Consider the following 57,671-nt stretch of genomic DNA (forward strand, 5'->3'; position numbering starts at 1 on the left):
TTTCCTAGCTTTTCAATAAGGTTAATTGTCGAGGCGAGCAACTCAGCTTCATAATAACGAGTAAATGGATCTTGAACTATCAGCACATACTGCTCCCTTTGTCGCAGGGTAAGTTTGCTCAATTCATCAAAATCATAGGCTTTTGTTTTTAACTTATGTTGGCTAAGTTGTGGGAGATCTTGATATCCAATCGTGTTTTTCGCCAACGCATTCATGAGTCGTGAACCCATGATTGGATTCAGTATCTTTGCAAAGCGCGACATCATTGGCAGTAAACGTTCGATATTTGCAACCAGGTGATCCTTGAGGCTTCTGCCATATTTTTGGTGATAAAAATCAAGAAAGTAGGCCCGCACATTAGGGATATCTACTTTAACAGGGCAAGCACTTGAACACGCTTTACACGCCAAACACGCGTCCATGGCCTTTTTCACCTCGTGGTTAAGTTGCTTGAGCTTTCCTTCATCAGAGATCATCACTTTATGTGGGTTATGTTTGTCGAAATATTCTGAAAGTTGCTCAGGGAGTTCCACGCCCCGCTCAGATTGCAGGCGAGTCCACTCCTTAAACAACATTGCACGGCCTTTTGGAGAATCTCTTCTGTCCTTTGTGATTTTATATGAGGGACACATTTGAGTCGCTTGGGAATAATTAAAACAGAGCCCATTACCATTACAATTCAGCGTATCCTGAAAACTGGTTTTGATATTAATTGGTACCAAAGCATCGTAACGAGCCCTTAGCGGACCATCAACCTTGGCGAGCTCGACCTCGCTGTTCAAAGGTGTACAAATTTTACCTGGGTTAAGCTTATTGCGCTTGTCAAAAGCCGTTTTTATTTTACGCAACTCTAAAAATAGCTCTGGACCAAAGAATTGCGGTCCATATTCACTTCGATACCCTTTGCCATGTTCCCCCCAAAAGAGTCCCCCATACTTTTTTGTCAATTGCGCGACTTTGTCCGAAATCGGCTTCAGCATGGCTTGTTGAGATTGGTCACATAAATCCAGCGCAGGACGAACATGTAATACGCCTGCATCCACATGTCCAAACATGCCGTAGGACAGCTGATAGTCGTCCAACACGGCTCTAAACTCAGTGATAAAATCCGCAAGATGCTCAGGAGGTACCGCGGTGTCTTCAACAAATGCAACCGGTTTTTGATGGCCTTTGCTATTCCCTAATAGGCCCACCGCTTTTTTCCTCATCGCATATATTTTCAAGATATCAGCTTTGTTTGTGGTGATTGAATAGGACAATACCCCTGACTGCTTGTTCGCAATGAGGGCGTCTAACTTGCTCGTTAATGCGCCCACTTTATCTTCAATATCATTTTGCGCTGTGCCATTAAACTCCACCATATTGAGACCATCAGATGTGATCTGTGTCGGCGTTTCTAAAAAGTCCGATACGCTGCGCCATATAAGGCTCAATAGGTAGAATATTGAGCTTAGCTTCAGCCACAACCGCCAAAGACCCTTCACTTCCAGCAATAATTCGTGTTAGATCAAACGACTCTAAATCGTCACTCAATACATTTTTAAGGTCATACCCGGTCAGAAACCTGTTTAATTTTGGAAAAACAGACAGGATTTTTTCTCTTTTTTGCTCACAACTTGCTAGGACTGAATTAAATATGCTACCAGCACGCCCAGCTTGTTTCGCCGCCTCTCTAGCCTGCGCTAATGTCATTTTCTGCGTATCAAGTTCATATCCATCGGATAAAAAACACTTCAGCCCTAATAGGTGATCGCTGGTTTTGCCATAAACTAAAGAACCTTGCCCAGAGGCGTCAGTATTGATCATCCCCCCGACAGTCGCGCGATTACTGGTTGATAAATCCGGCGCGAAAAAAAAACCATGTGGCCGCAAAAATTCGTTTAATTGGTCTTTGATGACGCCAGCTTGTACTCGCACCCACCTCTGCTCGGTATTTAACTCGATGATGTCACGCAGATGACGAGACAGGTCTAAGATGATCCCTCCTGTCAAAGATTGGCCATTCGTACCCGTTCCACCTCCTCTCGGGCCAAAATACAACGTGTTAAATTCGTTTCTCTCTGAGAGAGATAACGCCAACTGAATGTCTACATTCGACTTTGGAAACAGCACGGCTTGTGGCATTTGTTGGTAAATACTGTTATCTGTTGAGTGTACAACTTGCGTTGAGTAGCTGGTATCAACCTCTCCTTCAAACCCTTGTTTTTTTAGCTCATCTGTAAATGCTTTAACGACTTCATCAGCATGAACATTTGCTTCGGTTTCTCGACCCATGTTTTTTTGCGCCCCACAAAATTGATACAATATAACATATCATAAAATTGTGGTGGTTTATACAATGGCGCCGTACCAGATATCGTAGCCCAGTACGTAGAAGTGTCCCCCTGCGTACTGGGTTGTTAGGTCACATTAGGTGCTTCACCGGCTATAGCCATCAATATTCTGCGCGACTAAGTTAAAACACTGATTACCTCTTGCAATACAAAGCGTGTGCTTGCCAACCGTTGTAGACAGCTCCAACCACTCTTTTTGCCCTAACTCACTGGCATGCACGCCATTAAAGCTCACTACTTCATCACCAACTTCAATACCCGAGCCAAATGCGCCCATGTCTGGCATAACATAACGCACAACAAACGCCCCGTTGGTCAGTTTTCTCAGCTCCATACCCAGTAAATTGTACCTCGCTTTAAAACTTGTGCCTGTATACGGTTTGAGGTGCAACGTTAAATTGTGGTAATCAATTACATACCTGAAATGATTTAGAATAGAACTTCCTATAACGGATTTGCCATCATCACCACCTTCAATAAAGTTCGTTTTGACATTTTTTAGGGTTAGGTCTGAGACATCTAACTGTGGAATTGTGCCACGATGGTGGATTGCTTGGCCGCTCAAACCAAAGTCTGAGCCAATCACGGTTTTGCCTTTAAACGTATACCCTGCTTCACGAACATAGTAGTTGTTCAGCTTAAAATAGTGGCGACTCCCAGTATCTAACACCACTTCGTGTGCCATTGTTTGGTTGTGACCTAAATCGACTTTGCTATCAAGATACAATTTGCTGAGGAAAATGCGCATCGGAATGGCGATTTCTGTTGAATCAGCACTGTGCGCTTGACTGGAAATTTCAATCGTTCCCGCTCGAGGATCAATATGCCATGCAAAGTGCTTTAAAATGTCATGGCCAAGTATCCCATCGTATACAGCCTCATCTGGGCGCAAAAAATAAGCACTGCTCGTAACTGGCATATATGCAAAGCTCACGTCTTTAAACCGAACATCACCCAACGTAATACTTTTTACATCGGTCTGAAAACCATAAGAGTTTTCAGCATCCCCCCAGCCACCTAATTCAAGTGGGTAGCCTTCTTTCAATGTCAACTTTTTTACTTTTTCGGAGTCCTTAAGAATTGATACGGATGCGCCCGTATCCAACAACATTTTAAACCCATGCACGCCATTAATTGTCATGTACACGTAAGGCTTTAAGCCAGTATCTGCCTGTAATTGAGTCTTTTTTTTGTGTGACTGCCACTGTGGTTTAATGTCATCATTCTCGTATTTAAGCCGAACATAATTGGCAACACTACACCCGTTCAATGCCACTGTACAAAGTAAGATGGTGAGCAACTTCATAACACATATCCTTTTACTATTTCGTGCTTTCAAGTTACTAAAAAAAATGTGAAGAAAACGTCAAACGGATTGTGGCTATTAATTTAAAAAGGGTGCCAAATTAGCAGAGGATAACTGACAAACAGGCAATTTTTGCAAGTCAGATTGAGACATAAATAAAGCATTGCAAGCCACACCGTCAAAATGCGTACGTGTTTTTGCATGCTGACTTACGAACCAGCAAGTACAACTTTCTTTTGCTCGTCCTGACTCAAATACATGAGATGGAATGGGAAAACACTCGATCACAGTTTGTTTCTCAATACCATTCATCTCTATCAATTTGGCCATGCCTAGCAAAAGCAAAGTAGTCATCACCAAACCCAGCACGCTGACAATCACATATTTCATATTGTAATATCTACCTCCAACACATTTTTCTTGCTCAATTGCATCACTCTATCTTGCGATTTTATCATGCCAATACCCTTTGCTGTATAACCCATTACAATCAAGCTTAATTCGATAAAATAGAATCTATTGTCCTAGTTATGTGTTTTTACCCTCGCGTTAACTGCAACTAGAATGACTGCATACTTATTAAAAATGATTCATGCTTCGTGAGGAGAAAGGCAGTGGCGCAGTTACTCAAAGCAACAACACATGATATTGGGGGAATTGAGGTGAAGCGCCTGCTCCCACATATGAAAAAACGGATGGTGGGTCCTTTTATCTTTTTTGATCGTATGGGGCCGAGCCATTTCCCCCAAGGCCGAGGTATTGAAGTAAAGCCGCACCCTCATATCGGTTTATCAACACTGACTTACCTCATCGAGGGGAAAGTGTTACATCGCGACTCGCTCGGTAATCAGCTTGAAATAGCCCCAGGTGATGTCAACTGGATGACTGCTGGTAAAGGCATTGTACATTCAGAACGAGAAAGCTTTGAAACAAGAGGAAAGCCACATCATATCGATGGTCTACAATCATGGGTTGCATTGCCCAAAGCATATGCCGACATCGCACCGAGTTTTGAACATATCAATCGCGATGAACTCCCTCAGAGCATTCAAGGCGGCATCATGAAGCGCGTCATAGCCGGACATGCTTACGGTCTGACATCGCCAATTCGTACTTATTCACCTTTGTTTTACGTCGATATCATCGCAACTATGCAAAACACGCTAGACTTACCCAGTGACACACAAGAAACCGCCATCTACATTATTTTTGGTGCCCTGCGTATTGACGACGTTGAATACAACGCTGGTGACTTGGTTCTGATAGAAGATTTACACAGTAGAGTCATAACACTCGAAGACTCTAGGGTCATTTTGCTCGGTGGTGACAAATGGGATTCAGTCCCTTATATACACTGGAACTTTGTTTCATTTAGCAAAGCACGTATTGACCAGGCGAAACTCGATTGGGAAAACGGTCACTTTCCCGCCATACCAGATGACAACTTAGAGTTTGTCCCCTTACCAACAAGGAAATAAGCGATGAGAGAAAGAGTAGAATTCACCAGTGATGGTAATACACTCGCAGGATTGTTAGAGCGCCCAACAGAATCGATTAAAGCCGTTGTACTATTTGCTCACTGTTTTACCTGTGGCAAAGACATTGCAGCGGCGTCGAGAATATCGAGAGCACTGGTAAAGCAAGGCTATGCTGTACTGCGTTTTGATTTTACAGGACTTGGAAACAGTGACGGAGACTTTGCCAATAGTAATTTCTCTTCAAATCTGGCCGATCTTCGCGCTGGCGCAGATTACCTGAGGCAATCTCTTTTTGCACCCCAAATATTAATTGGTCATAGTCTCGGCGGTGCTGCGGTCTTGGCTGTCGCAAATCAGATTCCAGAGGTAAAAGCGGTTGTCACGATAGGGGCACCGGCGAATGCTCAACATGTTGTGCATAACTTTTCAGCACATTTAGAAGAAATTAACCACAACGGAGAAGCCCAAGTGCAACTGGGTAAGCGAACGTTCAATATTAAAAAACAATTTCTTGAAGATCTGAATGAACAAAGCCAACAACAATCAGTAATTAAAAACAAAGCGTTGCTGATTATGCATAGCCCAATTGATGATGTTGTCAGTATCGAACAAGCAGAGTCCATTTACGTCAATGCTAAGCATCCTAAAAGCTTTATTTCATTGGATGATGCAGATCACCTATTAACCCGCTCGGCTGATGCTGAATATGCTGCAACTGCAATTACGGGGTGGGTAGATAAATACATTGTGCCCCACCCAGCGCCAAGCACACAAACCGTGCTTCAAGGTGAGCTTGTCGTTACAGAGAAAGATCACAAATTTACGTTAAGTGTATCCAGTGATAGTCACTCATGGCTTGCCGATGAGCCAGTAAAAGTCGGCGGAAGAAACCTTGGGCCAGATCCCTATGCGCACTTATTGGCAGCCTTAGGCACTTGTACTGTCATGACCATGAGGATGTACGCGAATCACAAAGGCCTGCCTGTGGAAGATATCAAAATTACCTTAACACATCAGAAAAACTACCATGACGACTGCAAAAATTGTGACAGTAAACACAATTACACTGAGGAAATAACTCGCCAGATAGAAATACAAGGCCCTATTGACGATGCACAAAAGCAAAAGCTACTTGCTATCGCAGACAAGTGTCCTGTGCATAAGACCTTACACAATACAGTACAGGTAAAGACGCAGTTGCATGTATAGCATCTAATTTCCTGAAAGTGAGTGAGCGTCTCTATCGTACCACCTAAAAAGCCACTGGCCTAGTCAGCGGCTTTTAATATCAATGTCAGGCTTTATAAATTGAGTTGTGACTCATCCAAATCAATTGGGTAGACTTTAGAGATTTTATCTTCTTTAGTACATTTTATAGCTATCTTCATTGATGGGGGCGTCTGAGTTTTTCGACACGATACAAACTGCGCCTTCATGCCAAATTTTTGCTTGTAATCAGCCACCACGGCATCAATCTTGGTGCGCATTTGTGGGGTGGCTTTCGCGTAGAGCGCATTATAAAGATTGACCCACTCTTTGATATCAGATTCGGCCGCCACGCCTAGCCAACCCATACCAATCAAGGTGGACTGCTCTAAGTGCTGACCTTTTAAAAACATAAAGGCCAGATAATATTGCGCATCTTTGTAACCCCAAGTGGCAAGTTCTCCAAGTGCTTCATAGGCGTCGGCGTATTGCCCTTGCTGATAAAGCTTTATTCCTTTTCGTTCCTGCTTTTGAATGGCATCAATACCTTTGATAATGGCTCTGTTGGACTGACATGAAGGTAATACAGCTAGGATTAGTATAGTAATCAAAAACTTATGCATAAGAATGTTCTAATTTTAGGTGAAATTTAAGCAACCATTTATATGTTACACAAAACAGCCAAAAATAAAACATATAACTATCAACAGCTAAACAGTCGACTAAAAATAAAAAAGCGGCGGGACACACCCCCACCGCTTTATTCTACACACTCTCTTCTTTCGAAGATAAAGGAACATAAGTATGCGAATACGTTGAATACTAAAGATATTTTATTACAAAATAACGAAAGTATTAGATATTTTTTTAAAGTCTTATACCACCATCGATTTCCACGACTCGGCCAGTGAAAAACTCATTCTCAATAATATATTGAGCTGTATGTGCAATCTCTTGTGCTTCGCCTAAACGACCCACTGGCTTCATTTTAACCAAACGTTCTTTTGCCTCTGGTTTCATGGCATCTGTCATTTTGGTACGAATTACACCTGGCGCAATCGCGCCCACACGAATACCGTAACGACCAAGCTCTTTCGCCCATGTTGTGGTCATAGCCACAACACCAGCTTTAGCTGCAGAGTAGTTAGTTTGGCCAATATTACCAGCGCGTGCCACACTCGACATGTTAATAATCACGCCGCCTTGATCTGCCTCAATCATTTTCACTGCGGCTTCACGGCCGCAAAGGAATACGCCAGTTAAGTTTACATCCATCAACGATTGGAACTGGTCAAGTGACATCTTATTGACGACTTCACCCTCTTTGACTTTGACGAACAAGCCATCGCGTAGAATACCCGCATTATTGATAAGTACAGACAGTGAACCGAAATCCTCGACAATCTTGTCGAAGACTTCTTCCACATTGCTTTCAATACTTACATTTGCAACATACGTTTTAACGGTTACATCAAATTCGCTAAGCTCTTCAACTGCCGCCTGCAAAACTTCTTCTTGCATATCAACAAGGGCAAGGTTCGCGCCTAAACTTGCCATTTTATGTGCCATTGCAAGACCTAAACCTTGCGCGCCCCCAGTAATAACAACCGTTTTATTTTCTACATTCATAATTAAATTTTAAACCTTTACGTTTTAAGACTTTTCAGAGAAAAGTTTAAATATCGCACTGAAATCTTCCGCCCCTTTGCCTTGATTTTGCATCAGGTTATAAAGATTTTTAGCAAGTGCGCCCATTGGGGTGGCTGAATTTGTCTGCTGAGCTGCTTGCATTGCAAGTCCTAAGTCTTTTGCCATCAAATCCACCATAAAACCCGGTTTGTACTCATTAGAAGAAGGAACATTGTCCAGTACATTCGGGCATGGGTTATACACTTCAAGTGTCCAATTGCGCCCAGAGCTATTAAGCATAATTTCGCTTAATACTTTGGGGTCTAAGCCGTGATCTACACCCATTTGGAGTGCTTCGCTGGTCCCTGCCATTAAAATTGACAGCAGCATATTATTACAAATTTTTGCGACTTGCCCGGCACCTATGTCCCCAGCATGATAGATATTTTTACCCATATCTTTCAATACTGTGTGCGCTTTGGCAAAATCTTCGTCGCGTCCACCAACAATGAAAGTCAATGTCCCAGCAGCAGCTCCGGCCACACCCCCAGACACTGGCGCGTCAACAAAAGATATACCCACGTTTGCAAGCGCTTTGCCCACAAACTGAGCTGACTCTGCATCTATTGTCGAACAGTCAATAACCAGTGCCGACTTACTAAGGTAGTTGATTAATCCATCTTCGCCAGTATAAATTGAACGAACATGTTTCCCTGCAGGTAGCATACTGATCACAAAATCAGCATCTGAACATGTCTCTGACATTTTAGATGCCGCTTGAGCACCTTGCTCAACCAGTTGATTTACAACTTCTTCGTTAAGGTCAAATACCGTAACTTGGTGGCCTGCTTTAACCAAATTAGCAGCCATTGGGCCACCCATGTTACCAAGGCCAATAAATCCTACTTTTGCCATTTTTTATTTCCTTACATGTCTGCCAGTGGGTGGTTTACTGCATCCCATTTTGGTTTGAAGAAGCCTTCAATTACGTCAGCTTGTACGTCATTGATTGATTTGAATCGCCAATTCGGTTTGCCATCTTTATCAATTAATAAAGCACGCACCCCTTCTTGAAATTCACCGACCTCACCACAGTGTACCGACATCGCTAATTCATGTTGGAAACATGTTTTTAGAGACTTACCGGCTAAGCGCTTAAGTTGCTCGCTTACGAGTGCAGCACTTATTGGTGAACCATGTTTTAAACCTGCTTGTGCCCTGCTCAGCCACTTATTGTCACTGCTATCAATAGACAGAATATGATCAATTTGCGCAGATAAATCGGGGAGTTCTACTAAGTGTGCAATGTCGTTCACAAGTGGCTTAAGCGCACTGTTAGGCAAAGTATGTGCACCATCCTCAATCGACAGAAGTAACTGTGTCAGTTTGTCATGGTTCAATACGTTGGTTTTACCCCAATTCACTTCACGCAAATTATGGAGCAGGATGTCAAAGTGATCAGCATTAATAAAATGGTCCGCAAGTCCAACTAGCTTTGCATCGTTTGCATTGACAGAAGCGCCCGTTAATCCTAAAAACAATCCCATACCTGCAGGCATTTGATTCAAGAAGTAAGAGCCCCCCACATCAGGGTAAAGACCAATTGTGATTTCAGGCATCGCAATACGTGACGTTTCGGTTACGACTCGGTGGCTTGCTCCAGCCATCAGGCCCAGACCGCCACCCATAATAATGCCATTACCCCATAGTAGAATTGGTTTGTCATAATTGTGGATCTGATAGTCTAAACGATATTCTTCACTGAAAAAGGTCTCGAGGTAATTATTACCATCGTTTGCAGCCATTGAATTGTATAGGCTGACAACATCACCACCAGCACAGAATGCTTTTTCACCTTCACCTTTTAGGACTACCATGGCGATGCTATCGTCGTTTGCCCACTCAGTGAGTTGTGGTGCAAGTAGGCGGATCATGTCTAAGTTAAGCGCATTTAACGCTTTTGGCGCATTTAAGGTGGCAATCGCCACCTTCATGTCATTATTACAGTGCGCCAATTGGAACACGACCAGCGCGTCTTCTTGGTTTAGTAACTGTAATTCAACCATTAGCCATTCACCCAATTTGCTTTACGCTTCTCAAGAAACGCATTCACGCCTTCTTTTTGATCTTGCGTATCGAATAAAGTCACGAATAACTCACGCTCTAAGGGCAATGCACTGTCAATGGTCCCTGTCCGGCCTTTTTGGATCAGTGATTTACAGGCGGTTACAGCAACAGGGCTTTGATCTTCAACTTTTTCAGCCAGTGCCAATGCAGCTTCAAGTGCTTGACCTTGCTCTACAACTTCTTCTACTAGGCCTATCTTTTCTGCTTTGTCCGCTTTTAAACGTTCGCCACACAAAATCATACGCTTCGCCCAACCTTCGCCGACTAACCACGCCAAGTTTTGTGTACCGCCAGCACACGGCAATAAGCCAACTTTGGCTTCTGGTAGTGCCATTTGAGCTTGGGCTTCTGCAATTCGGATATCACAAGCCAGCGCAACTTCTAAGCCTCCGCCCATCGCAAAGCCATTAATTGCTGCAATAGACACACCACGGAAATTGCTTAGTGTTTCGAAAGCTTCGCCAAACACACGCGACATATCAGCGGCAACACCTTTATCACCGTCAGCAAACACATTCAGATCGGCGCCAGCAGAGAAGAACTTTTCACCTTCGCCTGTAATTACCAGCGAGTAAATCTCTTTATCCGCGTTTAGTTCATTAACCAACTCTTTTAGGCCAACTAATGTGTCACGTGTCCACGTATTTGCAGGCGGATTAGACATAGTAACAATTGCAATGTGGCCACGTTTTTCAAGTTTTAATTGTGCAGACATTTATTCGCTCCTTATAAAACGCTTGCAGCGCCTTCAGCTAAAATTCGACGGGCAATAATCACGCGCATGATCTCATTGGTGCCCTCTAAGATTTGGTGAACGCGTACATCACGTAAATGGCGCTCAAGTGGGTATTCTTTGATGTAACCGTAACCGCCATGAATTTGCAGTGCGTCATCACACACTTTGGTACCAACATCAGTTGCAAAGCGTTTTGCCATTGCACAATAGGTGGTCTTTTCAGGGTCGTTACTGTCGAGCTTAAATGCTGCCAAACGCACCATTTGACGCGCCGCTACAAGCTCTGTATTCATATCCGCGATTTTGAACTGCAATGCTTGAAAAGCCGCCAGTGGTTTACCGAACTGTTGGCGCTCTTGCATATATTCTTTGGCTGTATTCAGCGCTTGTTGCGCAGTACCAAGAGAACAGGTCGCAATATTGATACGACCGCCATCTAAGCCTTGCATGGCAAATTTAAACCCTTCGCCTTCTTTGCCCATCAGGTTAGCAGCAGGAATTCTGACATCTTCAAAGGTGATCAAACGTGTAGGCTGCGCATTCCAGCCCATTTTCTCTTCCGCCTTTCCGTAGATTACCCCTGCTGCGTCAGCAGGTACTACAAACGCAGAGATCCCTTTAGGGCCTTCTTCACCAGTGCGGGCCATAACCACCAACACATCGGTCTCACCCGCACCTGAGATAAACATTTTCGAACCATTCAACACATACTCATCGCCGTCAAGTACTGCTTTGGTTTTCAAAGATGCGGCGTCTGAACCCGAACCAGGCTCTGTTAAACAGTAGGACGCCAGTAACTCACCCATTACGAGTTGGTCCATATACTGGCTCTTAACAGCATCAGTACCGAAACTTGCGATCATCCAAGTGGCCATATTATGGATGGTCAGCATCGCAGTGGTTGCCGTGCATCCCATAGACAGTTGTTCAAAAATAATGCTTGAGTCTAAGCGCGATAAGCCTAGACCACCAGCTTCTTCTGGTGTGTATAACCCGCAAAAACCCAGTTCACCGGCTTGTTTAATCACGTCTTTTGGAAAAATATGCTCCTGATCCCAGCGCGCAGCATTGGGCGCAAGCTCAGTCATAGCAAATTGGTAAGCGGTTTCGGCGAATGCCTGTTGATCTTCATTCAGATTAAAGTCCATAAAAGACCTCTCTTGTTGTCATCTCAAACGAATATGCATTCGTTTGTTTTTATTCTTGTTGCACCTGTTATGCGTCAGGCGTTACTACTAAAAGCCCAGCATAGATACTGGGCTCGAAATAAATTGCAGGATTAACGAAGGTTAATACTCATATTAGGGCCAGTCACCGCTTCATCGGCAAACCAGCGAGATGTAATAGTCTTAGTTTCTGTATAAAAACGAACACCTTGCTTACCATACGTGTGGACATCGCCGTAGAATGAATTCTTCCAACCAGTGAATGAGAAGAAAGGCAATGGCACAGGAATTGGAATATTAATACCAACTTGGCCAACTTGAATTTCCTGTTGGAACTTACGCGCTGCAGCACCGCTTGCTGTGAATAATGAAACACCATTACCATATGGGCTGTTGTTAACAAGCGAAATAGCTTCTTCTAATGTGTCCACAAACACACAGTTTAGCACCGGACCAAAGATCTCTTCTTTGTAGATGTCCATCTCTGTTGTCACGTTTGTGAACAGTGTTGGACCAACCCAGTTACCATTCTCATACCCTTCAACAGTAAAGTCTGAGCCATCTAGCAAGCAGGTAGCGCCTTGTTGTTTACCCGACTCAATTAAAGACAGGATACGTGCCTTAGCCGCTGCTGATGTCTGCGGGCCATATGCCGCTTCTGGGTCATCCCAAACACCAGGTCGTACTTTTTCAAGACCCGCTTTTAAGTCGTCTACCCATTCTTGAGACTTGCCAACGAAAACAGCAACAGAAATACCCATACAGCGCTGACCCGCAGCACCGACTGAAGCGCCCACTAAGTTGTTAATGGTTTGCTCTTTGCTCGCATCCGGCATGATCACCATGTGGTTTTTTGCACCAACACAAGCTTGAACACGTTTCAGGTTTTCAGTCCCTTTACTGTAAATATACTGACCAACGCCACAAGAACCTACGAAAGATACAGCGCGAATTTCAGGCGCCTCCAAAATTTGGTCTACTTGGTCTTTACCACCATGAACCACTTGTAGTACGCCTTTTGGTGCACCGGCTTCTTCAAATAGCTCAACCAAGCGCATTGGTGTTAGAGGATCTTGCTCTGACGGCTTCAATACAAATGTATTACCGCAAACAATGGCCATTGGGAACATCCACAATGGGATCATTGCTGGAAAGTTAAATGGCGTGATACCTGCGCACACACCTAAAGGCTGGATGTATGAATACGTGTCGATATTACGTGCCACGTTTTCAACTGTTTCGCCCATCATCATTGCAGGCGCATTGGCAGCTTGTTCTACCACTTCAATTCCGCGCCAAACATCCCCTTTTGCATCTTCAAACGTCTTGCCCAATTCATGACAAATGATGGTTGCGATTTCTTCCTGATGCTCTTTTAACAGCGCAGCATAACGCATCATAATTCGCGCACGCTCAGGCACTGGTACATTTTTCCAAGTTTGGAATGCTTCTTGTGCCGAATTAATTGCGGCTTGTACTTCTTGTGACGTTGCGCAAGGTACCTGTGCAAGTACTTCTTGATTTGCTGGATTAACAACGTCTAACCATTTGTCAGACTGCGACTGTGTGAATTCACCGTTGATGTATAATGGTACCTGGTGCATTTTGCACTCCTCCCCAAATAAACTGAAAGTAGCGCCGCGTTAAAAGTTAGTATAGTTGCGGCGCTTTGACGATTTAAACTTCTACTGCGAGTGCAACCGCTTCACCACCACCAATACACAGTGATGCAATACCTTTTGACAGGCCACGGTTGCGAAGTGCATGAATAAGCGTAACAAGGATACGTGCGCCACTTGCACCGATTGGATGACCAAGAGCACATGCACCGCCGTTCACATTTACTTTGTTGCTATCTAGTTTCATTTCGCTGATTGCAAGCATAGTTACCATTGCAAACGCTTCGTTGATTTCCCAAAGGTCAACATCCTCTTTTGACCAACCCGCCTTGTCTAGTAGCGTATTCATCGCGCCCACTGGCGCCACAGTGAATTCTGCAGGTGCTTGTGAATGCGTTGCATGCGCTACGATTTTACAAAGTGGCGTAAGACCATGTGCCTTTGCTTCCGACTCGCTCATCAAAATTAACGCTGCTGCACCATCTGAGATAGAAGATGAGTTAGCAGCAGTGATAGTGCCGTCTTTTTTGAACGCTGGACGTAGTGAAGGAATTTTTTCTGGACGCGCGTTACCTGGCTGTTCATCTGTGGTTACTTCTACATCCCCTTTACGCGTAGAGATAATGTGTGGGATAACCTCATTGTCAAAACTGCCATTTTCGATCGCTGCGCTCGCTTTACTCAGTGAGCTAAGCGCAAACTCATCCATATTTTCACGAGTAATGCCGTATTGATCCGCGGTATCTTGTGCAAAACAACCCATTGCTTTTTTGTCATACGCATCTTCTAAGCCGTCGGCCATCATGTGGTCAATGACTTGGTTGTGGCCCATACGCATACCACCGCGCGCGTTTGGCATAAAGTATGGTGCATTCGTCATACTCTCCATACCGCCTGCTACTGCTGTTTTAATACTGCCAGATTTGATCAAGTCATGAGCAAACATCGCCGCTTTCAGACCTGAACCACAGACTTTGTTAATAGTTGTTGCACCTGTCGAGCGTGCAAGGCCCGCGTGAAGCATAGCTTGACGCGCTGGCGCCTGACCAAGACCCGCAGGTAAAACACAACCCATAATGACTTCATCGATGCTGGCATCCGATAAACCAGTATCATTCATTACAGCTTTAATTGCAGTTGCGCCTAAATCAGTTGCTGCTGCACCTGAAAGGCTACCCATAAAACCACCCATAGGTGTACGTTTTGCTGCTACAATGACTACGGCTTCGTTACTCATTAAAAACTCCTGTTAACAAGCAAATTGCTTGCTTTTAGTAATCTATTACGTCGAGCATACCTAAAATTTACGTTTACGCCAACGTAAATCTAAAAACAAGCGTTTTGCGATTTTTAAAAATGTAAAGTTTACTTGCACAATTATCTTGCCAGAGTGGAAAATAACCGCGCATTCCCTTGCTATATCCTATGTTGAAGAGCAAATTAACAAAGCATATAGTGCCTTATGCGAGCTAAAAGTAGTCCAAGATTCAGATTTTGCATATGCGACTAAAGCATGATGCAAAAACGGCACTTTACCTTTACGTAAACTTCACTTATATTGGTCTAATCAGTTTCGAAGTAAGTGTGTAAATAATGCAAGACACCAATAAAGAACCAACCTACTCAATAAGCGAGCTCGCTAAGGAATTTGACATTACCACACGAAGTATTCGTTTTTATGAAGATCAAGGATTACTTTCACCAGAGCGTAATGGACAAACCCGAATTTATTCTAAAAGAGACAAAGTCCGTCTCAAACTCATTTTGCGCGGGAAGCGACTTGGTTTCACGCTTGCCGAAACTGGCAGACTGTTTGAACTCTATGACGCGGACAAGTCTAGCGAAAAGCAGCTACATACCATGCTGCAACTTATTGAAGAGAAAAAAGCAGACCTCAGCCAGCAAATGGATGACATCAAAGTTGTTTTGATGGAACTCGTGACGGCAGAGAGACGCTGCTTAGATACATTAAAAGAATTACAAGACTAATCAATACACAGTATGTGTCAGCCCGGAGTGGTTGTTTAACTGACATGCACTCCGGTTCCCTCTGGGGAACGAAATACACAATCTCACACAGGATGACAACAAATGAGCACTGTATCACTATATAAAGAACTGAATTTTGGACTTGGCGAAACTGCGGACATGATCCGAGATCACGTTAACAACTTCGCGACCAGCGAAATTGCCCCGCTTGCCGAGAAAACAGATCAGGAAAACGCGTTTCCGAATGAACTTTGGCCAAAGTTTGGTGAAATGGGCTTACTCGGGATCACGGTGCCAGAAGAATTTGGTGGCGCGAACATGGGCTATCTAGAGCACGTTATTGCAATGGAAGAAATTAGCCGAGCAAGTGCATCAATTGGTCTCAGTTACGGCGCACACTCAAATTTATGTGTGAACCAGATTAATCGCAACGGTAACCAAGCACAAAAAGAAAAGTACTTACCAAAACTGATCAGTGGTGAACACATTGGCGCATTGGCCATGAGTGAACCTAACTCCGGTTCTGATGTTGTATCAATGAAGTTAAAAGCGGAGAAAAAAGGCGACAAATACGTACTTAACGGCAATAAAATGTGGATCACCAACGGGCCTGATGCCGACGTATTTGTTATCTATGCAAAAACTGAATTAGATGCTGGTCCTCGCGGTATCACTGCATTTATCGTCGAGCGCAACTATCCAGGTTTCTCAACAGCCCAAAAGCTAGACAAACTTGGTATGCGTGGTTCAAATACCTGTGAGCTTGTATTTGAAGATTGTGAAGTACCAGAAGAGAATATTCTAGGCACGCTTAACGAAGGCGTAAAAGTGTTGATGAGTGGCCTCGATTACGAACGTGTCGTCCTAGCTGGCGGCCCGTTAGGTATTATGCAAGCTTGTATGGATGTGGTTGTGCCTTATATCCATGAACGTCAACAATTCAATCAGTCAATTGGTGAGTTCCAACTTGTGCAGGGCAAAATCGCCGACATGTATACGCAGATGAATGCTGCGCGTTCATACGTGTATACCGTAGCAAAAGCGTGCGATCGCGGTGAAACAACCCGTAAAGATGCCGCCGGAGCCATTCTTTATGCCGCTGAACTGGCAACTAAATTAGCACTAGACGCTATCCAACTGCTTGGTGGTAACGGTTATATCAACGAATACTCTACAGGTCGCTTACTGCGAGACGCCAAGCTGTATGAAATTGGTGCTGGGACGTCTGAGATCCGCCGTATGCTTATCGGCCGTGAGCTGTTTAACGAAAGCCGCTAAGGAGAATTGGCATGACAGTATTAAATTCAGCTGTTAATACGCATGACCAACAGTTTAAAGATAACCATGACGCGATGGCGTCATTGGTTGCTGATTTAAACGACAAGGTCGCAACACTCAGTCAAGGTGGGGGTGAAGCCCTCATAGCTCGCCACCAAAGTCGCGGCAAGCTTTTTGTCCGTGATCGGATCGATACCCTCCTCGACGAAGGTTCTCCATTTTTGGAAATATCACAATTTGCAGCGTTTGGCGTGTATGAGCAAGATATTCCGTGTGCTGGCGTTGTTGCAGGTATAGGCCGCGTGAAAGGTGTTGAATGCATGATTGTGGGTAATGATGCAACGGTAAAAGGTGGCACTTATTTCCCACTAACCGTTAAAAAGCATTTAAGAGCCCAGGAAATTGCAGAGCGTTGTCACCTACCGTGTATTTACCTTGTTGACTCTGGCGGTGCAAACCTACCCGAACAAGATGAAGTATTCCCAGACAAACTGCATTTTGGACGTATCTTTTACAACCAGGCACGAATGTCAGCAAAAGGCATACCGCAAATTGCCGTCGTAATGGGCTTGTGTACTGCTGGCGGTGCATATGTACCAGCGATGGCCGATGAAAGTATTATCGTCAAAGAGCAAGGCACCATTTTTTTAGCGGGTCCACCGTTAGTAAAAGCTGCGACTGGTGAAGAGGTAAGCGCAGAGGATTTAGGTGGTGCCGACGTCCATTGTAAGGTTTCTGGCGTTGCCGATCACTATGCTGAAAATGATGAACACGCATTATCTATTGCTCGTCAATGTGTCGAAAGGCTCAACCATCAGCGCCCTACTCAACCCATTTTAAAGGACATCAAACCACCTAGATATGATATCCGCGAAGTCTACGGCATTGTCGGTACGGATTTGAAAAAACCATTCGACGTGCGCGAAATCATCGCTCGAATTGTGGATGACTCTCAGTTTGATGAGTTTAAGCGCTACTTTGGTGAAACTTTAGTGACTGGATTTGCAGAGATCTTTGGTCGCCCAGTCGGCATTGTCGCTAACAATGGTATTTTATTCTCTGAATCAGCGCAAAAAGGCGCACACTTTATTCAGCTTTGTGCACAACGTGATATTCCACTGTTATTTTTGCAAAACATCACAGGCTTTATGGTGGGTCAAAAGTACGAAGCAGAGGGTATTGCGAAACACGGTGCCAAGATGGTGACTGCGGTGTCGTGTGCCGATGTACCTAAATTCACCGTACTCATCGGTGGTTCATACGGTGCTGGTAACTATGGCATGTGCGGTAGAGCCTACGAGCCAACCATGATGTGGATGTGGCCAAATGCGCGCATCTCAGTTATGGGGGGTGAGCAAGCTGCTGGTGTACTCACTCAGGTTCGTCAAGATGGCCTTGCCCGCAAGGGCCTGAGTATGAGCGATGACGAAGTCGCTGAATTCAAAAAGCCAATCGTAGAACAGTATGAAAAGCAAGGGCACCCTTATTATGCGAGTGCACGCTTGTGGGATGATGGCATTATCGACCCTGCTGAGACACGAAATGTACTGGGGTTGGCACTAGAAGCTGCTGCAAATGCACCAAGCCAAGAGTCTAAGTTTGGCATCTTCAGAATGTAGGGGGCGTGTATGTCTGTCACTTTAAATATTACAAAAAGCAAGGTGGCGATCTTAGAACTAAGTCGCCCGGAAAAACACAATGCATTCAACGCTGAAATTATTGCAGAGCTTATCAAAACCATTGAATATGCCAATGAACTAGACGTCAAAGCCTTAGTATTAAAAACCCAAGGCAAACACTTTTCAGCTGGTGCAGACTTGGCTTGGATGCAGTCAATGGCGAACAACAACTACGAAGAAAATGTCGCCGACTCAATGGAACTGGCAAAGTTGATGAACGTGTTGGCTACATCGCCTCACCCGACGCTATGTCTTGTTCAAGGGGCCGCATTCGGAGGCGCACTGGGTCTTATTGCTTGTTGTGACATCGCCGTTGCAAGCAGTAACGCTAAATTCTGTTTAAGCGAAGTAAAGCTGGGGTTAATTCCCGCGGTTATTAGCCCCTATGTCATCAAAGCAATGGGCGAAAGACACGCACGTCGTTACTTTTTAACAGCTGAAGTATTCAAAGCAGACAAAGCTTTAGAGCTTGGACTGATTCATGAAGTTACCGACAACCTTGATGCAAGCGAAACACACTTTATTGAGCTGTTGCTAAACAATGGCCCACAGGCTGTCAAAAGTGCCAAAGCGTTAATTGAAGAAGTCGCTGGTAAACAAATCGAAGACACATTGATTGCGCATACTGCAAAACGCATTGCAGAGATCCGAGTCAGTGAGGAAGGACAAGAAGGTCTAAGTGCCTTTTTTGAAAAGCGCGCGCCGAAATGGCAACCTACTGCAAGCGAGTAAGGAGTAGTCAATGTTAAAAAAGATCTTAATTGCGAATCGTGGTGAAATTGCCTGCCGCGTCATGCGCACAGCAAAACGATTAGGTATGACAACCGTCGCCGTATACTCAGATGCCGATGCCAACGCACTGCATGTTCAAAATGCAGATGAAGCGTATTATATCGGTGCTGCGCCAAGTAAAGACTCCTATTTAGTGAGCGATCGAATTTTGGATGTGGCGCTACAAAGTGGCGTCGATTGTATTCATCCAGGCTACGGCTTTCTATCTGAAAACGACACGTTTGCCAACGCCTGTGAAGACAACAATATCGTATTTGTAGGTCCACCGGCGAGTGCGATTGAAGCAATGGGCTCCAAAACACGCGCAAAAGAAATCATGGCAGACGCAAACGTGCCATTGGTGCCAGGCTACTACGGGCAACAACAAGAGACTGAGTTTTTGACTGCCGAAGCCGAAAAAGTTGGTTATCCTGTACTGATAAAAGCCGCTTTTGGGGGGGGTGGTAAAGGTATGCGGGTTGTCAGAAATGCTGATGAGTTCCTCAGCGCGCTTGAAGGTGCAAAGCGAGAAGCACTCGCGAGTTTTGGCAATGACTTAGTATTATTAGAACGCTTTGTTGATAAACCTCGCCATGTTGAAGTACAGGTATTTGCCGATAATCATGGTAATTGTGTCTATCTGGGCGACCGTGACTGTTCGCTGCAACGCCGCCACCAAAAAGTAATTGAAGAAGCACCTGCACCAGATTTGAGCGATGCGCTTCGTAAAGAAATGGGCGAAGCGGCTGTGCGCTGTGCACAAGCCATAAATTATCGCGGTGCGGGTACCGTCGAATTCTTATTATGTGGGGACGAGTTCTTCTTCATGGAGATGAACACACGCCTACAAGTTGAACACCCCGTAACTGAAATGGTCACTGGCCAAGATCTTGTAGAATGGCAAATTCGTGTTGCGAACAACGAACGCTTACCACTGACGCAGTCGCAAATCTCATTGCAAGGCCACAGCTTTGAAGCACGTATTTATGCTGAAGACCCAGAAGAAAACTTCATGCCTTATTCTGGTAACCTCACACATTTGAGCTTTCCTGACGCTCAGCGTGGCGTACGCATAGATACAGGGGTTCAACAAGGCGATGAAATAAGCCCATTCTATGATCCAATGATCGCAAAGCTCATCGTGCATGGCCACGACCGACGTACAGCTTTGCTCAAACTAAGATCAGCGCTAAACGAAGTCCATTTGGCGGGTGTAAAAAGCAACATTGCCTTTTTACATCACCTTGCAGAGCACCCAACATTTATGGCTGGAGCACCGGACACACACTTTATTGACACGCAAACCGAACAGCTCACAGCTTCAAAAGCACCGAGTGACACGATGGTCTGTTTAGCCAGTATCGCGTACCTTGCTCACAAACAAGCACCCACGCTTCATTCGCCTTGGCAGCAGGTTGGTTTTAGGTTGAATCAACCGCGAAAACTCACCGTGCCGTTTACAGAGCATTTTGTTGTCGCGCAAGCGCAAGGTCACCATTGGCAGGTACACTACCAAGATTTTGAACATCGCGTTGAAGCAACATTACATGACCACAAACTCACTGCCAATATTGATGGAAAGCGTCTTATTGCGGATGTGCTAATCAGTGAAACCGATATTACGGTCATGTATGGCCCTTACCAACATACTTTTGAGTTGAAGGCCAAGCACTATGTCAGTGAACACGAACATCAAGAAGCACCGCTTGCCGCGCCTTTAAATGGCACTGTGGTTAAGCACCTCCAAGAAACTGGCACTCAAGTTGCTAAAGGGGATCCTATTGTAGTGATTGAGGCCATGAAAATGGAATATACATTGAATGCGCCATTTGATGGCACGCTAACAAGCTATTGCTTTGATGAAGGTGAGCTAGTAAACCACGGTGCAATGCTGGCCATTGTAGAGGAAGCTTAATATGGCAGATTACCCTACGCACGTAAAGATCGTAGAAGTAGGCGCTCGTGATGGGTTACAAAATGAATCGGCAGTCTCCACTGCCGATAAAATCACTTTACTCAACGCACTTGCTGATGCGGGTCTAAAGCATATAGAAGCCGGCGCATTTGTGTCACCCAAATGGGTGCCACAAATGGCTGATTCAGCCGATGTGATTCAGGGCATTACTCGCCACCCAGGAATCGAAATTAGCGCGCTAACACCAAACCTGAAAGGTGCGGAGCTTGCCCTTGAGAATCAAGTTGATGAATTTGCCATCTTCACGGCTGCCAGTGAGGCATTCACACAAAAAAACATCAACTGCTCTATCGAACAGAGCATTGAACGCTTTCGTCCAGTGGTTGAGCTTGCTCAAAAAAACAACATAAAAGTAAGAGGTTATGTCAGCTGTATCGCAGGCTGCCCGTATCAAGGAAAAGTCGAGCCAGAGCAGGTTTTGGCGGTCTGTAAACAATTGTTGGCACTTGGTTGTTATGAAATTAGCCTCGGCGACACCATCGGTGTTGGCACGGCCAATCAGATTGAAAAACTGCTGACATTACTGCTTAAACACATCCCAGCTCAAAGGCTTGCCGTGCATTTTCATGATACCTATGGACAAGCACTGGCAAATATCCACAAAGCGTTAGAAATGGGTATCTCAACCATTGATAGCGCAGTAGCTGGCCTTGGAGGGTGCCCTTATGCAAAAGGTGCGTCAGGAAATGTTGCCACAGAGGATGTTATTTACTTGCTGCAAGGACTTGGCATTAGTACCGAAATTGATTTAGAAAGGCTTGCAAAAGCAGGTTGGCAAATTTGCGATGCACTCAATAAGGCACCTGTTAGTAAGGTATCCTTAGCACTCAAAAATACCTGCCAATCTTAACAATAAGACAATATTGACAACGAGGAGTGGGCTAATGGCCGGTTTCGATAAAGTAGTTTCAAGCTACGCGGAGGCGATGGAAGGTCTGAAAGACGGAGACACCATTATCGCAGGTGGTTTTGGACTATGTGGAATTCCAGAGGGTTTAATTGCAGAGATTAAACGTAAGCAAACTAAAGAGCTTACCGTTGTATCTAACAACTGTGGCGTAGATGATTTTGGTTTGGGTATTTTGCTACACGACCGTCAAATCAAGAAAATCATTGCTTCCTATGTGGGTGAAAATGCAATTTTTGAACAACAACTTCTTGATGGCATTATCGATGTCGAACTGACACCGCAAGGTACGTTAGCTGAAAAGATGCGTGCAGGCGGTGCGGGTATTCCGGGGTTCTACACCGCAACAGGGTACGGTACACCAGTTGCAGAAGGCAAAGAAGTCAAAGAGTTCGACGGTCGTCCATATATTCTTGAAGAATCAATCACGGGCGAATTTGCAATTGTTAAGGCGTGGAAAGCAGACCGCTACGGTAATCTTGTTTTCCGTCATACAGCGATGAACTTCAACCCAATGGCTGCAACAGCGGGTAAAATTACAGTAGCAGAGGTTGAAGAAATCGTAGAGCCTGGAGAGCTTGAGCCAAGCCAAATTCACACCCCAGGTATTTATGTAAACCGCGTTATCAAAGGTGACTTTGAAAAACGTATCGAACGTGTTACTACGCGCAAGTAAGGAGATCACCATGGCTTTAAATCGTGAACAAATTGCAATGCGCGTCGCGCAAGAACTACAAGATGGTTACTACGTCAACCTTGGTATCGGTATTCCTACATTAGTTGCGAATTACGTACCGAGCAATATGGAAGTAATGTTGCAGTCAGAAAACGGTCTGTTAGGTATGGGTCCGTACCCAGATGAAGACCAAGTTGACGCAGATATGATCAACGCGGGTAAAGAAACCGTGACAGCAGCCACTGGAGCAGCTATTTTTAATAGCGCAGAAAGCTTTGCCATGATACGTGGTGGTCATGTAGACTTAACGGTATTAGGTGCATTCGAAGTGGATCAAAGCGGCAACATTGCCTCTTGGATGATCCCGAAGAAATTAATCAAAGGCATGGGCGGTGCGATGGACCTTGTCGCTGGCGCACAAAACATTGTTGTGACCATGACCCATGCCAGCAAACACGGCGATTCCAAATTACTTGAGTCATGTACATTACCACTGACTGGGGTAAATTGTGTGAAAAAGATTGTCACAGACCTTGCTGTGTTAGAAGTAAAAGATGGCGCATTTCATTTGCTTGAGCGTGCGCCAGGTGTTAGTGTTGATGAAATTATCAGCAAAACTGCGGGTAAACTTATTGTCGATGGCGATATTCCTGAAATGCAGTTTGCGCAGTAGATTTATCAATTAGGTCAGAATCAATCAATAACTAACACAAATGTACCGACCTCATTCCCAGTGCCAAAGGCGCTGAGTTACCCAAAATCCCTCGCAAGAGGGATTTTTTTTATCTTCCATCATCTGTTACAACTCTATATCTCATAGAGCAAGCTGTGAGTGTGCGTCACAAGTGCAATAAGTTCGATTTTGAAGTCCAGCCTGTTTACCAGCTTTTGCACCTCACAACATCTTGTAACACTTCATCGCCATACTCTGCCTTGAGAAATACAGTAAGGCCACCATATTGGTATTTAAGTATTAAACGATTTTTATCTAGCAAGAGTAAAACTAGTTAGTAAAGTAAATTTTAAAGAGGTGACTATGAAACGTGTGTTACTTTTCTTGGCGACAAACTTAGCCATTATGGTTGTTTTGTCTATTGTTCTTTCTGTTCTTGGGGTCTCTTCACGCAGTTATGCGGGGATATTAACCATTGCAGTCTTCTTTGGTTTTGGTGGTGCGTTTATCTCGCTTTATATTTCAAAGTGGATGGCAAAAAAATCAACTGGGGCATATGTGATTGAGCAACCTCGTAATGAAACCGAGCATTGGTTAATGAGTACTGTTGCGCAGCAAGCCCAAAAGGCAGGTATCAAAACACCAGAGGTCGCTATATACGACAGCCCTGAAGTCAATGCATTTGCAACAGGGCCAAGTAAAAATAATAGCCTAGTCGCGGTGAGTACAGGTCTCCTCGCCGGTATGAGCCAAAGCGAAGCTGAAGCGGTCTTGGCGCATGAAGTTTCTCACGTTGCCAATGGTGATATGGTTACGCTGACCTTGATCCAAGGTGTCGTCAATACTTTTGTGATCTTCATCTCAAAAGTCCTCGCCAATATTGTAGATGGAGTTTTGAATGGTGATGAGGAAAGCGAAGGCTTCAGCTGGACATACATGATTTTTGACATCATTTTCCAAATCCTATTTGGTTTTCTAGCGTCGATGGTTGTCGCGTATTTCAGCCGAAAGCGTGAATATGCCGCAGACAAAGGCGCAGCAGACTTAGTTGGCGCGCACAAGATGAAAGCTGCACTAGAGCGCCTTCGAAATAATCAGGAGTCGCAATTAGAAGGCTCTATGATGGCATTTGGCATCGCATCAGGTAAAAGTGTCATGGATTTATTTGCGTCACACCCGCCGTTAGAACAAAGAATTGCCGCATTATCGCAGAATAAAATGTAAACACATTGTATGCATTATAACCAAAGGCCCAATAGGGCCTTTTTTTCGACGATTTACATTTAATTAAATTTAGTCATTTTTTACCACGCTATTTTTCCAATCAAGTTATAAAAAATAATATTGATATACTACAAAGGCATATAAATTTTACGCTCACTGTTTACGCCAAAAGTAGCATGCCCCCCTTTCAACTCAGATAAAATCCAGTAAATACAGCGTAGTATTTTTGAACAAATACGCTTAAACCTCAAATTAAGGTTAATTTTTAACCTTAATTTAATTGTAATATTAATTTAAACCATACTTTTTGCGTGTATCCATACCGGGCCCATTTGTTTAAAATATGTAACCCAATTTATTGACATAATAGCAATATTGAATTTCAAATAAGGTAAAAAGAAGTATGCTGATCAAAACCCGTTTACTCATTTCATTTATGCTTATTGGCTTGGTGCCAGCAGGTATACTCGCAATGATTTCACTGTGGACTGCGTCGTCGGCGCTTGAAGAACAAGCATACAATCAACTCACTTCCATAAAACACATTAAGCACAAACAGATTGATGACTATCTAACCGCAAGAAAAGGCGATTTATCAGTGATCGCTAAGAAGTGGCAGTTAATGGTTGAGCAAAACCCAGCACTCACAAATGCGCAATTGGCCCATAACTATCACTCTCTGTTCGATACTTTTATCACAGAGAAAGGCTTTTACGACCTGTTTGTAATAGAACGAAGTGGCTTAATCAGCTACACCGTAGCGAGAGAATCAGATTATCAAACAAACTTAATCTCCGGCCCTTACCGAGATTCTGGTCTCGCTGAGCTATTTAATCGTGTCGTTACCACTAACCAATTTGTGATTTCTGATTACAGCCCATATGCGCCGAGCAACCAAGAGCCCGCAGCATTTATCGGTATTCCTGTCGTTATCGCAGGCCAGGTACACTCTGTTATCGCACTGCAGCTGTCTATTGATGCCATTAACGCCATTATGCAACAACGAGATGGCATGGGAGAAACCGGTGAATCCTACCTTGTTGGTGATGACTTTCGTATGCGTTCAGACTCATACCTCGATCCAATTAATCACACGGTCATTGCTAGTTTTGCAGGCAGTGTCAGTGCAAATGGGGCTGATACTGAGGCAGTGAGAAAAGGCCTACAAGGCATTTCCGATACAGAAATCATTATCGACTACAACGGAAATCCAGTGCTGTCTGCATACTTGCCCTACACTTTTGCCGGACTAAAATGGGTTTTACTTGCAGAGATCGACAAAGCTGAGGCCTTTGCGCCTGTATATAAACTTTATTGGATAATCGCCGTTATCTTTCTTTTGACTATTTTAAGTGTTGCCGTTGCGACGGTACTTATCTCACGTGCAGTATTAAGCCCGCTTGGTGGGGAACCAACTGAAATGCGCATGATCAGTGAACGTATTGCATCAGGTGACTTACGAGAAGATTTCAGTTCTGAGCAACATGCGATTGGTGTTTACGGCGCAATGAAGCAAATGAATACCTATCTCACCAGTGTCATTGGTACAATTGTAGAAACTACCTCACAACTTGCATCAACCGCAACTCAAACCAGTGCGGCAAGTGAGCAAGCAAATGCAAGCTTACAGGAGCAACATGCCAATATTGAACAAGTCGCCGAAGCAATCCAGCAAACTTCCTATTCCATTGACGAAGTGGCCACAAACGCACGTAATGTCGCAGATTTAAGTTTAGATGCAGAACAAACATCTTTGTCAGCAAATCAAACCTTGCGTCAGACAGTTGCACAAATGGAGTCGCTGAATAGTGCCGTCGAAAATTCTGAGTCTGCGATAAAAGAAGTCGAGTACAATACACAAAATATCAGTCGCGTGATCGAAGTTATTCAAGCTGTCACGGAACAAACCAATTTACTGGCACTTAATGCTGCAATCGAAGCTGCACGCGCAGGTGAACATGGACGTGGATTTGCGGTTGTAGCAGATGAAGTTAGGCAACTTGCGCAAAAAACTCAAGCGTCTACCGCAGACATCGAAACCATGATTGCAAACTTGCAATCCACTTCTCAAACTGCTGTATCGGAAATGCATGCTTCTGCGGAAGCAACCAGAGAAACCATCGCTGCAGCAAATGACAGCGCCGCGTTACTAGAACAAAGCGTTAGCCAAATTAATCAAATTGCGCAAAGCGCGCAAACCATTGCGCAAGCTGCACAAGAGCAATCGGCCACTACTGAAGAGATTTCATACAACGTAGAGTCTATTCGACAAGCCGCAATTGATAACGCTGCTGGCGCAGACCAAGTTACATCTGCAAGCTTAGAACTAGACAAACAATCTAAAACGTTAAAGCAAGTCACAGCCAGCTTCAAACTGCCTAACAGTATTGGCTCGTAAAAAATCAGAGCAAGCGCTTACACGCGCTTGCTCAACCCTAATGTGAATATACTCGCCAATATAAGCATGCCACTTGATATAACCAAACACGCTTCTAAACCATAAAACTGGAAAACTAATCCAGACAACACCGTCCCTAACAACCGCCCCATCGCATTGGCCATATAGTAAAAACCCACGTCCATAGATACGCCGTCACTGTCTGCGATTTTGACAATCAAAAAACTATGCAAAGATGAATTAATCGCAAATACCGCACCAAAGAGTAGCAGACCACCAATAATGACGAGTTTAGGCTGCCATGCCAACCACAGGCCAATCGCGATCAAGACAGGAATGAAAGACAGCGCCACCACCCAAAACAAGGCTTGATTGAAACTGTTCTCGCTATTTTTGGTAATTTTTGGAGCATTGGCCTGTACAACACCATACGCGATAACCCAGCTGGCCATAAATCCACCAACCCACCAATGATCCCAACCAAAAGTAGAAGCTAAAAACACTGGCAATGCAATAACAAACCAGATATCACGCGACGCAAATAAAAATAACCTTGCCGCCGCCAATAAGTTTAGCTGACGGCTTTTAGACAATAACTCGCTAAATTTAGGCTTGTGTTTCTTTTTACCTAAATCTTGTTTGAGCAACACCAAGCTAGCAAGCCAAGTTACCGTTAACATTGCCGCCATAAACCAAAGCGCGCCCTGAAAACCAAGTAATGTTAGTAGCAAACCACCGAGGAAAAACCCAACACCTTTCAGCGCATTTTTTGATCCAGTTAGCAATGCAACCCATTTATAGAGCGTGCTATCTTGATCTTTTGGTACTAATAGCTTGATGGCACTTTTTGCACTCATCTTATTAAGATCTTTGGCAATGCCAGATAAAGCCTGCGCAATCATCACATAAGCAATCGTCAACAGCTGCTCATCCAGTGCAAGCATGGTAACCGCGATGATCTGCAGAAATAGCCCAATATTCATGGTTTTATTGAGGCCCAAACGGGCACCAAGCCAACCACCTAATAAGTTGGTGACAACACCAAATATTTCATAGAACAAAAACAATGAAGCGATCGCCAAGGGGCTATAGCCAAGCTGATGAAAGTACAGCACCACCAGCATTCGCAATGCGCCGTCTGTCAATGTGAACGACCAGTAATTACCTGTAATTACTAAGTATTGCTTGATCTCAGGCGATAACCTTGAACTGAGAGACGGCGTCATTAGGTTATCCCCAGCGCTTAGCAATAACAAGGCGGACTAAGTCGGCGGTACGGTTTGCGTATCCCCACTCGTTGTCATACCACACATACAGCTTCACCTGTGTGCCATTGACAACCATGGTCGACGGTGCGTCAACGATGGCACTACGAGGATCCGTTTTATAATCAATAGACACCAGAGGGCGGGTTTCAAATCCTAAAATACCCGCTAACTCTGCATTGGCCGCTTGTTCCATCCAGTTATTGACTTCTTCAATCGACGTTTCTCTGTTCACTTCAAATACACAATCAGTGATAGATGCGTTTGTCAGAGGGACACGTACCGCATGACCGTTTAACTTCCCTTTGAGCTCTGGGAAAATGTGCGTTATGGCCGTAGCTGAGCCGGTCGTGGTTGGTATTAAACTGGTACCACATGAACGCGCTCGGCGTAAGTCTTTGTGTGGCGCATCAATGATGGTTTGCGTATTTGTAATATCATGGATTGTGGTCATTGAGCCGTGTTTAATGCCAATATTGTCTTGCAAGACTTTTACTACAGGTGCCAGACAATTAGTAGTACATGACGCCGCTGTGACAATTTCATGTTTTTGCACATCAAAATCATGATGGTTTACGCCCATCACAACATTGAGTACCCCTTCTTCTTTCACGGGTGCAGTGACAACAACTTGCTTTACACCTTGCGCGAAAAAATCAGCCAGCTTTTGCTTGCTCTTTAATTTACCTGAGGCTTCAATAACTAAATCACACATTGACCAGTCATTCTCGGCCACACTCACGTGTTGTGTTACGTCAATACGCTGGCCATTAATCACCATCGCTTCGCCATCAACTAAGGCTTCGTGTGCCCACTTGCCATGAACAGAATCAAAATTCATTAAATGTGCAAGCGTTACAGCATCGCCCGCAGGGTCATTAATTTTCACGATGTCCACTTCGCTTGATTCCCATAGCGCGCGCATTGTTAAGCGCCCCATTCTACCAAAGCCGTTAATACCTACTTTAATTTTCATCTTATGGATACTCCAATTGATATTTAGCAATGCTGTAAAGCACAAAATTTAGACAAAGATAATTCACTTTGCAGCCATTGTTCTGCGCTTCAGTGCTCAATCTTGATCTTGCTCAACATACGGAAAATCATATATTCGTTTTTCCATATATACAACCCCTTAAAAGTGAACCTTTTGTATTATTTTAGTTAATTTTATTTGAAATATATTCGTAGTTAACTAACATGAAATTGAAAGCAATGAGTAAATGAAATCTTTAAAGGAGCTAACTATGAAGCTTAAAGTCAACAAAAGACCACTAAAGAAACTCAATTTCGATAAACTACCGTTAGATAGAAAACTGACACCTTTAGTTGGGGGGGCAGGGCTCAGTAACGGGCCAACACAAGAGTGCGAATCTTATTATCATTGTGATTCAGAAACCCCTTAACCAATCGGATATCTGCTGAAAAAACGCCATGCCCCTTCCCCAGCGTGGCGTTTACCAAAATTAGTTGTTCTTGCCCCCAATCCACATCTAATAATGTTAAACTGGACGTAACCCCAATTGTTTCGAGTAATTAAGATTGGATAAAAATACGTATATTCCAGAAAACTTTATTGATGATGTAAAAAGTTACATCCCACCTCACCTATCACTTGAAGACTTCATCGACAGCTGTCAACAACCTCTTAGGCTATCAGTTCGTGTTAATACACTGAAGATGTCTGTTGCTGATTTCGAGAAAGAAGCGCAAAAAATGAGCTGGCAAATATCACCAATACCTTGGTGTCCAGAAGGTTTTTGGCTTACTCGAAGCAAAGAGGAAGAAGCCGCGTTGCCAATAGGTAATACCGCACTGCACCTCAGTGGCTGTATTTATGTGCAAGAGGCCAGTTCAATGTTGCCTCCTTTAGCGCTGCGAGAAGAAATTCATGCCATTGAAGGCAATGAATTTGCGATTCTCGATGTTGCTGCTGCACCAGGCTCAAAAACATCACAGCTGGGGGCGTTGATGGATAATCGCGGGTTACTTGTAGCCAACGAGTTTTCGTCCTCGCGTTTAAAAGTGCTCGCCGCCAATATGAAACGCATGGGTATATCTAACTGTGCATTGTCACACTTCGATGGCAAGATTTTTGGCGACTATATGTTTGAGTGTTTTGATCACATACTGCTGGACGCGCCCTGCTCGGGTGAAGGTACCGTGAGAAAAGATCCGAACGCCTTAAAAAACTGGTCAATTGAATCGAATATAGAAATAGCTGAAGTACAGAAATCGCTTATCAAAAGTGCATTCCTCGCGTTAAAGCCCGGCGGCTCACTTGTTTACTCCACTTGTACGCTCACCCCCCTTGAAAACCAACAAGTTTGCAGCTATTTGCTAGAAGAGTTTGGTGATGCTGTGGAAATTATTGCGCTCGACCATTTGTTCGACAATGCCAACCTAGCTACGACAGATCAGGGTTATCTCCATGTCTGGCCTCAAATATTCGATAGCGAAGGCTTTTTCATTGCAAAATTCAAGAAAAGAGTCTCAGTGGCGCATCACGATCAACAAATCAAAAAGGGAAAGTTTCCATTTGAGGCTTTTGCACCTAAAGCACAACTTGCATTTAATGCTTATCTAAAGAAGCAGTTCAAAATGAATGCACTACCCGGTAACCTCATGCAAAGAGACAAGGAACTCTGGCTTTTCCCAGAACACCTTGAGTCACTGAGAGACAAAATCAAGTATGCGCGGTTGGGGGTTAAAGTCGGCACCATTCACAAAAATGGGGTACGTCTAGAGCATGAATTGGCGACTTCATTTGGTCAATTAGCGAAGCAAAACACCCAAGCATTGACCCAATCCCAAGCTGTGGATTACTTTCAAGGTAAAGATATTCGCTTAGAAAAACTCACCTCAGAAACAGGTGAAGTGATATTAACTCTGTGCGGTGCGCCCGTCGGCCTTGGGAAATGGCAAAAAGCCAAAATTAAAAATAATTTACCGCGGGATCTCATTGCGCAAGGCCAGTTGATAACTTGGGTATAACCTGAATAGAACTTTTTGACAACTTTAAGATTATTAATTCATATAAACCTAAATATTTGATTTTTAACAGTTTTAAAAATGTCAGATTGTTTGTAACTTTTTAGTAGTGTTAACTACACTTAATAGACTTTCTACTTCTCCCTTATATGTAATAGAAGGTGTTAAAGTTAGCGCACGGCTCCATATGAGCCTTCCCCTACGCCCAGATTCACACATTACTGGGCGTTTTTTTTGCCTGCCAAAAATGTCAACTTACTGAGCGTTTCGTGTTCATAAAATTGTCATTTTCCTAAACTCATACACAATGAGACACAATTCACTGTTGATTTTTAGGGTCCAAAAATACAGTATATATACAAAATGCTATAAAACGTATATTCAATGGGTATTGTAAAAATTTCTGAAGAACTCCATGAGGAAGTGAGGCTAGCCAGCCAGGTGATGTCTCGTTCGATTAATTCACAGGCCGAATTCTGGCTCAAAATTGGCCGCTTGGCAGAACAAAATCAAGATAAATCTTTTACCGAGCTTATCCAAATAGAACTAGAGCAAGTAAGAAAAAAAACAACATGAAACCAGTCATAATTAAAAGCAATGAAGATATCGCGCGCATGAAGCAATCGGGCAAACTACTTGCGCGTGTGTTTAGCGCGCTCGACGACTACATTCAAGTTGGTCAAACGACCATGGCAGTGAATGATTTTGTTGAATCGTATATTACAGAGCAGCTTGGCGCAGTCGCCTCCACCAAAGGACAATACGGTTATCCTTACGCTATTAATGTGTCTGTTAATGATGTCGTTTGTCATGGTATGCCAAAGGCAAGTCAAAAAATCAAAAACAGTGACATATTGAATGTGGACATCACCCTGAAACACGATGGGTTTTTAGCAGATTCAAGTAAAATGTATGTGATGCCGGACGCTGCCCCGCTCGCGAGAAAACTCACCAATGAAACATACAAAGCGATGTGGGAAGGGATCAAGCTCGTTAAACCAGGCGTTAAGCTCGGCGATATTGGTCATGCGATCCAAAGCTATGCAGAGCGTCACGGCTATAGCGTTGTGAGAGAGTTTTGCGGTCACGGTATTGGCACAGAGATGCATGAAGGGCCTGATGTACTGCACTTTGGTCAAAAAGACACAGGCCTTACTTTGCAAGCAGGTATGACATTTACAATAGAACCGATGATAAACCAAGGCACACATAAAGTTAAAACGCTTAAGGACGGCTGGACCGTTGTTACCAAAGACAAAAAACTGTCAGCCCAATGGGAGCATACGATTTTAGTCACTGAAAACGGATATGAAGTGCTGACACTGAGGCATGACGAATCTTTACCTTGCATGCCAAGCCACTGAACAAGTTTTGTTACAAACTAATGCTTGAATGACAAGCGCTTGACATAAAAATAGTAGGTGGGTGTAACATAAATACGTTACTTAATACTATATGTTATTAGGCAGTGCTAGGAGCATGAAGTATGGAAAAGTCTGCAAAGTTGAGTGTCGTTGGGGCAATTCTGTTTGCCATCATTTTAGTCATAATTAATTCGGGTCAGGAAGAAATCGTATTTACTGGCGTTACTAAGGATGGCGCCGAGAGGTCGCTTGACTACATTAAAGATGCAACAATTTGGTTAGCGGGTATGCAAACGGCAATGCTCACTGCATTGGCCTTTTTGACACAAGATAATAGAAAAATTCATGCTATCAGTGGCCCTGCAACGGTCGTGTTTGTTGGTGCTGCATTATTCTGTGCTGCCTGGTTAATTACTGGTTTGCCCTCAGTTGCCATGAGAGTAGAGTTAAGCAGGGATATTATTGATGTACTCTCAGCACCAATCTACTCATGGCTGCCAAACGTTATAAATTTCGAGTACTTCCTTACATTAATGCATTGGTTTTGGGCTGCTGGTATTCTGTTTTTTGCTCACACCTTGTTAGTCGCATTCAGTCAAAAAAGGCATAAAACCATAGAGTAACTTTATGCTCGCTTAACATGTATTCGTATCGTCTTTATGGTGTTTCGATACAAATACGTGTTAAGGCGTGCCCGCATATAACAGGTTTTGTACACAGCAGTTGTGCCTTGTTTTGAGCACTAAATAATAGCCAATACCTCAACTAAGTTCGACAGGTTAGCCTCAAAAAGCGTCACTGATTCGTATTTTATTACCTTCATTTTTCGACTGGAGCATACGCCTCAATTACACCGAGCAGCAGATACTGGATATGTTTAACCTCTGAGATTCAAAGCGTTATGATATGGAGCTAGGTCACAAATCTATGACACTTGGAGGTTATGCTGACGCCAGTTTTACACATACAATAGTGATAACAAGAAGGAGTACAGAATGAAACATATTGGGTTTAGTTCAATTTCATTCACATTCATTGCTGGTTTGTCAGGGTGTAATGGCAATGACGGAGCGACAGACAGTACAAGTATATAAACAATCCGAGCGCATCACCATCAACCGCCAAAAAATCAATCGACTCACTACCTCCTGAATAAGTGCTGTATTAGATGGCTGATGTGGGCCGTTTTGGTGTTTGTTCAGCGCTTAAAGACCCCCACAGCCCGCTAGAATGAGCGCCATTATACTTATTAATGCAATTATCTTTATTGTCGCCTGTAGATACTCAAAAAGATAATTTTTAAAGCAAAAAAATATAATATAAACGCCTTGTTATGGAAAAGAACCAATATAAAAAACTTCATAAAATTTAAAAAACCTAAGGGACATAAATTATCACGACCATCTTAAGATAAAAAACATGAAACAAAGCTATATTCAATGACTACGCTCATCAGTGCCATTTTCGCTCAAGATATATGACCATTTCAGCTGTATTTCTTTTAGTTTTCCATTTTCTTTAATTCGCTTTTTACCTAAGTCAAACTGCTTTAATAATTTTCTACCCATAGGGTTTCCTAATGAGGCTGCGAGGTATTCTTTATTACTGTCAAACATAGGCAGCTTTATGATGTCATTATCAAGTTTATGTTGCTGAAGTACGATATCCCACACCCCCTCATATCCAACAAAGCCTTCCACTCGCTTACTCATCAACATCTCAAATCCTTGGATGATTTCGCCTACATCATATTTCTCAACACTCTTCAGTAACGCCCACCTTTCTCCATAGTTAAAGCCTCGCATTTGTGCGATGGTCATGTCTCGCAACCCCTCTAAAGACTGCCATTGCAATGGCTGAGATTTTAAGACATACAGGCGATAATAAACGCTGTTAACGTGCTCTTTAGAATATCGATAAATTTTTAACCTTTCTGCACTGATACTCACTGGAAAAATTAAATCTACTCGCCCCGAATCTAAATAGGTTAATGCCCTCGCCCAAGGAACCACCCATAGCTCCACTGTGTAGCCCATCGAGTGAAAACTCTCTCGTACAACATCCCACGCAAAACCCTCAAATAATTCACTGTCTTCACCCGGCGGGACTTTAACCACATGTGTGTCTCCTTGGGCCAAATACCCAAATGGCTCATAGTCAGGCAACGTGATCACCGACACTGTTTTGTTTGCTGCTTGGCTATAAAAGGTCACAATAAGCATTATTATGGTAATTGCTCTACACCAAAAAGACATTGTGACCCCTATAAAAGTACCCCGATTACATGAGCATAGTTAACCAACAATTGAATAAGCAAGTTTAGAAGGCGATTTAAACGTCTATCTCACTGTTCAATCCCTTAACCTCATGACCAAGCTACAAACGGCATAAAAAATAATGTAGATTAACTGCACTAACAATTATAAATATCTTCTATGCAACCACGTCTATTCCTTTTGTCATGTGTAATTTTACTGAGCACCTTAACCATCTACCCCAGCTTTGCTCACGATGCTTTTCGGCTGCCTCAACACACTCAACTGTCTAAACAAGCAGTACACTTAAATATAAACCCGAGTGAAGAGATATTTTCTGGAGTAACCACACTTAGCCTCATTTTCAATAAACCTACTGATGTCATCTCTTATCACAATAAAGCATTAATTATTAAAGATGTATATTTACAATACCAAGGCAATCGTTACCCGCTCCCATTACAACAACCGAACCAATATGAGATTGTCACTCATCAAATTCCCTTCGAACTAATCGATTCAGCAACTTTGCATATACAATTTAGTGGTAAGCTGTCTTCACATCATGAAGGGTTGTTTAGAGCGCATAGTAAGCAAGAACAGACATACTTGCTCACGCAATTTCAATCAATGGAAGCGAGGAGTGTTTTCCCCACATTTGATGAGCCAGATAAAAAGTCGATATTTAAATTCAGTGTATTAACACCGTTGGAGTATGAAGTACTGCACAATACCCATGTGCATTCAATTACAGAGCAAAAATCAACCAAACTGACCCAATTTAAGGCGACGCCGAGAGTCAATACCGACATATTATCTTTAGCTATTGGTCAATTTAATATAAAGCCACTGGGTACCAGCCGTTTCAAGTCGAAAGTATACGTGCCAAAGGGCTTACCTATAACGCTACCTACCTATTTTAATCAGATTGTGAATGCCTCAATATCGCATATAGAAAAATATTTGGACTCACCCTTTCCATTTAAAAAGCTGGACTTTATTATCGGTAATTATGGCAGCGTGGCCGCAATGGAGAATCTAGGTTTAGTTTCGATAAACTATAATCAGATACCCGATTTGGACGCGACAGACTTTGCACATTGCCAATTTAAGAAGCTGATTGCCCATGAGGTTGCACATAGCTGGTTTGGTAACGACATTACAATGGCTTGGTACGATGATTATTGGCTAAATGAATCCTTCACAGAATTTATTGCGGCAAAAGTCATACAAGACCTCTATCCAAAACACGATTTATGTACTTACACACCGCAATCTCGCGCATTCAAAGATGACAATAGCAATGCAATGCCGCTGGTATTTGATATAAAGTCAAGAAAAGATACGCTTGCGTATGGCCAGTTGCATTACACCAAAGGGCGTGCACTGTTAGAAATGCTTGAACAAGCAACGGGAGAAAAAACATTTCAATCGCTTATGAGGCGCTATGTAGATTTATACCAGGGTCAAAACGTTAGTACTGACCAGTTTATTAAACTATTTAAAGACCCCAACCTGCAACGTGTTGTCTCTAGTTTTACGCGTCAAAACGGCTATCCATTAGTATCCCTTAGACGTGACAACAAACAGGTTTTTATTGAGCAAACAGATGTATTTAATCGCTCTAAGCAACTTTGGACAATTCCAATTTCTCTGAAACTTTGGGACGGAAGTAAAACATCTACTCACAAACTCATACTCTCACAGCACAAACAAAAAGTAGCTCTCAACAACGATGTTAAAGCTGTATTTTTAGATGCCGGTGGTGTGGGATACTTCCGATTTGTAAATCAATCAACTTATGAAGACATTCCAGTACATCAACTATCACGCCAGGAGAAGGCATCCTTTAACGATAACCTTCAGGCGCTTGCAATTACTGGCCATGTTGATTTTATGAAGTACACAAACGCGTTAGTCACTGAACTCAACCTGTTACAGCTAGGTCCCCCTCGCGCGGATGAAATTATAAGTACTTTAATTGATGCATACCTTGAACATGTGCAAATAAATAGTGTCTCCCCCTATACTGCTTACTTACAAAAACACATCAAACTCAACATCCAATGGCCACAGGCCCTTAAGATGCCGTATGGAAATAATTTGATGAAGCTATATGGCGTTTATTTGCAAGACCCCAATGCGGTAAACGCTGCAAGGCACATCTTTCAATCAGGTCAACATGTTGAACACCCTCATCTTGATGCAATTGTGATGACATTGGCAAAAAACTCTACAATTGAGGAATATAAATCTCTCATTCAAAGCTTCAATACAATACCTACAACTGAAAAAGAAGCATTTTTATCTGGGCTTGGTTATGTAGATAGCGCCTCCAAAACGGCGCTGTACTACGATTTACTATTGAGTGATAAAACACAAGGTATGGTCATAGACTACCGATTTCAGTTCCCCGTTTTTAACCCAGCTCTCAGAATCTCATCCGCACAGCTCATCAATGCTAGAAGAGATAAAATTTTTAACAAAGTGTCCAGCGAATCTTTACAGTGGTTTCCCTATAACTTTTTACTCGCTTGCTCAAATGAGCAAAAAGAAGCTACACACAAACTTTTTGAGAGTTGGAAATCAATTTCTGGCTTGAAGAGTAAACTGAATATTGTGTCTGACAATATTGAACAGTGCACGCAAAATAACGAGCGGATTGGTAACAGTATTTTGGCGGCTTCTTCACAATACGAAAAATAGTGATACATAGTTGAATCAAAAAACTGAAAGTAAAAATAGACCTTATCAAGTGTATTTTTAGCATCAACCTATCCTTCTCCTGTGTAGCTCATGTTACCGCTGAAGAAATAGCCCAGTACGCTATGATAGGTTATAACAAATGCATTTACTTTCTAACTCGAAAAGATTTTAACGATACTAAATCACATAATAATAAAGTATTTAAAGAATAATAATTTCAAAGATGCGAGACAAATAACTATCTCTCGCAACTCATTTTTTAAGGCAAGGTGGTAATGTCGTATATGGTAGTATTAAGAGGCTTCGCTAATAGAAGTTATTTGGTTTTCACTCTTGCGGGCGACGACACACATAAAAGTATAATTTAAAAAGTCATTGCCGTGAACGAGGGTCAAACGCTAGACAACCATTCATAAAAAAAGCCGCTACATGAGCGGCTTTTAAAGTATAAATGCTATCGCTTAATAATGACGATACTATCTTTACCATTTTCTCTTGATGTCATAACAATCGATGTCCCACCATCATTATGCTCAAAGAGTCCAGCGGCAGATTGAACGCCTAAACCCTCGACGGTCAATTCAGTGCGCTTTGTTAGGTCACTATTAAACTCAATCAGTTGTGTTTTTCGCTCATCGTTATTGAGATTATAAGGGGCAAATAACATCCCGTGTTTCGAAGGGATAATTGGAGTCTCACCATTAAAGGCTACGCCATTATTTTCTTCGAAAAAGTAGTTCGATAATCGACTTGTTTCTCTATCGATCCTTGCGACCCAATAACCCATCATAACTAAAGACGCTCCTACCGCAAAGTCACCATTGTCTAATTCAAATACGCGTTCTGAGTAAGGCATTAACTCTGATGATGCTAAACCATTCCAACTGAATGTCGGTGACATACTATTATCCAAAACTTGGATATACGGTGCAAACCCAGAGTGTAATGGCGCCCCTTCCCAAACATGTTGTCCAGAAACGAGTAGATCTCCATTATTAGTCGTACCTAGACTATGCCAATTCGTAAAAGTTGTACCGTTAATTTTAGGCATTGCAATAGCGTCAGTGAGTGCGCCAGAGTCCAAATTGACACCATGTACAGTTACGGTTGTCGCACAGTACCAATCTGTGCACGAATCAAAACTAACAAAAGCGCCAAACTTAGTATCAGCGAAACCTTGCAAATGCTGACCCTGTTCAGGTGGGGAAATTTCAAACTCCCTCATAAATTGACCTTCAGCGGAAAAAACACTTGCTGAATAGGTTGTATTATCTTCCGTTGCTAAAATCATTAGCGAACCGTCAGTGAGTATCTCAAAGCCGCGAATATAGCGCTTTTTATAATTGGTCGAATCTAAGAAAGACTGCCACTGAATGTTGCCATTCAAGTCCACTTTAAATAACCAGAACACACCTTCAGAACCAACGTCTTCTTTTACTTCAGTGGAATTAGTATGGGCTAAGATAATTTGCCCATCAGCTACATTCAAAACTGACTCGACTGAATCCATGCCACTGCCACCAAATGTACGGGTGAAAGTGCCGATATCAATCATTTCAGCGGGGCTCCAAGGACCTTTAACATTGTCTGGGTTTTCCGTACGAGTTCGCACGTAGTACAACCCAAGTGCTTGTTCGAATTCTAACGTGTTCGATGTGCTCATCGCACTATAAGCAAGCTCTGTTAACGCTTCATCGAAATATAACTCAATATCATAACTTTGCGCATACTGAATCGCTTCCCAACTGAGCGCGACTTGCTTTCTCTTGTATCCGGCGTCTGAAACATCGCTATTTACTGTAGCAGGCGCTGCCAACTGAGAATATTTAACTTCAATTGAAAACTCCGGCAACGAAGTCGTATATTCTCCGTCACTCACGGAGATTTTCACATCTGAATATGTACCAACATCATCGTTATTTGGCGTCCCCTGTAGGCTACCGTTACTCGTGTTAAATGTAGCCCAGCGCGGTAAGTTTTCGATCGAAAATTGTAGTGGATCGCCGTCAACATCAGCATAATCAGGCGTAAAAACATAGCCTTGTAATGCTGTAATTTGACTATTTGGCTGTCCATAAATTTCTGGCGCATCATTTTCAGCTGTCACCATTAAGGTTACTGTCACTAGGTCACTGACTTTGTCCCCTTGTACTAGCTTATAGGTGAAACTATCTTGCCCCGTAAAATTCATATTTGGCGTATAACTAAGCTCTGGAAACTCGCCAGAAAGCAACCCAAATTTTGGCATTGTCTCAACTACAACACCGATTGGAGTTCCCAAAGGATCATTCGCCGCCACGTTCACTTTGGCAATGGTATCTTCAGGCAAAGTGACTGACTTATCACTGACCATAAAGTCAGGTTTGAACGGAGAATCATCTAACTCATCTTTAATGCCGTCATTGTCATCATCGGTATCGGTTATATTGGGCGTTCCATCTAGGTCCGTATCTAAAAATACATTGATATCTGGTATTTTTATTTTTTGGTTATCTTCTCTCCATTCAAGTAAGTGTTCGTGCACCTTTTCAGGATCAATTTTCTGATGCGACGCCCTCAAACTATCAAGAATTTCATTGGCTTCAATATGCCCATCTTTGGCAAAGTCACTTTCTAGCTCGTTAAGCAATGCAGTCAACTCAGCATCAGGGTTAGTCGATTTAAGCTTGGCTTCATCCAAAGCGTACTGATAGGCCAGCGCAGACACTGCCAGTAGATACGTACTGGCTTCCTGAGCGGTATCTTCCAAAATAGAAAGATTTGAGAAATCCAAAGCTTCAGGTTTGGGTATCACGTTGTTAAATGCCGTTAAAAATTCTGTCTCGGCCTGCTTTAGAGCGACTTCAAATTGTAAATCACCCTTTTCGATAAGACTCAGAGCTCTGGCACTTGCTAAATGTGTCAATAAATTTACATTGGCTACCTGCTGTTGTGACCCTGTCGATTTATACACCGAGCGAAGAGTAATCGTTCCCTCTGACAGTTCTCCAGTGATTTCGTTGCGATAATATCCGGTCGCTGAAATTTGTAACAAACTGCCACTCTCAATCGAAAACTTGAAGTTGCCTAATTTATCAACTGTTTTTGTTACTATTGTTGAGCCTGTGTTTTTTCCATCATTGGTTAAAGTGTTGATAATTACATTTGACCCAACAACAAATGGGCCTTTTTCAATACTGCCAACAACTTCAACAAGCGGTTTCTCAATGACTGAATTATCAGTTTGTATTTCTTTAGCTGCATCGCCGCCACTACACCCGGTCATGCCTATCAAGGCCAGAACCAGAATTGTTGCTTGATTGAGTGGTTTCAAGATTGGACTCCCTCACTTTATATACGAAAGAATATTTAAATATTTCGCGACGCAAGACTAAAAATACAGTAAGCCAAGATCACAAATACCTAATTATTTTCTCATAAAAAGTCGCAACAAAACAAATGTATTTAATTACAATAACAAAGTCCACAACCTATTTATTAGCAATAAACAAACCCACTATAAATAATGAAAGCAAATATTAATTTAATCATTAAAATCACTCAAAAAATTTACAATGATTCAATATAATCACAAAGAAATGATTAATTCACAATCCAGACACTTTCTGCTGTCTTTTCCCCCAATCACACAACATATCTATAATGTCACGAAGTTCATCAGATAAATCAGTGCTCTGATATTCTACCCTTGGTGGTACTTCTGGATAGACGGTCCTTTTCACCAGCCCATCGCTTTCCAATTCTCTTAACTGTTGGGTCAGCATCTTTTGAGTAATGTTAGGTATGCGTTTTCTCAACTCTCCAAACCTTAAAATAGAGTCCCTTAGGTGAAATAAAATAATAATTTTCCACTTGCCTCCGATGACATTCATTACAGACGTCATGGGGCACCCTTCTGAGATTTCAGGCATTTCATTTTTTCCTAAGTCTTTGTTTTTAGTCATAGGTTACCTCAACTATACTAGCTTACAAAAATGTGCCTACTTGAACCTAGGCTCAGCTCACCCCTATAGTATAAAAAAGTAACTAACACTACAAAACAATACTAATGAGCATTGTTCTCGCGCCTAAACCGACTCACTGCTATTCATTGTCAACTTATATGATTAGGAAAATTATCATGATTAAACGCACATCTGCGACCATTGCCGCTTTACTTTTGTCATTTTCAGGTATCGCATCATCGCCTAAATTTGTGTATAAACCCGCGTCAAAAGATCAAATAGCGCAGCCCAACCAAAAAGTGATAGGGTCCCATATCGAGCGCTTCACAAAACCATACGAGGTACAGCGATTAAGCGATGACGTCTATTGGATCTCAGTGTCCAATTATAATGTTTCTCTGGTAGTAGGCGACAAAAGCGTGCTATTAATTGACGCACCTCATGGTACAGGAGCGCGTTTACTCGAAGCGATTGAATCTATCACAGATAAACCGCTCAGTGCTATTTTATACTCTCATGCGCATGCTGATCATGTGGGTGACTCAAGTATAATTGCCAATAAACTGAAGCACCGACATATTGAGGTTATAGGGACCCAAGAAGTTCAAAGTGCACTCATTTCCCATGGTGTAACAATGCCTCTAGCGGTCACTAGAGTCATCTCTGATTCCTTCCACTTTGAAGGACATAAAATTAACGTATTTGATAATTTTAATGGCCACACCCCTGACAACACAGTATTTATTATAAATAACTCTGACCGAAAGATTATTCATGCGATTGATTTGGTTCACCCAGACCAACTGGAATTTAGAAGTTTTTCTAATGTAGAAGATGCCATCGCATACAAACATGATATTGACTTCCTTCTCGCGTTAGACTGGGATGTGATGGTTACAGGGCATAGCAACCTTGGTTACAAAGCAGATGTAGAGTTTGTTAGAGATTACGTTAAGGACGTGCAAAATTACATTCGTCAAGGACTAGCTCAAACAGATTTCAACAAACACTTTAAAGGTGACTCCCCATTTTCTTGGTATGCAGGGTACACAAACGAAATCATTGATTATGCACTTGCTCAGATGACCAAGAAATACCGTCACTCCAGAGAGGAAGAATTTGATATTGTTGCGCGATCGCATGTCAGAGTCATGTTCTGGGCGATGTTTGCGAGAACTTTATAATAACGTCATTCATTAGTAGGGCTATGGCGCAACGCAAAGTATGCACTTGCCCTATTTTAACACCACCTCATTGTTCATAAAGCTCTAGGGGCAAACCGTCTGGATCTTTAAAAAAAGTAAACTGTTTCCCTGTGTATTCATCTACACGGATCGGCTCTACGTTCACCCCTTGTCGCACTAAATAGTCAACCATGTGTGTCATTGACTCAACGCCAAAAGCCAAATGCCGTAACCCACAAGCTTCAGGGTTGTTTGGTCGTTTTGGCGGTGTCGGAAATGAAAATAACTCTATTTGTCCTCCATCGGGTAATGCCAAATCCAATTTGTAAGAATCTCGTGACGCGCGATAATGCTCAGCAATTACCGTGAGCCTCAGGATTTCGGTATAAAACGCTTTTGATATTGAGTAGTCTGAACAAATAATTGCCGCATGATGAACCTTTTTTATAAACATACATCCTCTTTTTTCTGTACTTTGAGCGAGCAATTAGGGACTGTTCTCCCTAATACAGCGAAGCAGTGAATAGACGCAAAGTTGAAATGACTTAAATATAAAGTCTACATCAAGGTGACACTTAATTTTATCTGAGACCGCATGCGACTTCATCCAGTCAAATTAAAATCAAGTCAGTGACCCCTGAGTTGGTCAAAAAAAATAAGATAGACGTAATGAGCGTTTCGTCAATCTCGTCTAACCAATCGCTTCCTAAACTTTTAGACTATTGATATTTGTAAAGAGGAGTGACGGTTATGTTTCTTTAATTTGGTAGATCATGGTCGTAGAACCCGAAAAGCCAACCAACCATTTTAAGTATGGATAATACTCACTTTTGGTCGCGACAAACCCTTTGGCTTCATACAACTTTCGCGCTTTTAAATTACTGTTTATGACATCCAATCTGACGGACTGGTAGTTATGTTTAATTGCGTGCGCAATGACTGCATCCAGTAATTGCGACCCAATGCCTAGGCCTCGAAATTTTTCATTCACAGCAATACCATCCAGAAGTAGTTCCTTCCTACTGGCTTTTCTCTCAAACAAACTGAATATCAGAGCAGCCTTTAACCCATTGAATAACCCTAAACATTCAATCAGCCCATAAAAACCTAGCCCGCCAGTCAAAGCACCATCTTGAGTCTGAAATCCAGCAATGCCAACAATGACATCATCAACACTGGCCGCATATGAGTATTCGGGTAAAAAGCATTTATCAAATACTGCTATTCGCTCTCTTCTATCGCGAATGGCAGCAGAAAACTTTGTACCAAAGGCTGTTTCATACAGTGCAGCAACTGTTTTGGAGTGATAAGCATCCCATCCTTGTTTTAAGGTACATATTGTCAATCTATGTGCTCCTTGCGTGCTATCCATCAAAGCGAGAACAAATCGGTGAGCTTTGTATATTTTAACACAATCGTTCAGCACCACCGATTTTAGTATGCAAATCACTTATTGCTGATGTGTTACGATCATTTCTTTTGCCACGATAGCTGCCGAGTCTAAAAACAATGTCGACACTAAACGCTCATCAATAACCACTTCTGTTTTATCTTTCAAGGTCTTTTTATTCTGTGCAATTGCGCCGTTTTTATTCAACTTATCTTCAACCATAATAGGCAAGAGTGTACCTTGCTTTGCCCATGGCTTCGTTATTTCTGTTGAATTGGGAAATCCAGCTACTTTCTTACCTTTGACCATATATTCCCCTGAAGACAAGACAACATCCGCAAATGCTCCTGCACCGTGTCCAGCGGAGCCCACTACACCGCCTGCTTCGTATATCTGTGCGATCAGGGCTTGAATTGCTTTGTCATTGGCGACATCAAAAAGCGGACCATAACCGCCACCTATGTAAACCCCCCAATAGTCATCTGGGTTAACATCAGTCGGCTTTAGCGTATGGTTGGTTTTATCTAAAAATCCTTCATACTTAATCGTGTATTTACTGATCCCCATCGCAAACATCTGAAACTCAACTTTGCCTCCTTTTGGAGAAACAAAGTCCACGTCAAATCCATGGTTTAAGAAAATATGATATGGCGGCGCGACTTCCCAAAGGTTGTTTCTTGCATCATGTTTTTCAGGATCCCCCATGTCAACCAGATTAGAGGTGAGAATTAAGACTTTTGTAGGCTGTGCGTAGAGATAATTTGAAAACGTTGCCGCAATACACAATACAACAGAGACAAGATACTTCATTTTATTCCTTTTTATCATTGTGTTTTTTTAGTTAGACGATAAGAGCAAAAAAAAGGTTTAAATACAAATAAAGAAAATTCAAAAAGAAAGTTAAAAATTAGACATAGACTGGTAGACACGTCTCCCCAATAAACATGAGAGAACACAAAGAAACAAGCTTAGATCTTTGGATTTTTGGTTCAAGTACAATGCACTGGTTCGGCATCGTCACCTTTTGGTATATACAAACCTAATATACACAACGCACCACGTTCAGCTTTTTATCTCAAATGACGCTACGTTGTAAGCACCTCTCAATGAAGATGCCGAGATTTAAAATTGAATATTGTATACAATAATCCAATACGATATAGTGAAGCGATACTAACTCTGCAGTGCATCTTGTTTTCCAGTCGATATGTAACATCTTCAAAAAGCAAGAATAATAAAGCATACGGTCAGTCTCATGAGCGATAAACGTCGTGCAATAACTGAGGAACTTACACAATGTCGAAATTTTCAGGCGTCACATTAATTACAGCGGTTGGCATTTTAACCGCCTGCCAAAGCAGCCCCGATAAGCAATCAAAAACAGAAATACACATAAACTATCAGCGGGCAGAATCATTTTTACCGCAGAACTTAGCCCCGCTAGCAAAACACACTAAGCTAACCCCCAACTGGATAAACAACGGTAACACGTTTTGGTTTCAACAAGGGCACCAATATATATTCGTCGACCCTAAAAATAACATTCAAAAGCCACTATTTAACCACGAAAAACTGGCCAAGAGTTTGCGCCACTCAGGGTTAGAGGGCGCTAATAAAGAGAAACTAAAGTTAAACTCCCTGAGTATTAACTTCCCACAAATCAGTTTCACAGAGAGTAATAGTAAGTGGCAATGTAACATCGACACATATACATGCCACTCGAGTAAAATACCAACAACAGATAAAGTGACAGGTATTTCTAAGGATAATCGTTGGCAGCTGACTGTAGAGCACTACAATTTGGTGCTCGTTGACTTGAAGCATGGCGTTAGAACCAAATTGACAAATGACGGTAACGAAGGCCACCCCTATGGCTTAATGCACCCAAACCCCGCACCCAGCTTACGCGAAAATACGCCCTATCAACCGCATCAGGTCTATGCCAATTGGTCTGAAAATAGTCGTTATGTAATGACTTATCAGCTAGATCGCCGCAATACAGGAAAGTATGCGCTAGTGCGTTCATCCCATCAACGTGGTAAGCGACCAGAAACCACGGAATACTACTACCCTTCAGCCGCACAAGACGCCCTACCGATGGCTAAGTTGGTGTTGGTAGATACCCGAAATAAAACAGCTACGCACTTAAAAGCCCCGCCAGTGATGCAAACCTATTATGGTGCGGCGGTATGGGGATGGTGGCAAAGTAATGGAAAGTTTGTTTATCACAACCGCTATCGAGGAAACCGCCAATACTTTATGCGTGAAGTTGATCCCGTAACAGCGACAGTGAGTGTCTTGGTAGAAGAAAAAGATGATAAGTATATCGATCCTTGGGTACAACAATACTGGGCGCTTCCAGAGATTAATGCCTTTATTTGGAGTTCACAACGCACTGGTTTTCAACACCTCTACCTGTATGACTCAACCAATGGTGAACTAAGAAACCCAATCACAACAGGAAACATGACTGTTCGTGTCATACGAGGCGTCGATATAGAAAAACGTCAACTTTACTTTGAAGCCTCAGGAAAGGAGTTGGATAGAGATCCATACTATCGCCATCTCTATCGAGTTAACTTAGATGGAAGTGACTTAACTCTCCTCACTCCAGAAGCCGCTGAACACAACACCCACTTGTCACCAGATTTCAATTACTTTGTTGACACATACTCCACAGCGACTCAAGCGCCAGTCTCTATGCTGAGAAGCACAGAGAATGGACAGGTAATTCGAACGCTGCAAAAGGCAGATATCAGCGCTTTATTGGCCACTGGATGGCAGCCTCCGCAACCTTTTAAGGTGCTTGCTGGTGATGGAAAAACGCCACTGTATGGATTAATGTACTTACCTTCACATTTTGATCCTAACAAACAGTACCCAGTAATCGACGACATTTATACTGGACCACATAATTTCTTTACACCTAAGTCATTCGCTACTTATCATAGCCAAGCAAATGCATTAGCTGAACTTGGGTTTGTGGTCATAAAAATGGACGGGCGCGGTACAAGCAAACGAGGCAGAAAATTTCATGAATATTCTTTCAAGAATTTAAGTGGCGGCAGCGACGATCACGTCAGTGCAATCAAACAACTTGGACAGCGACACGGCTATTTAGACCTCAATCGCGTCGGTATTTTTGGTTTTAGCGCAGGAGGTTATGACACAGCACACGCCATGTTCAAATATCCAGAATTTTTTAAAGTGGGCGTTGCTGCATCCGGAAATCATGATTTTAGAGTAGATAAAGCAGGCTGGAATGAAATATGGATGGGTTACCCTCAAACCCCACACTGGGAAACACAATCGAACTTGAATTGGGCGAAACATTTGCAAGGAAAATTACTACTTGCTCACGGTGAGTTAGATACCAACGTACATCCGGCTGCGACTTTGCAGCTCGCTGATGCACTAATGAAAGCGAATAAAGATTTTGACCTGATGATTTACCCTAATATGGGGCATGTGCTTGATAAAAACACCTACTTTATTAGACAGAGATGGGATTATTTTGTCCGCCATTTATTGGGTACTGAACCCCCAAAGTCATATTTAATAAGAGAAAGCGACAATTAAAATAAAGTTGAAATAATTAAAAAGCCCCACCGATAAATGGGGCTTTTATTATACTTAAAAAAGTAAATTACCCTTCATTAACCTTTTTAATATTTACTAAGACTTCCCCATGACTACTTGCATTGTCACCGATGATAAATAGAGATAGCTCACCTTGCGTAGTCACAAATGAAGGTGAAAACTCATTCACAGTACTAAGCGTCTTTTCACCTTTAGAGTTGATATAGCTGACACCAACGGCACTGTATTTATCCCCTTCTTGATTGTAAACAGCACTATTATCAAAAATTTCTAACGAGTAAGTAATGTTTGGCTCAACAATATGCGTGAGCATCTCTCCCGAATGAAGACCTACTGCATTTGTTTGTGCGTTAAGCGATATAAGCTCCCCACGCACTTTCGATACACCACTTACACGAACTCGCACATCACTAATGGTGACGTTTTCATCAGTAGTGTAAGGTGTAAAACTGATTTGCCCCTCGCGAATAAAGCTTTGTGCAAAACCATCATTTTCATTGAAGCATTTTGAATAGGTTGTGTTAGCTAAGCCACCAGCACTGCCGCTAAAGCTGTTGTTACCTCTGTGGGCATCACTATACACAAAGTATTTGTATAGCGTAATGCCAGCCATACCAGGGGTAGATCCAGAACCAGAATATGTCGTATCCACTTCAAAACACACAGACTCAACTGTGTTAAAATGCTTTGAAACATCAACATATGCTTTAGCAAACCCAGATAAATAACCTGATGCTTTATTCTTGTAATCCAGACCTTCGGTATCTGCTTTTGTATAGCTCAATGGAAATGAAGATTTAGTAACTGGCTTTAAGTTAACCGTTGCAATTGAAGCTTGAGCTGAAATAGAAAGAATGAATGCAGATGTGAAAAGTGCTTTATTAAGCATGTGTCGTCCTTTTAAGTATATTAATGCATAGCCCCTCTATGCAGCGGCGAATTATATATAAACACCAAGCACTGTCAAATAAAAAACAAAAATACCCAATAAAAATAATTATAATAAAACCCATTAATATATTTAAAACATTTTATAAGTTGTTTTTTATTTGTAAATGCATAGCGCGCTTTAACTGCTATGCTTATAGTCCGGCCATTTGCAAAGAGCCAACGTTTGATGTTTTTACGCTGTACCATATTGGTTTACACTTTACTCGCTGTAAGCGCTATTGCTGCACCTTTAAAAGAAACAGAGTTTGAGCAACTCAGAGCTGAAATCAGAGGGGCTTCAGCACAATCCCCACTGACGGCGATCGCGGCCACAGACCGTATCTTGAAGGAAAATGACTTTCAACTTTCCACGAGACAAAAAATTAGATTGCTGTATGGGAAAGCCTGGTTCCAGATTCAAACCGATGACGTACACAGTGCTATTTCTACCCTTTCTATTTGTAAAAAGTTAAGCATCGAAGTCTCGGATCCAACCATTTTGTTCAGTTATTACAGCCTGACTGCTGGTGCATTAACACGCATGAGTCTTTACGAACGGGCATTGGAAAACTATCTAGAGAGCTATCGTTTAGCCGCGCTCATGGATACCACTTTGTTTTTAAGACAAACCGAAAACAACATCGGTAACGTTTATTTGAAGCTTGGGCGGTTTGAAGATGCCAAAACTTATTTTGAGCGCTTCTATCAAGATGCACAACAGCGAAACCTTCCGCAACAAATGGGCGTTGGGTTAAACAATTTAGGAGAAGCCTACTTTGGTTTGGAAGACTTCGATAAGGCACTCTCACTCCACTTGGAAAGCCTTAAAATCAGAGAAGAAAACAACCTGAAATACCACAGTACTTGGTCTCATTATAACCTTGGTAGAACTTATCTCGCCCTTGGTAGTCTTCAATCAGCGGAGCATCATCTTAGCGAAGCCATTGAGATACGAAAACAGAATAATGCTATCGCTGACAGTATTGCGCCGCAAATTGAATTGATAAAGCTCAAGATTATGAGTGGCTATGGCCAAGACCTAGTCCCCCTACTTGACAACGTAATAGCATTGAGCGATACGCACTCCAGATTCCAAGAGAAAACGCATGCCTATCAGCTCTTAGTCGACTACTATCAGCAACGGCAGGAATGGAAAAAAGCCTTTGATACGCTCAAACATTTGATGCAAACAAAGTTTGACTTTATGCAACGTCAAGCAGAAATCGGCGTTGCCTTCTACGCAGCACAAATGAATTTAGCTATAAAAGAGCGCGATATTGCACAACTGACACAAGAAAACTTACTGCATCAAATAAATACGGAAGCAGCTAAAAGTCAACTTATTCTGGTGTTAGCTGCCGCTTTAATCATTGCCATACTGACATTTTATTTTGTACGTCGTATAAACGCTAAAAACCAAACCTTAATTGAAACGCTCGAGCATCTCAAATCAACCCAAAAACAACTCCTAGAATCAGAGAAAATGTCCGCGATGACGACGCTTGTTTCGGGTATGGCGCACCAACTGAATACCCCCCTTGGCTTAGTGGTTACATCTGCCTCTTGCCTTGAAGCCAAACTAAAAGAAATACATGAGCGCCTCAGCAATCAGAAGCTCAGTGCCAAACAGTTACAATGCTTCCTTGCGGATGCTTCAGAAATGCTGGCAATGACAGCGAATAACTCCGGCAAAGCGGCAGACTTAATTGCACGTTTTAAAATGATCGCCGCAAGCTTAGATACCAGTGAGGCAAGTGAGTTTGAAGTGCTCGAGTATCTCAAAAAACGAGGAGAACTCATCGCACAGAGTCTTGATGAACGTATTTCACTTTCTGTCTTAGGCGAGCCTGTAAAGGTTTATTCTCACCCAGAGACACTCTTAAAAGTCATCTCTCAATTGGTCAATAACTCATGTACACATGGGTTTGTAGCTCAATCATCTGGTAAAATAGAGGTAATCATCAGCCAAGAAAGTGAGTGGGTGATAATCACCTACAAAGATGACGGAGTGGGGATCAATGAAGAAGCGCAGCAACATATATTTGATCCCTTCTACACGAGTCAATTAGGACAAGGACAGCTTGGTTTGGGTTTGAACATCGCCTACAACTCCGTGGTACAAGTATTGAAAGGCGATATCTTTTACGAGCACCAAACGCGTGGCGCTAAGTTTATCGTGCGCATTCCAAAGCGTATCGAATAGTAGGCTTGTATTACATCTTCACGAACAAATTCGCGACCGTCCCATCTACAATAATGCCCCCAAATAGTCCAATAAACACCATCTCAGTAACTTCTATATACACAGATACAGCGCAGCTAGGATTTTGAAGTAGGTAAAAGGCGCCTTAGACTGAACCTAAAAACTTTATATTTTACATTTAATTTCAATATTTATATCAAAATGATCAAATTTTAAACAAAAATATTATAAGTAAATCACTTTGAAAGCCTTGAACCTAGACCGTTCCAAACGTAAAGTTATTGTGAAACACACACTAAATAGCTGATATGTTTATCGTAGTTAAATACCTAGCGAGTTTAAGGTGCAAGTAGTTGAACCACTTGTTTGCCCTGTTTTACAGAGCTGATGTTCAAGTGAATTATCAGTAAAAACACGATGTTAAAAACAAGGAGCAAACATGAGTATCAACAAGCGATTCAAACTTTCTAGCATTGCCGCTGCAACGGCCATGACTTTTAGTTTCTCAGCACTGGCAGATGCCCCCATTCTGCAAAAAAAAGCCACATTGCAAAAAGCAAAATTAGCCGCTAAATCCACTAAGAGTAATCGTTACATCATTCATTTCAATGATGAACTAACTGGTGCTAAAGCTAATTTTAACGACTTCATGGCCCTCAATTACTTATTTACCGCAGGCGCAGAGCCTCTATTTAGCCTCAATGGCCAACAGGCTATGGTCGCAGAACTAGATCAGGACAGCTTAGCAACGCTGCGCGGCTTTTCATCGATTAAGTCGATAGAAATTGACCCAAAACGTTATTTGTCTCCAGCGCATAAGTCAGCCAAACAAATTACGCCGTTTGCACAAAGTACCCCATACGGTATCACCATGGTACAAGGGAACCTTCTTTCTCAAACGAATACCTCAGCAAGGAAAGTTTGTGTCATAGACACCGGGTATAATTTGGGCCACCCAGATCTGCCGTATGGTAATGTAACGGGTAATGCAAATAACAATGCGGTAGGTAGATGGAACAATGACGGTAACGGTCATGGAACGCACGTTGCTGGGACCATTGCTGCTGAAAATAACAATCAAGGAGTAATTGGCGTTTATCCGGGCATGGATCTGCATATCGTTAAAATATTTGATGACAATGGTCAGTGGACCTATGCATCAAATCTAATCAATGCAATTCAACAGTGTAAAGATGCGGGTTCTCATGTGGTGAATATGAGCCTTGGCGGAGGCAACTACTCCAATAGTGAAAATACCGCAATGCAAAACTTTGTAGATGGCGGTTTAATGCTGGTAGCCGCTGCGGGCAACGATGGGAACAGCTCTAAGTCTTATCCTGCCTCGTATAATTCAGTCATTTCGGTCGCTTCTGTTACCTCCAATGAATCTCGCTCTTCCTTTTCTCAATATAATGATCAAGTCGAAATCGCGGCACCAGGGTCAAGCGTCAACTCCACCTATCCAACCAATACGTATCGCAGTTTAAGTGGTACTTCAATGGCAACCCCACATGTTGCTGGGGTTGCCGCTTTAGTGTGGAGCCACAATACACAATGTACCAACCAAGAGATAAGAGCGGCACTAAATGCCACAGCAAAAGATAAAGGTGCAGCGGGTCGCGATAATTATTACGGCCACGGTATCATTAAAGCCAAAGATGCAGCAGACTATTTGAATACAAATGGGTGTCAAGGTGGTGGCGATCCTGGTGGAGTCTCCCCAGTTAGCGGTTCTTTGCCAAATTTACAAGGCGCTCAAAATGGCTGGACCCACTACACTTGGGATATCCCTCAAGGCGTGAAAGAAATGAGCTTGAAAATCACAGGCGGCACTGGTGATGCCGACCTTTATGTCAGATACAATGCACAACCTGACGCGAATAACTATACTTGTCGCCCTTGGAAAAATGGCAACGAGGAACAGTGTGTATTCTCAAACCCCAATTCAGGGAAGTGGCATATTAGCCTCTATGGATACAACGCGTACAATGGTGTAACACTGCAATATGCTTATAAGTAAATTGACTTTCTAGCGGGGTATCTTCCCCGCTTTTACTGTGCCGCTCCCGCCCAACCATAAAAACCCAGTCATCGCCTGATTATCAGTAGCCATGCGATGTTTAATTAAGTTATAAGTGCGAAGTATCAATGAAGCAATACATGACATAACAGTCAGCGCGAAGTGGTGTAATACTGCTTTATTCAACCACATACATACACATTAGATAGCGCAAGTTTGCCTAGCACAGACACAGTCACTAACAACGTCATTTTACTTTCTTCCCCATTATTAGCGTTGAACATGACCATGTAGTTATCGGGAGGCAGGTTATACGCGCAAGTTTACGATGATTCAATCACTTGCAAAGAGATAAGCGCATGCACACCACAAGCACTTTAACTCTTTGACGCCCGTTTGAAGAAAACAACGCGCCATAATGGACCGAACAGAAACCAAAAGAAAACCGTAAACAATGGCATTTTAAACCATATAGTCAGCGCCGCTGTTTTAGCTGGGTTATCTACAAAACCGACTATCAAAACAAGCAAGCCATACGTAATGGCAACGGCGAAAATACAGCGGAACCAGAGTTTGAACTCATCAATGACTGCTGACCAACCGAATAATACATCTTCATTTCGCATCGCTGCACCACCAAATCTATGTGCAAACCATTGATCAGCCCACCGCACCAATGTGGAACCAAACGCAATAGTGAACCCAATATAGGCCGCAGCCAGTCCATGGGCAAACGTTGCGCTTTCTCCCCGACTAAGGTCTATCACAACAAACCCCAACAGAAATAGGTCTACCAGTGGCACGCTTGCCAGCACAAAGGCGCTCAGTTTCTTGAGGTTAAATACATATCTAATCGCAAACCCGGCACATAATAAAACCCAAAAGGCGAACTCACATCCTAAAATCAAAATATAAATAATGTCAAAATCGCCATTCATGCTTAACATCTCATTAAACTGCCAGTACAGGGAAACCTTTCGGAATATTATCTTATTTGCTGTGTAAGATCTTTGCAATATTCGCCATACAAACCAATATACAACATGATTCACTTACAACATTAATCAGTATCGATTTTAAATAAATTGATGGTGCACTTAAAATTTAAAAAAAGAGCCTGGGGGAAAGAGAAGTTGAAGACGTATGAATTCTTAATTATTGGCGCACCCAGGTAGGTGCGCCAGAACAGCCATTACTTAATGTAATACTCTACGATACCTGCCGTATAACCACCGCTAAACTCCCACTTGCTGAATGCACCGGTGAAATTATAAACATGTGACCATCCCACGTTTAGGATTGCTTCACTGTAATCGCCACCAGAACCACCACACCCTGAGGTTTCTGTATGCCAGAAGCGTCCATATGGTGCTGGGTTGTTTGCTAGAGAGTCTGTCTGATTAAGCTTAATACATGATGCATTAAGCAGTGCGTCTTTTTCGACAATACCAACGTTTCCAGCACCGTCCACAAACATGATACCGTACTGCATGCTGTCTCTAACTGCTTGCCAATTTGCATCTTTCATCACGCCAAAGCCGTCGTGCTTCACAACTTCAACCGCATCAACAGATTTAAGAGATGTGTTATGTGTCGCGAACAATGTCCAACCACCTGACTCTTTATCCATATTACAGTAAACTTCAATAGGGGTTGAGTTGGCGGGGGTAATCGTATAGTAGCCACTTGCCGCTAACGGACTTTGTGCTTGAATGGCTGCGCATGAGCTACCAACCGGAGGCTTAGCAAAGTCTTGAGCTAGTCTTGGTGCAACTGTGTCACGACCATATGCAGTCACATCTTGAGCAAAAACATGCTTACCAAAGTTCAGGATATTCACGTGCTCAACAATATGCGTTAGCTCAGTATCTTTGGACTGCTCTTCTTGAAGGTATAGGCCGTAGGTCGCCTCAGATGCTGCTGAGTGGTCAAGTTTAATTTGATCGATTACAAAGTCTTGTCCACCAATATTACCAGTATTGGTTGGAGATACGATAGCAAGGTACGCAACCGTTTCCTGTACCGGTAAATTTGACGCTTTCTCTTCACCTTGTTTCAATGCAATGAAGCCGTGCTGCGTAACGCCATGAACACGCGTAACATACGCTTTCGCATTATCATTAGATTGGCCAGTTAGGAAAAGGTGTGGTGTTTTCGAAAACTTTTCACCAAAACTCACGGTGTTTTCACCACTACCCAGTTTGAATGTACCGACCTCGATAACTGTGCCATCTGCCAATGTTTGACGACCCGCTGGAAGTGATAGAATCGCCAACTCTTCAGCGCCATGTGCACCATCAAGGTAAGACCATTCTTGGAATTTGATTTCCACACCACCAGCAGACTGTTTAAGCGCGATCACACCCGCCTCTGCTTCTATGTCTGTTGGGGCACTTGTGAAAACAAGATTACCATTGGTGTTATTCACAACATTCCAAGCGTCACTTGCTGTTACCTCAGCGTATTCATTAGCCGCCATTGCACTAGTGCAAGCAAATAGAGAAAGCCATAGGGTATTTTTTAGCATCATTATCTCCTTAAAAATGACACGATGATATATCCGCTCAAAGGTTGAGCAGTCGTTTTGCTAGCCATACTCATTAGAGTATTTAAAATAGTATCTTTGGTGAATTAAATAAGAAACAAAGTAAAGTCAAACTATTGATTAAAATCAAAAACAGAAGTCAAAACCCACCAACAAATCTGATTATATGGGTATTTTTACGCATGGATATAGTATTAATTTATTATTTTAAAGCTTTAATGAATAAATACATTATCTAATATGAAAAACAAAAAAAGCTAGCATTGATAGACCGTAAATGTTATTGAGGGACTGAACAAGAAAACAACGCAATTTAACAAAGTATTTTAAATTAAGTAAAATTAAATAAATAAAAATAAAGTTGTTATTTTTATGATGTGGACTCAGGCACGGAATATTGAAGGTGTGAATTATATAAATTTGGCAAAATAATCATCATAAGTGAACCCCTTAGCCTAGTGTGTATGCAGAATGGGATCACCTGTACTTTTTGCGTGCACGTCAAGATTGATGTGGCGAGTAGCCATTAACCTGTTTTAGGTCACAATTAAGTTTCAGTAATTACTAAATGTTCTATAAACTCTAATTAAAAATTGACAAGCTATGACCAGATGAATATATTATCGCCACGAGCGAGCTTCTTTGATCTGAGTCAAGTCTTGGTATGACCCAGCAAACAATAACTTGTTGAACGTCAAAATTTAAGCGCGCTCTATAGTGATTACGCTTGAATGCGGTGTTCGATATAGTAGTTGGTGTTGTGGTAAACATTGAATGTGTTAGTTTTCTGCGCCGCTCATAACTAAAGAAAGTGATATTTAATAGCACGGAGATATGCGATGGAGCATTGGTCAGATTTTTTTCCTTATATTTTCATGGCGGTAAAAGTAATCGCATTAGGCATAGCTGGATATTTTGCCGTCAAATGGCACTTTGACCAGGATAGAAAATTAAAAGAGAAAGAATCCAAAGAAAGTTAAGCAGCCACTACCAAATGACCGCCCATTTGCATCATGCATCTGCGTGGCGGTCACTTTTTCACGATACAGATTCGTTGTATACATCCATTTTTTGACTGTCACATAAGATATATTTTAATCTTAACTCAATCGTATAAGCTCTATAAATGTTCTATACAGAACATAAGTAAGCAATTACCAACCCCTCAAAATTAAGCGACACAGCAGAGCCCTTCCCTAATTCGCTCGCAACGTCATAGTGAGCTGCCTAATATGCTAAATAGCATGTGTAAATACACCATGTGACCACCTACTTAACGGGTCAGCATACGAGCAACCACCACGTAATAACCTGTAATAGTAATCGACATCCGAGTGAACTACGTTTAGAGCGCCGCAGCCAAACCTCTAATTTTGACGGCGGCTTACCGTCACAAAGGAGCGAGTTCATGAACGAACCAATCAACACAGAAGCACTTTCCGGATTAACTAAAGGGATAAAACCTGAACTCAGGATCACGGCTTCGCAGGAACAAAAGATTAAAAATCGAGACATTCAGTATAAAGCAGCAGATATCTCTTGTATCAAAGCCATCGCGCAAGCCGCGATTAATGTCGAATTATTCACCATACCTCTCTACATGACTGGTTTATACTCTATTTATGGAATGCACCCAATCGGTGATGAATCGGGTCTCTACCCAGGACGTCAATGGCCCGGGTTAGCAGCCAAAGCCGGCTCTATCCCCCAAGCGCGACAACTAGGCCATGACGTCACTTTTAATCCCCCCTTAACCAATACGCTATCAGTGAATGAACAAGTTTTTAATGGGGTCTACAGCGTTTTCATAGAGGAAATGTTACATCTTCAACTGGCATCTAACATGGCAAGCAAATTGGGGGTCACCCCTTCGTTTACAAGCTCAGCATTGATAGATAAACAGTTTGGTTGGCATTGTTACAACAACCAAACCATGATCCCACATGTCTTAGACTTCCGAGACTGTGACAGCGACTTAGCCAAACTGAGCCCGCAGGTAAAGGCCTATTTTGAAGCTCATTTTTCTGGTGATAGCTTGCAAGACCTGAGGGTCAATGCCACTGAGCTTAATAAAGAACAAGCGCTGCTATTTCTCTTGATCGAA

At 42.5% G+C, this 57,671-nt stretch carries 45 protein-coding genes and 1 pseudogene (2 of these 46 cut by a window edge); 24 read left to right on the forward strand and 22 right to left on the reverse strand.

Going from position 1 to position 57,671, the window contains the following annotated elements:
* The 3 genes and pseudogenes from L1286_RS21145 to L1286_RS21155 form a co-directional block, all read right to left on the reverse strand.
* A pseudogene (locus L1286_RS21145) lies at window positions 1–2,274 on the reverse strand (FAD-binding and (Fe-S)-binding domain-containing protein) (it extends 598 nt beyond the left edge of the window).
* Window positions 2,275–2,418: 144 nt separating this feature from the next.
* Complete coding sequence (locus tag L1286_RS21150; RefSeq protein WP_235409033.1) at window positions 2,419–3,639, reverse strand: aspartyl protease family protein; 1,221 nt, start codon at window positions 3,637–3,639, stop codon at window positions 2,419–2,421.
* 78 nt (window positions 3,640–3,717) lie between these two features.
* The gene (locus tag L1286_RS21155) at window positions 3,718–4,029 is read right to left on the reverse strand and encodes a hypothetical protein (RefSeq protein ID WP_235409035.1); all 312 of its coding nucleotides are present in this window, start codon (window positions 4,027–4,029) and stop codon (window positions 3,718–3,720) included.
* 224 nt (window positions 4,030–4,253) lie between these two features.
* Between L1286_RS21155 and L1286_RS21160 the strand changes: the two genes are divergently transcribed.
* Both L1286_RS21160 and L1286_RS21165 read left to right on the forward strand, forming a co-directional pair.
* On the forward strand, window positions 4,254–5,117 hold the full coding sequence (locus tag L1286_RS21160; RefSeq protein WP_235409037.1) for a pirin family protein: 864 nt from the start codon (window positions 4,254–4,256) through the stop codon (window positions 5,115–5,117).
* 3 nt (window positions 5,118–5,120) lie between these two features.
* Window positions 5,121–6,326: a bifunctional alpha/beta hydrolase/OsmC family protein gene (locus L1286_RS21165; RefSeq protein ID WP_235409039.1), complete on the forward strand. Its 1,206-nt coding sequence runs from the start codon at window positions 5,121–5,123 to the stop codon at window positions 6,324–6,326.
* Window positions 6,327–6,418: 92 nt separating this feature from the next.
* Here the strand turns inward: L1286_RS21165 and L1286_RS21170 are convergent, their stop codons facing one another.
* From L1286_RS21170 to L1286_RS21205, 8 genes are all read right to left on the reverse strand, one after another.
* On the reverse strand, window positions 6,419–6,946 hold the full coding sequence (locus tag L1286_RS21170; RefSeq protein WP_235409041.1) for a sel1 repeat family protein: 528 nt from the start codon (window positions 6,944–6,946) through the stop codon (window positions 6,419–6,421).
* Window positions 6,947–7,190: 244 nt separating this feature from the next.
* Window positions 7,191–7,952: an SDR family oxidoreductase gene (locus L1286_RS21175; protein WP_235409042.1), complete on the reverse strand. Its 762-nt coding sequence runs from the start codon at window positions 7,950–7,952 to the stop codon at window positions 7,191–7,193.
* A gap of 24 nt (window positions 7,953–7,976) precedes the next feature.
* Entirely contained in the window at window positions 7,977–8,867 is an 891-nt protein-coding gene (mmsB, locus tag L1286_RS21180; protein ID WP_235409044.1) for a 3-hydroxyisobutyrate dehydrogenase, read from the reverse strand.
* Between the two features lie 11 nt (window positions 8,868–8,878).
* Entirely contained in the window at window positions 8,879–10,018 is a 1,140-nt protein-coding gene (locus L1286_RS21185; RefSeq protein WP_235409045.1) for an enoyl-CoA hydratase/isomerase family protein, read from the reverse strand.
* Window positions 10,018–10,794 carry an enoyl-CoA hydratase gene (locus L1286_RS21190; protein WP_235409047.1) on the reverse strand — a complete coding sequence of 259 codons (777 nt, stop codon included), beginning with the start codon at window positions 10,792–10,794 and terminating at the stop codon, window positions 10,018–10,020. Before L1286_RS21190 ends, L1286_RS21185 begins: the two co-directional genes overlap by 1 nt.
* Before the next feature lie 11 nt (window positions 10,795–10,805).
* Window positions 10,806–11,963 carry an acyl-CoA dehydrogenase family protein gene (locus L1286_RS21195; RefSeq protein WP_235409048.1) on the reverse strand — a complete coding sequence of 386 codons (1,158 nt, stop codon included), beginning with the start codon at window positions 11,961–11,963 and terminating at the stop codon, window positions 10,806–10,808.
* Between the two features lie 131 nt (window positions 11,964–12,094).
* Window positions 12,095–13,585 (reverse strand): CoA-acylating methylmalonate-semialdehyde dehydrogenase, encoded by a 1,491-nt coding sequence (locus L1286_RS21200; RefSeq protein WP_235409050.1) that lies wholly within the window; start codon window positions 13,583–13,585, stop codon window positions 12,095–12,097.
* Window positions 13,586–13,658: 73 nt separating this feature from the next.
* The gene (locus tag L1286_RS21205; protein WP_235409051.1) at window positions 13,659–14,837 is read right to left on the reverse strand and encodes a thiolase family protein; all 1,179 of its coding nucleotides are present in this window, start codon (window positions 14,835–14,837) and stop codon (window positions 13,659–13,661) included.
* Window positions 14,838–15,193: 356 nt separating this feature from the next.
* Here L1286_RS21205 and L1286_RS21210 point away from each other — a divergent pair, with 356 nt between their 5' ends.
* The 10 genes from L1286_RS21210 (at window position 15,194) to L1286_RS21255 (ending at window position 27,170) form a co-directional block, all read left to right on the forward strand.
* Window positions 15,194–15,589, forward strand: a complete 396-nt coding sequence (locus tag L1286_RS21210; protein WP_023400459.1) for a MerR family transcriptional regulator — start codon at window positions 15,194–15,196, stop codon at window positions 15,587–15,589.
* Window positions 15,590–15,691: 102 nt separating this feature from the next.
* A complete protein-coding gene (locus L1286_RS21215; RefSeq protein WP_235409052.1) occupies window positions 15,692–16,867 on the forward strand; it encodes an isovaleryl-CoA dehydrogenase in 1,176 nt (391 codons plus the stop codon).
* An 11-nt stretch (window positions 16,868–16,878) separates the two neighbouring features.
* Window positions 16,879–18,486 carry a carboxyl transferase domain-containing protein gene (locus L1286_RS21220; protein ID WP_235409053.1) on the forward strand — a complete coding sequence of 536 codons (1,608 nt, stop codon included), beginning with the start codon at window positions 16,879–16,881 and terminating at the stop codon, window positions 18,484–18,486.
* A 9-nt stretch (window positions 18,487–18,495) separates the two neighbouring features.
* A complete protein-coding gene (locus L1286_RS21225; protein WP_235409054.1) occupies window positions 18,496–19,278 on the forward strand; it encodes an enoyl-CoA hydratase/isomerase family protein in 783 nt (260 codons plus the stop codon).
* A 10-nt stretch (window positions 19,279–19,288) separates the two neighbouring features.
* Window positions 19,289–21,232 (forward strand): acetyl/propionyl/methylcrotonyl-CoA carboxylase subunit alpha, encoded by a 1,944-nt coding sequence (locus tag L1286_RS21230; RefSeq protein WP_235409055.1) that lies wholly within the window; start codon window positions 19,289–19,291, stop codon window positions 21,230–21,232.
* Between the two features lies 1 nt (window position 21,233).
* Window positions 21,234–22,142, forward strand: a complete 909-nt coding sequence (locus L1286_RS21235) for a hydroxymethylglutaryl-CoA lyase (protein ID WP_235409056.1) — start codon at window positions 21,234–21,236, stop codon at window positions 22,140–22,142.
* Window positions 22,143–22,176: 34 nt separating this feature from the next.
* Window positions 22,177–22,875, forward strand: a complete 699-nt coding sequence (locus L1286_RS21240; protein WP_235409057.1) for a CoA transferase subunit A — start codon at window positions 22,177–22,179, stop codon at window positions 22,873–22,875.
* Window positions 22,876–22,885: 10 nt separating this feature from the next.
* The gene (locus L1286_RS21245; RefSeq protein ID WP_063382435.1) at window positions 22,886–23,548 is read left to right on the forward strand and encodes a 3-oxoacid CoA-transferase subunit B; all 663 of its coding nucleotides are present in this window, start codon (window positions 22,886–22,888) and stop codon (window positions 23,546–23,548) included.
* Between the two features lie 363 nt (window positions 23,549–23,911).
* The gene (gene htpX, locus L1286_RS21250) at window positions 23,912–24,772 is read left to right on the forward strand and encodes a protease HtpX (RefSeq protein WP_235409058.1); all 861 of its coding nucleotides are present in this window, start codon (window positions 23,912–23,914) and stop codon (window positions 24,770–24,772) included.
* A 403-nt stretch (window positions 24,773–25,175) separates the two neighbouring features.
* Window positions 25,176–27,170: a methyl-accepting chemotaxis protein gene (locus tag L1286_RS21255; RefSeq protein ID WP_235409059.1), complete on the forward strand. Its 1,995-nt coding sequence runs from the start codon at window positions 25,176–25,178 to the stop codon at window positions 27,168–27,170.
* A 17-nt stretch (window positions 27,171–27,187) separates the two neighbouring features.
* Here L1286_RS21255 and arsJ read toward each other — a convergent pair whose 3' ends face one another.
* Both arsJ and L1286_RS21265 read right to left on the reverse strand, forming a co-directional pair.
* The gene (gene arsJ, locus L1286_RS21260) at window positions 27,188–28,396 is read right to left on the reverse strand and encodes an organoarsenical effux MFS transporter ArsJ (protein ID WP_235409060.1); all 1,209 of its coding nucleotides are present in this window, start codon (window positions 28,394–28,396) and stop codon (window positions 27,188–27,190) included.
* Between the two features lie 4 nt (window positions 28,397–28,400).
* Window positions 28,401–29,411 (reverse strand): ArsJ-associated glyceraldehyde-3-phosphate dehydrogenase, encoded by a 1,011-nt coding sequence (locus L1286_RS21265; RefSeq protein ID WP_235409061.1) that lies wholly within the window; start codon window positions 29,409–29,411, stop codon window positions 28,401–28,403.
* A gap of 271 nt (window positions 29,412–29,682) precedes the next feature.
* On the opposite strand from L1286_RS21265, the gene L1286_RS21270 reads away from it, so the two are divergent.
* The 5 genes from L1286_RS21270 (at window position 29,683) to L1286_RS21290 (ending at window position 33,413) form a co-directional block, all read left to right on the forward strand.
* The gene (locus tag L1286_RS21270) at window positions 29,683–29,841 is read left to right on the forward strand and encodes a hypothetical protein (protein WP_235409062.1); all 159 of its coding nucleotides are present in this window, start codon (window positions 29,683–29,685) and stop codon (window positions 29,839–29,841) included.
* A gap of 136 nt (window positions 29,842–29,977) precedes the next feature.
* Complete coding sequence (gene rsmF, locus L1286_RS21275) at window positions 29,978–31,429, forward strand: 16S rRNA (cytosine(1407)-C(5))-methyltransferase RsmF (RefSeq protein WP_235409063.1); 1,452 nt, start codon at window positions 29,978–29,980, stop codon at window positions 31,427–31,429.
* Window positions 31,430–31,810: 381 nt separating this feature from the next.
* Window positions 31,811–32,002 carry a ParD-like family protein gene (locus L1286_RS21280; protein WP_235409064.1) on the forward strand — a complete coding sequence of 64 codons (192 nt, stop codon included), beginning with the start codon at window positions 31,811–31,813 and terminating at the stop codon, window positions 32,000–32,002.
* The gene (gene map / locus L1286_RS21285) at window positions 31,999–32,790 is read left to right on the forward strand and encodes a type I methionyl aminopeptidase (RefSeq protein ID WP_235409065.1); all 792 of its coding nucleotides are present in this window, start codon (window positions 31,999–32,001) and stop codon (window positions 32,788–32,790) included. The genes L1286_RS21280 and map overlap by 4 nt, the downstream gene beginning before the upstream one ends.
* Window positions 32,791–32,912: 122 nt before the next feature.
* Window positions 32,913–33,413 (forward strand): hypothetical protein, encoded by a 501-nt coding sequence (locus L1286_RS21290; protein WP_235409066.1) that lies wholly within the window; start codon window positions 32,913–32,915, stop codon window positions 33,411–33,413.
* Window positions 33,414–34,226: 813 nt separating this feature from the next.
* On the opposite strand, the gene L1286_RS21295 is transcribed toward L1286_RS21290, so the two are convergent.
* On the reverse strand, window positions 34,227–35,045 hold the full coding sequence (locus tag L1286_RS21295) for a substrate-binding periplasmic protein (protein ID WP_235409067.1): 819 nt from the start codon (window positions 35,043–35,045) through the stop codon (window positions 34,227–34,229).
* A 180-nt stretch (window positions 35,046–35,225) separates the two neighbouring features.
* Between L1286_RS21295 and L1286_RS21300 the strand changes: the two genes are divergently transcribed.
* A complete protein-coding gene (locus L1286_RS21300) occupies window positions 35,226–37,751 on the forward strand; it encodes a M1 family aminopeptidase (protein ID WP_235409068.1) in 2,526 nt (841 codons plus the stop codon).
* A 454-nt stretch (window positions 37,752–38,205) separates the two neighbouring features.
* On the opposite strand, the gene L1286_RS21305 is transcribed toward L1286_RS21300, so the two are convergent.
* Window positions 38,206–41,064, reverse strand: a complete 2,859-nt coding sequence (locus L1286_RS21305) for an Ig-like domain-containing protein (RefSeq protein WP_235409069.1) — start codon at window positions 41,062–41,064, stop codon at window positions 38,206–38,208.
* Window positions 41,065–41,338: 274 nt separating this feature from the next.
* Window positions 41,339–41,662: a winged helix-turn-helix transcriptional regulator gene (locus tag L1286_RS21310; protein ID WP_235409070.1), complete on the reverse strand. Its 324-nt coding sequence runs from the start codon at window positions 41,660–41,662 to the stop codon at window positions 41,339–41,341.
* Between the two features lie 209 nt (window positions 41,663–41,871).
* Here L1286_RS21310 and L1286_RS21315 point away from each other — a divergent pair, with 209 nt between their 5' ends.
* Entirely contained in the window at window positions 41,872–42,879 is a 1,008-nt protein-coding gene (locus L1286_RS21315) for an MBL fold metallo-hydrolase (protein ID WP_235409071.1), read from the forward strand.
* A gap of 67 nt (window positions 42,880–42,946) precedes the next feature.
* On the opposite strand, the gene gloA2 is transcribed toward L1286_RS21315, so the two are convergent.
* From gloA2 to L1286_RS21330, 3 genes are all read right to left on the reverse strand, one after another.
* Window positions 42,947–43,333 (reverse strand): SMU1112c/YaeR family gloxylase I-like metalloprotein, encoded by a 387-nt coding sequence (gene gloA2 / locus L1286_RS21320; RefSeq protein WP_235409072.1) that lies wholly within the window; start codon window positions 43,331–43,333, stop codon window positions 42,947–42,949.
* A gap of 294 nt (window positions 43,334–43,627) precedes the next feature.
* The gene (locus tag L1286_RS21325; RefSeq protein ID WP_235409073.1) at window positions 43,628–44,224 is read right to left on the reverse strand and encodes a GNAT family N-acetyltransferase; all 597 of its coding nucleotides are present in this window, start codon (window positions 44,222–44,224) and stop codon (window positions 43,628–43,630) included.
* Window positions 44,225–44,329: 105 nt separating this feature from the next.
* On the reverse strand, window positions 44,330–45,079 hold the full coding sequence (locus L1286_RS21330; RefSeq protein ID WP_235409074.1) for a type 1 glutamine amidotransferase domain-containing protein: 750 nt from the start codon (window positions 45,077–45,079) through the stop codon (window positions 44,330–44,332).
* Between the two features lie 486 nt (window positions 45,080–45,565).
* Between L1286_RS21330 and L1286_RS21335 the strand changes: the two genes are divergently transcribed.
* Window positions 45,566–47,848, forward strand: coding sequence for a S9 family peptidase (locus tag L1286_RS21335; protein WP_235409075.1), 2,283 nt, complete (start codon window positions 45,566–45,568; stop codon window positions 47,846–47,848).
* A 67-nt stretch (window positions 47,849–47,915) separates the two neighbouring features.
* Here the strand turns inward: L1286_RS21335 and L1286_RS21340 are convergent, their stop codons facing one another.
* Complete coding sequence (locus L1286_RS21340) at window positions 47,916–48,758, reverse strand: hypothetical protein (RefSeq protein ID WP_235409076.1); 843 nt, start codon at window positions 48,756–48,758, stop codon at window positions 47,916–47,918.
* Between the two features lie 228 nt (window positions 48,759–48,986).
* Between L1286_RS21340 and L1286_RS21345 the strand changes: the two genes are divergently transcribed.
* Together L1286_RS21345 and L1286_RS21350 are read left to right on the forward strand one after the other, a co-directional pair.
* A complete protein-coding gene (locus L1286_RS21345) occupies window positions 48,987–51,002 on the forward strand; it encodes a tetratricopeptide repeat-containing sensor histidine kinase (protein ID WP_235409089.1) in 2,016 nt (671 codons plus the stop codon).
* Window positions 51,003–51,441: 439 nt separating this feature from the next.
* Entirely contained in the window at window positions 51,442–53,022 is a 1,581-nt protein-coding gene (locus L1286_RS21350) for a S8 family serine peptidase (protein WP_235409077.1), read from the forward strand.
* Between the two features lie 377 nt (window positions 53,023–53,399).
* Here L1286_RS21350 and L1286_RS21355 read toward each other — a convergent pair whose 3' ends face one another.
* Window positions 53,400–53,960: a hypothetical protein gene (locus L1286_RS21355; protein ID WP_235409078.1), complete on the reverse strand. Its 561-nt coding sequence runs from the start codon at window positions 53,958–53,960 to the stop codon at window positions 53,400–53,402.
* Between the two features lie 254 nt (window positions 53,961–54,214).
* Window positions 54,215–55,552 carry a fibrinogen-like YCDxxxxGGGW domain-containing protein gene (locus tag L1286_RS21360; protein ID WP_235409079.1) on the reverse strand — a complete coding sequence of 446 codons (1,338 nt, stop codon included), beginning with the start codon at window positions 55,550–55,552 and terminating at the stop codon, window positions 54,215–54,217.
* 854 nt (window positions 55,553–56,406) lie between these two features.
* On the opposite strand from L1286_RS21360, the gene L1286_RS21365 reads away from it, so the two are divergent.
* Together L1286_RS21365 and L1286_RS21370 are read left to right on the forward strand one after the other, a co-directional pair.
* Window positions 56,407–56,547 carry a hypothetical protein gene (locus L1286_RS21365; RefSeq protein ID WP_235409080.1) on the forward strand — a complete coding sequence of 47 codons (141 nt, stop codon included), beginning with the start codon at window positions 56,407–56,409 and terminating at the stop codon, window positions 56,545–56,547.
* A gap of 428 nt (window positions 56,548–56,975) precedes the next feature.
* A protein-coding gene (locus L1286_RS21370; protein ID WP_235409081.1) for a ferritin-like protein crosses the window boundary here: on the forward strand, window positions 56,976–57,671 show its 5' portion. Its footprint extends 1,596 nt past the window's final position; only the first 696 of its 2,292 coding nucleotides appear in the window; its start codon is at window positions 56,976–56,978; the stop codon falls past the right edge of the window.

Source organism: Pseudoalteromonas sp. SMS1 (assembly GCF_021530565.1).
GTDB lineage: Bacteria > Pseudomonadota > Gammaproteobacteria > Enterobacterales > Alteromonadaceae > Pseudoalteromonas.

What these genes read in the sequence shown, in the direction of transcription:
- L1286_RS21150 (WP_235409033.1), bottom strand. Translation starts at nt 3,639, where the DNA reads ATGAAGTTGCTCACCATCTTACTTTGTACAGTGGCATTGAACGGGTGT.
- L1286_RS21155 (WP_235409035.1), bottom strand. Translation starts at nt 4,029, where the DNA reads ATGAAATATGTGATTGTCAGCGTGCTGGGTTTGGTGATGACTACTTTG.
- L1286_RS21165 (WP_235409039.1), top strand. Translation starts at nt 5,121, where the DNA reads ATGAGAGAAAGAGTAGAATTCACCAGTGATGGTAATACACTCGCAGGA.
- L1286_RS21170 (WP_235409041.1), bottom strand. Translation starts at nt 6,946, where the DNA reads ATGCATAAGTTTTTGATTACTATACTAATCCTAGCTGTATTACCTTCA.
- L1286_RS21175 (WP_235409042.1), bottom strand. Translation starts at nt 7,952, where the DNA reads ATGAATGTAGAAAATAAAACGGTTGTTATTACTGGGGGCGCGCAAGGT.
- mmsB (WP_235409044.1), bottom strand. Translation starts at nt 8,867, where the DNA reads ATGGCAAAAGTAGGATTTATTGGCCTTGGTAACATGGGTGGCCCAATG.
- L1286_RS21185 (WP_235409045.1), bottom strand. Translation starts at nt 10,018, where the DNA reads ATGGTTGAATTACAGTTACTAAACCAAGAAGACGCGCTGGTCGTGTTC.
- L1286_RS21190 (WP_235409047.1), bottom strand. Translation starts at nt 10,794, where the DNA reads ATGTCTGCACAATTAAAACTTGAAAAACGTGGCCACATTGCAATTGTT.
- L1286_RS21195 (WP_235409048.1), bottom strand. Translation starts at nt 11,963, where the DNA reads ATGGACTTTAATCTGAATGAAGATCAACAGGCATTCGCCGAAACCGCT.
- L1286_RS21200 (WP_235409050.1), bottom strand. Translation starts at nt 13,585, where the DNA reads ATGCACCAGGTACCATTATACATCAACGGTGAATTCACACAGTCGCAG.
- L1286_RS21205 (WP_235409051.1), bottom strand. Translation starts at nt 14,837, where the DNA reads ATGAGTAACGAAGCCGTAGTCATTGTAGCAGCAAAACGTACACCTATG.
- L1286_RS21210 (WP_023400459.1), top strand. Translation starts at nt 15,194, where the DNA reads ATGCAAGACACCAATAAAGAACCAACCTACTCAATAAGCGAGCTCGCT.
- L1286_RS21215 (WP_235409052.1), top strand. Translation starts at nt 15,692, where the DNA reads ATGAGCACTGTATCACTATATAAAGAACTGAATTTTGGACTTGGCGAA.
- L1286_RS21220 (WP_235409053.1), top strand. Translation starts at nt 16,879, where the DNA reads ATGACAGTATTAAATTCAGCTGTTAATACGCATGACCAACAGTTTAAA.
- L1286_RS21225 (WP_235409054.1), top strand. Translation starts at nt 18,496, where the DNA reads ATGTCTGTCACTTTAAATATTACAAAAAGCAAGGTGGCGATCTTAGAA.
- L1286_RS21230 (WP_235409055.1), top strand. Translation starts at nt 19,289, where the DNA reads ATGTTAAAAAAGATCTTAATTGCGAATCGTGGTGAAATTGCCTGCCGC.
- L1286_RS21235 (WP_235409056.1), top strand. Translation starts at nt 21,234, where the DNA reads ATGGCAGATTACCCTACGCACGTAAAGATCGTAGAAGTAGGCGCTCGT.
- L1286_RS21240 (WP_235409057.1), top strand. Translation starts at nt 22,177, where the DNA reads ATGGCCGGTTTCGATAAAGTAGTTTCAAGCTACGCGGAGGCGATGGAA.
- L1286_RS21245 (WP_063382435.1), top strand. Translation starts at nt 22,886, where the DNA reads ATGGCTTTAAATCGTGAACAAATTGCAATGCGCGTCGCGCAAGAACTA.
- htpX (WP_235409058.1), top strand. Translation starts at nt 23,912, where the DNA reads ATGAAACGTGTGTTACTTTTCTTGGCGACAAACTTAGCCATTATGGTT.
- L1286_RS21255 (WP_235409059.1), top strand. Translation starts at nt 25,176, where the DNA reads ATGCTGATCAAAACCCGTTTACTCATTTCATTTATGCTTATTGGCTTG.
- arsJ (WP_235409060.1), bottom strand. Translation starts at nt 28,396, where the DNA reads ATGACGCCGTCTCTCAGTTCAAGGTTATCGCCTGAGATCAAGCAATAC.
- L1286_RS21265 (WP_235409061.1), bottom strand. Translation starts at nt 29,411, where the DNA reads ATGAAAATTAAAGTAGGTATTAACGGCTTTGGTAGAATGGGGCGCTTA.
- L1286_RS21270 (WP_235409062.1), top strand. Translation starts at nt 29,683, where the DNA reads ATGAAGCTTAAAGTCAACAAAAGACCACTAAAGAAACTCAATTTCGAT.
- L1286_RS21280 (WP_235409064.1), top strand. Translation starts at nt 31,811, where the DNA reads ATGGGTATTGTAAAAATTTCTGAAGAACTCCATGAGGAAGTGAGGCTA.
- map (WP_235409065.1), top strand. Translation starts at nt 31,999, where the DNA reads ATGAAACCAGTCATAATTAAAAGCAATGAAGATATCGCGCGCATGAAG.
- L1286_RS21290 (WP_235409066.1), top strand. Translation starts at nt 32,913, where the DNA reads ATGGAAAAGTCTGCAAAGTTGAGTGTCGTTGGGGCAATTCTGTTTGCC.
- L1286_RS21295 (WP_235409067.1), bottom strand. Translation starts at nt 35,045, where the DNA reads ATGTCTTTTTGGTGTAGAGCAATTACCATAATAATGCTTATTGTGACC.
- L1286_RS21300 (WP_235409068.1), top strand. Translation starts at nt 35,226, where the DNA reads ATGCAACCACGTCTATTCCTTTTGTCATGTGTAATTTTACTGAGCACC.
- L1286_RS21310 (WP_235409070.1), bottom strand. Translation starts at nt 41,662, where the DNA reads ATGCCTGAAATCTCAGAAGGGTGCCCCATGACGTCTGTAATGAATGTC.
- L1286_RS21315 (WP_235409071.1), top strand. Translation starts at nt 41,872, where the DNA reads ATGATTAAACGCACATCTGCGACCATTGCCGCTTTACTTTTGTCATTT.
- gloA2 (WP_235409072.1), bottom strand. Translation starts at nt 43,333, where the DNA reads ATGTTTATAAAAAAGGTTCATCATGCGGCAATTATTTGTTCAGACTAC.
- L1286_RS21330 (WP_235409074.1), bottom strand. Translation starts at nt 45,079, where the DNA reads ATGAAGTATCTTGTCTCTGTTGTATTGTGTATTGCGGCAACGTTTTCA.
- L1286_RS21335 (WP_235409075.1), top strand. Translation starts at nt 45,566, where the DNA reads ATGTCGAAATTTTCAGGCGTCACATTAATTACAGCGGTTGGCATTTTA.
- L1286_RS21340 (WP_235409076.1), bottom strand. Translation starts at nt 48,758, where the DNA reads ATGCTTAATAAAGCACTTTTCACATCTGCATTCATTCTTTCTATTTCA.
- L1286_RS21345 (WP_235409089.1), top strand. Translation starts at nt 48,987, where the DNA reads ATGTTTTTACGCTGTACCATATTGGTTTACACTTTACTCGCTGTAAGC.
- L1286_RS21350 (WP_235409077.1), top strand. Translation starts at nt 51,442, where the DNA reads ATGAGTATCAACAAGCGATTCAAACTTTCTAGCATTGCCGCTGCAACG.
- L1286_RS21355 (WP_235409078.1), bottom strand. Translation starts at nt 53,960, where the DNA reads ATGAATGGCGATTTTGACATTATTTATATTTTGATTTTAGGATGTGAG.
- L1286_RS21360 (WP_235409079.1), bottom strand. Translation starts at nt 55,552, where the DNA reads ATGATGCTAAAAAATACCCTATGGCTTTCTCTATTTGCTTGCACTAGT.
- L1286_RS21365 (WP_235409080.1), top strand. Translation starts at nt 56,407, where the DNA reads ATGGAGCATTGGTCAGATTTTTTTCCTTATATTTTCATGGCGGTAAAA.